The organism is Stenotrophomonas sp. Y6, assembly GCF_022436665.1.
GTDB classification, from domain to species: domain Bacteria; phylum Pseudomonadota; class Gammaproteobacteria; order Xanthomonadales; family Xanthomonadaceae; genus Stenotrophomonas; species Stenotrophomonas acidaminiphila_A.
Map to the genome: position 1 here is coordinate 449,036 of NZ_JAKUKB010000003.1, position 57,083 is coordinate 506,118.

Here is a 57,083-nt window from a genome sequence, read left to right on the forward strand (position 1 = left end):
GCTCGCGCCTTGCCGGCCACTTCACCGGCAGCGCCTGGCTGGTCAGCGCCGATGGCCAGCGGGTGCTGCTGACCCATCACCGCAAGCTGGGGCGCTGGCTGCAGCTGGGCGGGCATGCCGACGGCGACCGCGACCTGGCCGCGGTGGCGCTGCGCGAGGCGCAGGAGGAATCGGGCCTGCCCGGGTTGTCGTTGCAGGCGCCGGTGCCGTTCGATCTTGACCGGCACTGGATTCCCGGGCGCGGCGACGTGCCCGGCCACTGGCACTACGACGTGCGCTACGTGGTGCGCGCCGGCACCGACGAGCGCTTCCTGGTCAGCGCGGAGTCGCTGGACCTGGCATGGCGCGCGATCGATGCCATCGCCGCCGATGCGCAGGCCGACGCCTCGCTGCGGCGCATGGCGCTGCGCTGGCTGGCGCACGCGCACTGAGGCCGCGCGCCGCGGCCCCGGCGGTGCTTGCCGGGGCGCGCGGCGGGATCGCGCCCGCGGGTCGGCGCCGCGCTCAGTACAGGATGCGGGTACGCAGCGTGCCGTCGATCGCGGCCAGTTCGTCGCGGATCGCGTTGGCCTGTTCCACGGTGGCGCTGATGTCCACCACCACGTAGCCCAGTTTCGGGTTGGTGCGCAGGAACTGGCCGTCGATGTTGAGGTTGTGGCGCGAGAACACCTCGTTGAGCCGCGACAGCACGCCGGGCACGTTGCGGTGGATGTGCAGCAGGCGCAGGCTCTGTTCGTGCTCGGGCAGGGTCACTTCGGGGAAGTTGACCGCCGACAGGGTGCTGCCGTTGTCGCTGTAGCGCACCAGCTTGGCCGCCACCTCGACGCCGATGTTGTCCTGCGCCTCCAGCGTGCTGCCGCCCACGTGCGGGGTCAGGATCACGTTGTCGTGCGCGGCCAGCGGCGACTCGAAACGGTCGCCGTTGCCCTTGGGCTCGACCGGGAACACGTCCACCGCGGCGCCGCCGATGTGCCCCGAGCGCAGGGCCGCGTCGAGCGCCTCGATCACCACCACGGTGCCGCGCGCGGCGTTGATCAGGTGCGCGCCACGCTTCATCTTCGCCAGCTGCGGTGCGCCGATCATCCACTGCGTGGCCGCGGTTTCCGGCACGTGCAGGGTGACGACGTCGGCGCGGGCGAGCAGGTCGTCCAGGCTGGCGGCCGGCTGTGCGTTGCCCAGCGACAGCTTGGTCTCGATGTCGTGGAAGATCACCTGCATGCCCAGCGCTTCGGCCAGCACCCCGACCTGGGTGCCGATGTGGCCGTAGCCGATGATGCCCAGGGTCTTGCCGCGGACCTCGTGGCTGCCGTCGGCCGACTTGGACCAGCCGCCGCGGTGGCACTCGGCGTTCTTCTGCGGCACCCCGCGGGTCAGCATGATCGCCTCGGCGATCACCAGCTCGGCCACCGAGCGGGTGTTGGAGTAGGGCGCGTTGAACACCGGGATGCCGGCCAGTTCGGCCGCCTCCAGGTCCACCTGGTTGGTGCCGATGCAGAAGCAGCCCACCGCGATCAGGCGCTTGGCATGCGCCAGGACGTCGGCGTCCAGCTGCGTGCGCGAGCGGATGCCGATGATGTGGGCCTCGGCGATGCGTGCCTTCAGCTCGTCGTCGGGCAGCGACTTGGTGTGGTACTCGATCTGCGAATAGCCGGCCGCCTTGAAGGTATCCACGGCGGTCTGGCTGACCCCCTCCAGCAACAAAACGCGGATGTCCTGCTTCGGGAACGAGGTCTTCTTGGGCGACATGGCGGCCACGACGGGTTGGAGGGGGATGGACTGTTCACTATGCCAGAACCGCGCCGGATTTTGGTGCGCTGCGCCATGCGGCAACGCCTTGAACACAAAAGGTTTCATCTGAATTTACCGTGGCCATCGCGGGCCTTGTCGCGGTGACTGGACGCGCCGCGGTCGGGCTGGCACGCTTGCCGGCTTTCACGCCTTCGAAGCAACGCCATGACCGACCCGCGCCTGGACACCCTGCTGCTTGCCTGCCCGGGGCTGCGCCTGAAGACCGATCCGGCCGACCTGGAGCACTACGGGCGCGACTGGACCCGGCGCTGGACGCCGGCACCGCTGGCCATCGCGCTGCCGGGCAGCGTCGAGGAAGTGCAGGCGGTGGTGCGCTGGGCCAACCAGAACACCGTGGCGGTGGTGCCCTCCGGCGGCAGGACCGGCCTGTCCGGCGGTGCGGTGGCGGCCAACGGCGAGCTGGTGCTGAGCCTGGAGCGGCTGAACAAGGCGCTGGATTTCAACGCGGTGGACCGCACCCTCACCGTGCAGGCCGGCATGCCGCTGGAGGCCGTGCACAACGCCGCCCGCGAGCACGGCCTGCAGTACCCGGTGGACTTCGCCGCGCGCGGGTCCTGCTCGATCGGCGGCAACATCGCCACCAACGCCGGCGGCATCCGCGTGATCCGCTATGGCAATACCCGCGAGTGGGTGGCCGGCCTCAAGGTGGTGGCCGGCAACGGCGAACTGCTCGAGTTCAACAAGGGCCTGATCAAGAACTCCAGCGGCTACGACTTCCGCCAGTTGATGATCGGCTCGGAGGGCACCCTCGGCATCGTGGTCGAGGCGACGCTGAAGCTGGTCGATCCGCCACCGGCGACCAACGTCATGCTGCTGGCGCTGCCTTCGTTCGAGGTGCTGATGCAGGTGTTCTCCGCGTTCCGCGAACGCCTGCAGCTGGAGGCGTTCGAGTTCTTCACCGACCGCGCGGTGCAGCACGTCACCGCGCATGGCGCGCCGTACCCGTTCGCCGAAACCTACCCGTACTACGTGGTCACCGAGTACGCCGCGGCCGACGAAGCGGGCGAGGCCGCGGCACTGGCCGCGTTCGAGCACTGCATGGAGCAGGGCTGGGTGCTGGACGGGGTGATCAGCGCCAGCGAGGCGCAGGCGCAGCAGCTGTGGCGCCTGCGCGAGGGCATCACCGAGGCGCTGGCGCGCTACCGGCCGTACAAGAACGACGTGTCGGTGCGGATCTCGGCGATGCCGGACTTCCTGGCCGAGGCGCAGTCGCTGATCGGCGGCGCCTACCCGCATTTCGACGTGGTCTGGTTCGGCCATATCGGCGACGGCAACCTGCACATCAACGTGCTCAAGCCCGACGACACCAGCGACGCCGAGTTCCTGGGCCAGTGCGAGCACGTGACCAAGCTGCTGGCGCAGGTGCTGCACCGTTTCCACGGCAGCATCTCGGCCGAGCATGGCATCGGCCTGGTCAAGAAGCCCTACCTGTCCAGCACCCGCGATGCGGCGGAAATCGCGCTGATGCGCGGGGTGAAGCAGGCATTCGACCCATTGGGTTTGATGAATCCGGGCAAGGTGTTCGACCTGTAGGCGGCGGCCGGTTACGCTCGACGCCTGTCCCCAGCGTTGTCTCCGCCGATGATCCGTCCGTTCCTGACCTGCGTCCTGCTCCTCGCCTCCGCGCCGCTGCTGGCCTCCAGCTTTGCCGGCAGCACCGCCGGTACTTCCGCCGGCGCCTCGTCCAAGGGGTCGAGCAGCTCGTCGGGCGATGACAAGGTGATCCAGGCCGCGCGCGAGGAGGCCGCCGGCTTCGTCGCCAGCGACGGCCGCCTGCGCGGCGCGCGGCTGCAGGCCGCGCTGCTGTACCTGCGCCAGCACGACGCCGGCGCCGCCCAGGCCAGCGACATGCAACTGGCGCGGACCATCCTCGCCCGCTGATGCGCCTGGCGGCTGTGCTGGCCGCCGCGCTGCTGCTGACCAGCGGCGGCGCCCCGGCGCTGGAACTGGCGCTGGATCCGGCCGGGCTGGACCCGCCGGCGCAGCAGCGCGCCCGCGACCTGCTTGCCCGTGCCCACGAACGCCTGCCCGGACGCTGGCAGGCCGACCCGCGGCGGCTGACGCTGCGCTTCGATCCTGGCCTGCCGGCCGACATTGCCGGCCGCCACCGGCGTGGCCAACTGCGGTTGTCGCCGGAACTGCTTGAGGAGGCGGCGACGGCCACCGCCACCGCACACGACCTGGCCCGGGCCACCGTGTTGCACGAGATCGCCCACGCCTTCGACCGGGGCGAAGGCGGCGGCTGGTCGCGGCAACCGGGGTTCCGTCGGCTCGCCGGATGGGACCGGCGCGGTGCCAACCCGTACACGCTGCGCAGCCCCGACGGCTACGAGCGGCACAGCCCGGCCGAGGCATTCGCGGTCAACCTGGAGTGGTACCTGCTCGACCCGCGGTATCCGTGCCGGCGGCCGGCGCTGGCGGCGTGGTTCCGGCAGCAGCTGGGGCCGGCGCCGCTTGCGCCGGTGGCCTGCGCCGCCACGCTGCCGCTGCTGGTGGCCGGCGCCGCGCCGGCGCAGCTGGAGCTGGAAACGCTGGACCCGGCCCGGATCTACGCGGTGGACTACCTGCTGGCCGGCGCCGGCGACGCGGCGATGAGCCGGTTCGGCCATTCCATGCTGCGCCTGGTGGTCTGCGCGCCCGGCCGCGAACCGGGCCCGCGCTGCCGGATGGACCTGGCCTATCACCGGGTGCTGTCCTTCCGCGCCTTCGTCAACGACGTGCAGATCTCCAACTGGCACGGGCTGACCGGCGCCTACCCGGCACGGCTGTTCGTGCTGCCGCTGGACCAGGTGATCGACGAATACACCCGCATCGAGCTGCGCGACCTACAGGCCTGGCCGCTGGCGCTGTCGCCGGCGCAGATCGACGCGCTGCTGCAGCTGGCCACCCGCGCGCACTGGAGCTACGACGGGCGCTATCGCTTCATCGGCAACAACTGCGCGGTGGAGAGCGGGCGCCTGCTCGACCTGGCGTTGACCCCGCCGCGCCGGCGGCTGCAGGCCACCACGCCGCGCGGCGTGCTGCGGCGGCTGCAGGATGCCGGCCTGGCCGCGCGGCAGGCGCCGCCGCCAGGCGCGGACGAGGGCCTGTACTTCGCCTCTGCCCGCGCCGATTACGCGCACTTGCTGCATGGCCTGCAGCAGGCGGGCCGGGTGCCGCCGCTGCCGCTCGAACGCTGGCTGGACAGCCCGGCACGGCAGCGTGGCGAGCCCACTCCGGATCTGCCACTGCAGGCCACCGCGGCCTGGTGGGTGCTGGAAACGGCGGCGCTGCGCCGTGCCGAACTGCGCGCGCTCGCCCAGCTCAAGCGGCACCTGGAGGGCGCCACGCCGCAACTGCAGGCGCGGGTGGCCGACTGGCAGCGGTTCAGCGGCCTGCTGGATGCGCCGGCATCACTGCTGCCAGCCGCCGGCTACGGCATCGCCCAGCCCGATGAACTGGGCGGGCTGGCGCAGGCACTGGCGCGGCTCGGCGAGGACGGGCAGGCACGCTGGCAGGCGCTGCACGAAAGCGCCGAGCAGGCGCTGCCGCCGGCGCAGCGCGAGGAACTCGAGCGCAGCAGGGAGCGGGTGCGCTGGCTGGCCGAACGCATGCGCGCGTTGGCCGCCGTGCCGGACTGAAGCGGGGCATCGGCGCGGGTCTTGACCCCGGTCAGGGCGGTGCCGGTGGCGCGGCCTGGCATGGGCCGGGTTTGCCACGATGGAGTTCCCGCAATGCCTGTTTCCCTCGATCCGGCCCCGCACGTGCACGTCTTCGATGCGCGCGGCGTGGCGCGGCGGTTCCGCCACGCGGCGATCTTCGGCACGCTGGGTGCGTTGCGCAACGGCGAGACCATGCGTTTCGTCAACGACCACGACCCGATTCCGCTGCTGGACCAGCTCGGCCAGCGCTTCGGCGCGCACCTGTCGATCAGCTACCTGCAGCGCGGACCGGATGCGGTGGTGATCGATTTCGGCGTCCACGGTCTGCCCGAAGAGTGATCTGCAGCGGGGCGCGGCCGCCACCGGCGTGCCGCGGCTTCCGGCACCGGCATCGGCGGGGCCCGCTGACAGCGCCGGGTCGCGTACCGCCGCCGATGACCATGAATGACGACGGCGCCCGTGGGCGCCGTCGCATGGGGTGGCCAGCGGTGGATCAGTCGGCGCGGCCGCCGAACTCGCCGGTGCTGGTGTTGACCAGGATGCGCTCGCCGTTGGCGATGTACTCCGGGACCATGATCTCGATGCCGGTGTTGAGCTTGGCCGGCTTCGGGCGCTTGGTGGCGGTGCCGCCCTTGAGTTCCGGCGGGGTCTCGACCACTTCCAGGGTCACGTGCTGCGGCAGCTGGATCGCCACCGGCTGCTCGTCGATCACCTGCACGTAGATGCCGGCCAGGCCCTCGGTGATGTAGCCGGCGTCGTCGCCGATCACGTCCGCGTCCAGCGTGTACGGGGTGTAGTCCTCGTCGTCGAGGAACACGAAGGCGTCGCCGTCCATGTAGGAGAAGGTCGACTGGCGGCGCAGCAGTTCGACTTCCGGCAGGTTGTCGTCGGCGTCGAAGCTGGCGTCGAGCTTGTTGCCGCCCGGCACGCTGTACATGATGAAACGGAAGCGGACATTGCCGCCGCGGCCCTGCGGCGAGCTGCGCTCGATGTCGCGGATCTGGTAGACGCCGTTGTTGTATTCGACGACGTTGCCTTTCTTGATATCGCTGGCTTTCATGCTTGGAAAGTCGGTTGGGGTAAGGGGGAAATCGAAGCGGGCGCCTTGTGGGCGCCCGCGGGGTGGATCACTTGGGTGCCAGGCGCACGGCGCCATCCAGGCGGATGGTCTCGCCATTGAGGTAGGTGTTGCCGATGATGTGGCCGACCAGGGCGGCGAAATCGTCCGGCTGGCCCAGGCGCGAGGGGAACGGGATCGACGCGGCAAGCGACTCCTGCACGTTGGCCGGCATGCCGTCCACCATCGGCGTCCAGAACACGCCCGGCGCGATGGTCATCACGCGGATGCCGAAGCGCGACAGCTCGCGCGCCATCGGCAGGGTCATGCCGACCACGCCGCCCTTGGAGGCGGAGTAGGCGGCCTGGCCGATCTGGCCTTCGTAGGCGGCGACCGAGGCGGTGTTGATGATCACGCCGCGCTCGCCGTCGACGCCGGCTTCGTTGTGCTGCATCAGGTCGGCGGCGGCCTTGGCCACGTTGAAGCTGCCGACCAGGTTGACCATCACCGTGGCCTGGAAGTTGGACAGCGGCATCGGCGCCTCGCGGCCGAGCACGCGGCCGGCGCCGAGGATGCCGGCGCAGTTCATCACCACGTTCAGCCCGCCCAGGAATTCGCGCGCGGCGGCCAGATTGGCGGCCACGCCGGCTTCGTCGGTGACGTTGGTGGTGAAGTAGCGGGCATTGTCCGTGCCCAGTTCGGCGACCGCGGCGGTGCCTTTTTCCTCGTTGAGGTCGAACAGGGCGACCTTGCCGCCGTTGGCGACCAGGTGCCGGGCCACGGCCAGGCCGAGGCCGGAGACGCCGCCGGTGACGACGGCGCGGACGGAGGACAGCTGCATCGGGACGATCCTGCGGTGAAGAGTCGCCGATTCTAGCCGATGCCGCCTTCCCTACAGCAGGACGGCGACCGGATCAGTATTGACGGGGGGCGGGGATGGGCATCGGCGGGTGCGCAGGCAGGCGCAGGGGCGCGGGTACCGGCCGTTCCCGCCACAGGAACTCAAGCTGGCAGTCGTCGGCCGCGCGCCGGCACATGGCCAGGGCCTTGTCGATCGCGGCGCGCTCATCGCGTTCGCCCAGCGCATGGCCGAACGCGGCGCTGCCACTGGCGATGGCCGAGTATCCGCTGTCGGCCGACGTGCTGACCACTTCGGTGCAATTGCCCGAGCGCCGCGCGCAGTGGCCGATGGCGGTCTGCAGGGCGAGGCTTGCCGAGGGCTGGTTGTAGGCGAAACCGTAGGCGCCGGAATCGGAGAAGACCACGGCCGAGGCGGCCATGACGCTGCCTGCGGGCAGCAGGGCGGCGATGAGCAGGGTGGTGCGGAGCATGCGCGAGCGTCCTTTCGTTGCGTTCATCAGGGGGGCGACATGGCCTGGCCGGCCTTGCTGCCGTTGCCGCGGCCGAGCACGCCGGCCAGCCAGCGCCCGGTGTCGGCCAGGGCCGGCAGGTCGATGCCGGTGTCCATGCCCATGCCGTGCAGCATGTAGACCACGTCCTCGCTGGCGACATTGCCGCTGGCGCCGCGCGCGTAGGGGCAGCCGCCGGTGCCGGCCACCGCCGAATCGACCACGCGCACGCCGTCCTCCAGGCACGCGGCGATATTGGCCAGCGCCTGGCCATAGGTGTCGTGGAAGTGCACCGCCAGCGCCACCATCGGCACGTCCGCGGCGACCGCGCGCAGCATCGCACGCGCCTTGCGCGGGGTGCCGACGCCGATGGTGTCGCCCAGCGAGATCTCGTGGCAGCCCATGGCGTACAGCGCGCGCGCCACCCGTACCACGTCGGCCAGCGGCACCTCGCCCTGGTAAGGGCAGCCGAGCACGGTGGACACGTAGCCGCGCACCGGGATGCCGTCGGCCCTGGCCCGTTCCAGCACCGGCGCGAAGCGCTGCAGCGATTCGTCGATGCCGGCATTGGTGTTGGTGCGGTTGAACTGCTCGGAGGCAGCGGTGAACACCGCCACTTCCCGCGCCCCGGCCGCGCGGGCGCGGTCATAGCCCTGTTCGTTCGGCACCAGCACCGGGTAGGCGACGCCGGGGCGGCGGGCGATGCCGGCCATCACCTCGGCGGCGTCGGCCAGTTGCGGCACCCACTTCGGGCTGACAAAACTGGTGGCCTCGATGCTGCGCAGGCCGGTGGCCGACAGCCGGTCGATCAGCGCGATCTTGTCGGCGGTGGCGACCTGCTGCTTCTCGTTCTGCAGGCCGTCGCGCGGGCCGACCTCGACGATGCGGACGAAATCGCTCATCGCGGCTCCTGCGCGGCCCAGCGCGGCGCGCGCTTTTCGAGGAACGCGGTCAGGCCCTCGCGGCCTTCGTCGGAGGCGCGCAGCGCGGCGATCAGCCCGGCGTTGGCGCGGTCGAGCGCATCGCGGTCGGCCGTGGCGGCGTGCACCTCGCGCACCAGCACCTTGGCCGCGGCCGCGGCGACCGGGCCGGCCTTGCCGATCAGTTGCAGTTGCCGCTGCACCGCGGCGTCGAGCGCGTCGGCGGCGACCACCTGGTGCACCAGCCCCATGCGCAATGCGTCGGCGGCGTCGAAGTGCTCGCCGGTGGCGAACCAGCGCCGCGCCTGGCGCGGGCCGATGGCGGCGATGACATACGGCGAGATCACCGCCGGCAGCAGGCCCAGGCGGCTCTCGGTCAGGCCGAAACGGGCGCCTTCGGCGGCGATGGCGATGTCGCAGCAGGCCACCAGGCCGACGCCGCCGCCGAAGCTGGCGCCATGCACGCGGGCGATGGTCGGCTTGGGCAGCTCGTCCAGGGTGCGCATCAGCCGCGCCAGCGCCAGCGCGTCCTGGCGGTTCTCTTCCTGGGAGGCGCCGGCCATGGCGCGCATCCACTGCAGGTCGGCGCCGGCCGAGAACGAGGGGCCATGCCCGGCCAGGACCACGGCGCGCACCGCCGGATCGGCGGCGGCCGCTTCCAGCGCGGCGGTGAGGGTGGCGATCAGCCCGGCGTCGAACGCGTTGTGCAGCTCGGGGCGGTTCAGGTGGAGCGTCGCCACGGCGTTGTCGCGGCTGACGAGCAGTGCCTCGCTCATTGGGGTCCATGCGTGCGTTTGGTGCACGGATCATAGCGGAGCGCCCGGGGCAGCAAGACCCCGTGCGACGGTGCTACAATTGATAACCATTCTTATCAACCCATTCAAAGGCGCCATTCAGTGACGTTGTCAGATTTGCCGCTGCATGCACCCGCGCAGGTGGAGGCGGTGCGGGACCTGCATCCCAATGATGCGATTGCGCGGCGGTTGAGGGAGCTGGGGTTCGTCGACGGCGAGGACGTGCGCGTGGTCGCGCGCGGGCCGGTGGGCGGCGAGCCGCTGCTGGTGCAGGTCGGCTTCACCCGCTTCGCGCTGCGGCGCAGCGAGGCCGCCCGCATCCGGATCAGGCAGGAGGACGCGGCATGAACGCAGCGACAAGCGTGTCGCGGCTGGCCCTGGTGGGCAACCCGAACAGTGGCAAGACCGCGTTGTTCAACCAGCTCACCGGCAGCCGCCAGAAGGTGGCCAACTACGCCGGCGTCACCGTCGAGCGCAAGGAAGGGCGCATGCGCGCGCCGTCCGGGCGCGAATACGCGGTGCTGGACCTGCCCGGCGCCTACAGCCTGCAGCCGGCGAGCCTGGACGAGGCCATCACCCGCGACCTGTGCCGTGGTTTCTACCCCGGCGAGCCCGCGCCCGATGCGCTGGTGTGCGTGGTCGACGCCACCAACCTGCGCCTGCACCTGCGCTTCGCGCTGGAAGTGCGCGAGCTGGGCAAGCCGATGATCGTGGCGCTGAACATGGTCGACGCCGCGCGCCGGCGCGGCATCGCCATCGACGTGGCGGCGCTGGAACGGGCGCTGGGCGTGCCGGTGGTGGAGACCGTCGCGGTACGCCGCAACGGCGCCAGCGAACTGGTCGCGCGGATCGACGCGATGATGCCGCAGGTGGCGTCGATGGCGCCGCCGCAGGTGGTGGCCGCCGCCGACCACCATGCCCAGGTGCGCGACATCCTCGCCGCCGCGGTGCGCATGCCCACGCGCACCGCGAAGATCGACGATGCGCTGGACCGCTGGCTGCTGCACCCGGTGTTCGGGCTGCTGACCCTGGCGGCGGTGATGTTCCTGATCTTCCAGGCGGTCTATGCCTGGGCCACGCCGCTGATGGACGGCATCGAGGCCGGTTTCGCCTGGCTCGGCGCCCTGGTCGGCTCGACCCTGCCCGAGGGGCCGCTGAGCAGCCTGCTGGTGGACGGCATCATCGCCGGTGTCGGCGGCGTGCTGGTGTTCCTGCCGCAGATCCTGATCCTGTTCTTCTTCATCCTCGCGCTGGAGGAATCCGGTTACCTGCCGCGCGCGGCGTTCCTGCTGGACCGGATGATGGCCGCGGCCGGGCTGTCCGGGCGCTCGTTCATCCCGCTGCTGTCCAGCTTCGCCTGCGCGGTGCCGGGCATCATGTCCACGCGCAGCATCCAGGACCCGCGCGACCGGCTGGCGACGATCCTGGTCGCGCCGCTGATGACCTGCTCGGCGCGGTTGCCGGTGTACGCGCTGCTGATCGGCGCGTTCATCCCGCAGAAGACCGTGTGGGGCGTGTTCAACCAGCAGGGGCTGGTGCTGTTCGGCCTGTACGTGGCCGGCATCCTCAGCGCGCTGGCGATGTCGTGGACGATGAAGAAGTTCCGCCGCGACAAGGGCGAGCACCCGCTGCTGCTGGAGCTGCCGTCCTACCGCGTGCCGCACCTGCGCGACCTGGCGGTCGGGCTGTACGAGCGCGGCATGATCTTCCTCAAGCGCGTGGGCGGCATCATCCTGGCGCTGACCATCCTGCTGTGGTTCCTGCTGTCGTTCCCGGCGGCACCGGCCGACGCCACCCTGCCGGCCATCGACTACAGCTTCGCCGGCCGCATCGGCCACGCGATGGCGGTGTTCTTCGCGCCGCTGGGCTTCAACTGGCAGATCTGCATCGCGCTGATTCCGGGGCTGGCCGCGCGCGAAGTGGCGGTCTCCTCGCTGGCCACGGTGTACGCACTGTCGGCGGCCGACGACGATGCCGCGGCGCAGGCGCTGACCCCGCTGATCAGCGACGGCTGGTCGCTGGCCACCGCGCTGTCGTTGCTGGTCTGGTACATCTACGCGCCGATGTGCATTTCCACGCTGGCCACGATCAAGCGCGAGACCAACTCGTGGAAGCAGATGGCGTTCGCCGCCGGCTACCTGTTCGCGGCGGCGTGGCTGGCTTCGCTGGTCACCTACCAGGTCGCCGTGGCGCTGGGGGCGGGCTGATGGACCGGGGCCTGCTGCTGCAGTACGCGATCATCGCCCTGGCCGTGCTGGCCAGCGCGTGGGTGGTGCTGAAGAAGCAGTTCCCCGGTACCGTGCGCCGGCTGCGCGGGGCGCTGGTGCTGTGGCTGCTGAAGCCGCAGCGCCCGGCGCGGCTGCAGGCTCTGGGGCGCCGGCTGGCGCCGCCGGCTGGCGGCGGCGATGACGGTTGTGGTGGCTGCGGCGGCTGCGGGCCGAATCCACCGCGGCAACACTGAAACGCGCGCCGGTAGCGGTGGACCCGGCCGGGCACGGCCCCGGCAGTGGCGGCGCGGCAGCGCCGCGGAGTCCGCGCTCGCGCCGCTCAGCCTGCGCGTGACCCGAGTTCGGACGCCAGCGCCAGCCATCGTTCGCGTTGTGCCGGGGTGCTGTTGCGTACCACGCCCAGCCGGCTGACCCGCACCGGGCGGATGCCACAGAATTCCAGGATGGTGGCGCGGAGCTGGGCGATGCCCGGGTCGCGGTAGATCCAGCGGTAGTACCAGGGCGGCGTGTCCAGGGTGGTGATCACCCGTGCGCTACGACCGGCCAGCAGGCGATCCCACCAGGGCGAATCGCGCCGGTGGCGGAACGCGAAGCCCGGCAACAGCACGCGATCGAAGAAGCCCTTCAGCAACGCCGGCATTCCGCCCCACCAGGTCGGGTAGACCAGCACCAGGTGGTCACAGGCGCGGATCGCTTCGGCCGCATCCTCCAGATCCGGTTCCAGCGGCTGGACCTGGTGGTAGCCATGGTGCAATACCGGATCGAAGCCCAGTTCGCCCAGCGCGATCAGGCGCACCTGGTGGCCGGCAGCCCCGGCGGCGGTGGCGTAGCTGTGGGCGAGGGCGCCGCACAGGCTGTCGCGGTCGGGATGGCCCAGCAGGATCAGGATGGAGCGGGACACGGCAACCTCTGGCAAGGGAAAGGGCGCAATACAGGGCGCTGCCCGCGGGGCAGGTCCACGCCGGGCGCGTGCGGCGGCCCGGGCGCGGTGCGCGGCCACTGCCGCAAAGCGCCGGCGACCGCGTGCTGGGTGGGGCCGACCCGGCGCGGTCGCGGATGTCCGGCCGCAGCATGTGTGCCGGGGTGCAGGAATGGCCGACGCTACCGGCGTTGCATGCCGGCCATGACGCCCAGGCCGATGTCCCCGCGCCGGGGTCGGGCGGGTCGGCCGGAGCCATGCGGCATCCCGCGCAGCGTAGTCGCGGTAGGTGTTCAGGCGCGGCACCGCGGCATCGGCGGGCCGTCATGCGCTGTGTCCACGCGAGTGCCGCGTGGTCCAGTGTCGCCGCTTGGCATCGGGCGATGGTTATCCCGTGCATGAAGGAGCGTTCAGCGTGGCGGCGCCGGCGCTTGCCCGGGCGGGCATGCTGCCGCTAGCCTGCGGGCATGAACCAGACTCCCCTGCGATTGCTCATTCACGGTGCTTCCGGGCGCATGGGCCAGGCCCTGCTGCGGCTGGCGGCGGACGATCCCGCGCTGCAGGTGGTCGCCGCGGTGCTGCGCAAGGCGCCGGCACAGCGCGTGATCGATGGCGTGCCGCACTTCGCCGCCAGTGAAATGCCGGGTGCGCCCGAGTTCGACGTGGCCATCGATTTCAGCCTGCCGGGTGGTTTCGACCCGGTGCTGGCACTGTGCGTGGCGCGCGGCGTGGCGTTCGTTTCCGGCACCACCGGCATCGATGCGTCGCAGCAGGCGGCGCTGGCGGCCGCCGCGCAGCGGATCCCGCTGACCTGGGCGACCAATTTCAGCCTGGGCGTGGCGGTGCTGGCCGAGCTGGTGGAGCGGGCGGCGGCGAGCCTGCCGGGCTGGGACTGCGACATCGTCGAATCGCACCACGTGCACAAGAAGGATGCCCCGTCCGGTACCGCGCTCACGCTCGGGGAGTCGGCCCGGCACGGGGGCGCCGAGCCGCGTTACGCCAGCCTGCGCGCCGGCGACATCATCGGCGAGCATCTGGTTCAGTTCACCGGGATGGGCGAACGGCTGGAACTGGTGCACCGCGCCACCAACCGCGACATTTTCGCCCGGGGTGCCCTGCATGTGGCGCGGCAGCTGCACGGACGGGCGCCCGGGCGCTATTCGGTGCGCGAGCTGGTGGCGCCCGCCAGCAGCTGAACAGGCGCCGGGCACGGCAGCCGGCGGGCCGGCGGCGCACGCACGCGGCGCTGGCGCCGATGGCGCCCATGCCTTTACAATTCCCGCTCGCCGAATCACGTCAGCCGGACCGGTTTAACACCGCCGTCCGCGCTTTTTTGCAACCGGTTTTTGCCGTGAGCGCAGGCGTGGCTTCGGAGCCCCCTCGGTAGCCAAAGTGAGATTCCCGTGACCCAAGCCGCAATCCTCGTGCTCGAAGACGGCACCGTATTCGAGGGCGAATCCGTAGGCGCGCCCGGCCTGTCCGTGGGTGAGGTGGTGTTCAACACCGCGATGACCGGTTACCAGGAAATGCTGACCGATCCGTCCTACGCCAGGCAGATGATCACCCTGACGTATCCGCACATCGGCAACACCGGCACCACCGAGCAGGACAACGAGGCGTCGCAGGTCTGGGCCGCGGGCCTGATCGTGCGCGACGTGCCGCGCCGCCCGAGCAGCTGGCGCAACCAGCGCTCGCTGCCGGACTGGCTGCAGCAGCGCGGCGTGGTCGCCATCGCCGGCATCGATACCCGCAAGCTGACCCGCATCCTGCGCGAGCGCGGTGCCCAGAACGGCGCGCTGATGGCCGGCCCGGACATCGACGTGGACAAGGCGCTGGAAGCGGCGCGCAAGTTCCCCGGCCTGAAGGGCATGGACCTGGCCAAGGTGGTCAGCACCGACAAGCCCTATGCCTGGCGCGAAGGCCAGCTGGACCTGGACCAGGGCCAGTTCGTCCAGGCCGAGCCGAAGTTCAAGGTCGTGGCCTACGATTTCGGGGTCAAGGCCAACATCCTGCGCATGCTCGCCGAGCGCGGCTGCGACCTCACCGTGGTGCCGGCGCAGACCCCGGCCGCCGAGGTGCTGGCGATGAATCCCGACGGCGTGTTCCTGTCCAACGGCCCGGGCGACCCGGAGCCGTGCGACTACGCCATCGCCGCGATCAGGGAGTTCGTGGATCGCCGGATTCCGACCTTCGGCATCTGCCTGGGCCACCAGCTGCTCGGCCTGGCCTCGGGCGCCAACACCATGAAGATGGGCCACGGCCACCACGGCGCCAACCACCCGGTGCAGGACCTGGACAGCGGCCGGGTCATGATCACCTCGCAGAACCATGGCTTCGCCATCGATGAAAGCACGCTGCCGGCGAACCTGCGGGTCACCCAGCGCTCGCTGTTCGACCAGACCATCCAGGGCGTGGAGCGCACCGACGCGCCGGCGTTCTCCTTCCAGGGCCATCCGGAAGCGTCGCCCGGGCCGCACGACGTGGCGCCGCTGTTCGACCGTTTCATCGCGATGATGGCCCAGGCCAGGTAATCCCGCCGCCGGACCGGCCTTCCGTTCCGGCACGACCGCGACGGATGCGGCCCTCCAGCGCACGTCTTCACTCACTGCGGCCCGCCGCAGCCCCCATGCGAGTACTGAAATGCCAAAGCGCACCGATCTAAAAACCATCCTGATCATCGGCGCCGGCCCGATCGTCATCGGCCAGGCCTGCGAGTTCGACTACTCCGGCGCGCAGGCGTGCAAGGCGCTGCGCGACGAGGGTTACCGCGTGGTGCTGGTCAACTCCAACCCGGCCACGATCATGACCGATCCGGAGATGGCCGATGCGGTCTACATCGAACCGATCAACTGGCAGACCGTCGAGAAGATCATCGACAAGGAGCGCCCGGACGCGCTGCTGCCGACCATGGGCGGGCAGACCGCGCTGAACTGCGCGCTGGACCTGGCCGACCACGGCGTGCTGGAGAAGTACAACGTCGAGCTGATCGGCGCCAAGCGCGAAGCGATCCGCATGGCCGAGGACCGCGAGCTGTTCCGCGTGGCGATGCAGGAGATCGGCCTGGAGTGCCCGAAGGCCGCCGTCGCCCACACGCTGGAAGAGGCGCTGGAGATCCAGACCCGGGTCGGCTACCCGACCATCATCCGCCCGTCCTTCACCCTGGGCGGCAGCGGCGGCGGCATTGCCTACAACCGCGAAGAGCTGATCGAGATCGTCAACCGCGGCCTGGAACTGTCGCCGACCACCGAAGTGCTGGTCGAGGAGTCGGTGCTGGGCTGGAAGGAATTCGAGATGGAAGTGGTCCGCGATACCGCGGACAACTGCATCATCGTCTGCTCGATCGAGAACCTGGACCCGATGGGCGTGCACACCGGTGACTCGATCACCGTGGCCCCGGCGCAGACCCTGACCGACAAGGAATACCAGCGCCTGCGCGACGCCTCGATCGCCGTGCTGCGCAAGATCGGCGTGGACACCGGCGGTTCCAACGTGCAGTTCGGCATCAGCCCGACCACCGGCCGGGTGGTGGTGATCGAGATGAACCCGCGCGTATCGCGTTCCTCGGCGCTGGCCTCCAAGGCCACCGGCTTCCCGATCGCCAAGGTCGCCGCCAAGCTGGCGGTGGGCTACACCTTGGACGAGCTGAAGAACGAGATCACCGGCGGCCTGACCCCGGCCTCGTTCGAGCCGTCGATCGACTACGTGGTCACCAAGATCCCGCGTTTCGCCTTCGAGAAGTTCCCGGCCGCCGACGCGCGCCTGACCACCCAGATGAAGTCGGTGGGCGAGGTGATGGCGATGGGCCGCACCTTCAAGGAATCGCTGCAGAAGGCCCTGCGCGGCCTGGAGACCGGCAAGATCGGGCTGGACCCGACCGGCCTGGACCTGGGCAACGAGGATGACATCGCCACGCTCAAGCGCGAGCTGAAGGCGCCGGGCCCCGAGCGCCTGTTCTACGTGGGCGACGCGTTCCGCGCCGGCATGGGCGTGGACGACGTCTACGGCCTGTCCTGGATCGACCCGTGGTTCCTGGACCAGATCGAGGACATCATCGCCGACGAGAAGCAGGTGCGCGCCGAAGGCATCGACGCACTCGACGGCAAGCGCCTGCGCGCGCTCAAGCGCGCCGGTTTCTCCGACGCGCGGCTGGCGCAGCTGACCGGCACCAACGAGGCGGCGATCCGCGCCCTGCGCCGCGCGCACAAGGTGCGCCCGGTGTACAAGCGGGTGGATTCGTGCGCCGCCGAGTTCGCCACCAGCACCGCCTACCTGTACTCGACCTACGAGGACGAGTGCGAGGCCAACCCGAGCAACCGCGACAAGATCATGATCCTCGGCGGCGGCCCCAACCGCATCGGCCAGGGCATCGAGTTCGACTACTGCTGCGTGCATGCCGCGCTCGCCCTGCGCGAGGACGGCTATGAAACCATCATGGTCAACTGCAATCCGGAAACCGTCTCCACCGACTACGACACCTCCGACCGCCTGTACTTCGAGCCGCTGACGCTGGAGGACGTGCTGGAGATCGTCGAGCTGGAGCAGCCCAAGGGCGTGATCGTGCAGTACGGCGGCCAGACCCCGCTCAAGCTGGCGCGTGCGCTGGAAGCCAACGGCGTGCCGGTGATCGGCACCTCGCCCGATTCCATCGACCTGGCCGAGGACCGCGAGCGGTTCCAGAAGCTGGTGCAGGAACTGGGCCTGAAGCAGCCGCCGAACCGCACCGCGCGCACCGCCGACGAGGCGCTGGTGCTGGCCCGCGAGATCGGCTACCCGCTGGTGGTGCGCCCGAGCTACGTGCTTGGTGGCCGCGCCATGGAGATCGTCTACGGCGAATCGGACCTGGCCCGCTACGTGCGCGACGCGGTCAAGGTCTCCAACGACTCGCCGGTACTACTGGACCACTTCCTCGACGCCGCGGTGGAAGCGGACGTGGACATCATCTGCGACAAGGACGGCAACGTCCTGATCGGCGGGGTGATGGAGCACATCGAGGAAGCCGGCGTGCATTCGGGCGATTCCTCCTGCTCGCTGCCGCCGTACTCGCTGTCGCCGGCCACCCAGGACGAGCTGCGCCGCCAGGTGCGTGAACTGGCCAAGGCGCTGAACGTGGTCGGGCTGATGAACACCCAGTTCGCGATCCAGCCCGACGCCGACGGCAACGACGTGATCTTCCTGCTGGAAGTCAACCCGCGTGCCTCGCGCACCGTGCCGTTCGTGTCCAAGGCCACCGGCGTGCCGCTGGCCAAGATCGCCGCCCGCTGCATGGCCGGCATGAGCCTGGCCGAGCAGGGCGCGACCAGCGAAGTGGTGCCGGACTACTACTCGGTGAAGGAGGCGATCTTCCCGTTCGCCAAGTTCCAGGGCGTGGACCCGATCCTCGGGCCGGAAATGCGTTCCACCGGCGAGGTGATGGGCGTGGGCCGCAGCTTCAGCGCCGCCTTCGCGCGCGCGCAGGAGGCCGGCGGCATCAAGACCCCGCCGCCGGGCAAGGCGTTCATCTCGGTGCGCGACGCCGACAAGCCGCGCGTGCTGCCGGCGGTGCAGGGCCTGGTCGAGCGCGGCTACTCGGTGGTGGCCACCCGCGGCACCGCGGCGTGGCTGCAACAGCAGGGCATTGCCTGCGAGGTGGTCAACAAGGTGGTCGAAGGCCGCCCGCACATCGTCGACAGCATCAAGAACGGCGAGATCGTCTACATCGTCAACACGACCGAAGGCCGTGCCGCGATCAACGACTCGTTCTCGATCCGCCGTGAGGCGCTGCAGCAGCGCGTCACCTATTCGACCACGGTGGCCGGCGCCAAGGCGCTGGTGCAATCGCTGGAATTCCGCGGCACCGGCCCGGTCTGGTCGCTGCAGGAACTGCACAAGGAGTTGAACGCATGAGAGCCCCCATCACCCTCAAGGGCGCGCAGCGGCTGCGCGACGAGCTGGACCACCTGAAGACCGAAAAGCGTCCGAAGGTGATCGCCGCGATCGCCGAGGCACGCGAGCACGGCGACCTCAAGGAGAACGCCGAGTACCATGCCGCGCGCGAGGAGCAGGGCTTCATCGAAGGCCGCATCAAGCAGCTGGAAGGCGAGCTGTCGCATGCCGAGATCATCGACATCAGCAAGCTCAACGCCGGCAGCCGGGTGGTGTTCGGCGCGACCGTGACGCTGGCCGACGTGGAGAGCGACGAGGAAAAGCGTTACCAGATCGTCGGCGACCTGGAAGCGGACATCAAACTCGGCCTGATCGCCATCTCCTCGCCGGTGGCGCGCGCACTGATCGGCAAGAACGAGGGCGATACCGTCGCCATCGCCGCGCCGGCCGGCCAGCGCGAGTACGAGATCGTCAGCGTCGAATACCTCGATTGAGTCCGGCGGCGCGGGCTTTCCCGCGCGACGCGCCGGCGATGACGCCAGGCAGCACGGCCGTCCCCGCTTCGCGCGGGGCAGGGCCCGGCTTCCCTGGGGCGCGGCACAGGCGCCGTGATCGCAGGAGCGGCCGCGGCCAGGCGCGGTTTGGCGGCCGCCGGTTTCGCCCGTACCCTCGCTCATGCCCCGGCGACACCCGCCGGATCCGAGACAACCCGGCAGTCCTGCCGGGGCGTTTCCCGCCGGCAAGCGCACAGCAGAGCCCTCCATGACCCACGCCAAAGCCACCTTGCTGCTCCCCGCCCGCAGCCGTTTCCCGGGCGGCACCCTGCCGGCACGGGTGGCCAGCGCGCTGGGACGCGCCGACCGCAGTACCGGCGACGCCGGCGAATCGGCGCAGTTGCGCCGGCATTTCCAGGTGCAGCCCGATGACTGGTCGGCCGCCGCGCTCACCCGCCAGGTCGATGCCGGCGATGCCAGCGGCAGCCTGTGGCTGCGCGCCGACCCGGCCAACGTGATGCCGGACATGCAGGGCGCGCGGTTGATGGCATCGGCCGAGAGCCTGCGCCTGGAGCCGGCCGACGCGGCCGCGCTGCTGCCCGCGCTGCAGCCGCTGTTCGCCGGGTTCGGTTTCCAGCTCGACGCGCCGTCGCCGTCGCGCTGGTACCTGCGCCTGCCCGACGACACGCCGCTGCCGGCATTCACCGCGCCCGATGCCGCGCTGGGCGACGACCTGTTCGAACACCTGCCCGAGGGCGACAACGGGCGCCAGTGGCGGGCGCTGCTGACCGAGGCCCAGGTGGTCCTGCACCAGCATCCGTGGAACCAGCAGCGCACAGCACAGGGCAGGCGTGCGGTCAACTCGCTGTGGTTCTGGGGCGCCGGCCGGTTGCCGCAATCGGTGCGCACCGGGCATGCCCAGGTGCGCAGCCGCGATGCGCTGCTGCAGGGGCTGGCGGCCATGGCCGGGGTGCGCATTGATGGCGACCAGGCGGTGGATGCGCTGGTGGACCTGCGCCAGCTGCGCTCGCTGGAACAGCTCACCGGCGACGCCATCACGCCGCTGCTCGATGCCATGGCCCGCGGTGAACTGCGCGAGCTGCGGCTGGATTTCGAGGATGGCGCCTGTTTCCGCATCCACCGTGGCCAGCGCTGGCACTTCTGGAAGAAGCCGCTGGCGGCACTGCGCGATGAATGATGGCCTGAAGATCGTCCGCCGCCCGCCCGGCGACGCCGGGCAGTGGGACGAGGGCATGCTGCCGCTGCTGCGCCGCATCTACGCCGCGCGCGGCGTGCGCTGCACCGAGCAGGCGCAGCCGAAACTGGCGCAACTGCACCCGCCGGAGCTGCTTGGCGGCATGCACGCGGCGGTGCAATTGCTGGCCGCGGCGATCGCCGCCGACCGGCGCATCCTGATCGTCGGCGACTTCGATTGCGACGGCGCCACCGCGTGCGCGGTCGGCGTGCGCGGCCTGCGCCTGCTCGGCGCCCGCGACGTGGTGCATGCGGTGCCCAACCGCATGCTGCATGGCTACGGCCTGTCGCCGTCGCTGGTGGCCGAGCTGGCGGCGCTGCAGCCGGCGCTGCTGGTGACGGTGGACCACGGCATCGCCTGCCATGCCGGCGTCGCCGCGGCCAAGGCGCTGGGCTGGCAGGTGCTGGTGACCGACCACCACCTGCCCGGCGAACAGCTGCCGGCGGCCGATGCCATCGTCGATCCGAACCTGGACGGGGATGCCTTCCCGAGCAAGGCGCTGGCCGGCGTCGGGGTGATCTTCTACGTGCTGATGGCGTTGCGCCGGCACCTGCGCGAGGCCGGCGCGTTCGCCGATGGCAAGGGCCCGGACCTGACCCCGCTGCTGGACCTGGTGGCGGTGGGAACCGTCGCCGACCTGGTGGCGCTGGACGACAACAACCGCGCGCTGGTCGCGGCCGGCCTGCGCCGGTTGCGCGCCGGCCAGGGCTGCGTCGGCCTGCGCGCGCTGATCGAGGCCAGCGGCCGCGACCCGCGGCGGCTGACCGCCAGCGATATCGGCTTCGCCCTGGGCCCACGGCTGAACGCCGCCGGTCGGCTCGAGGACATGGCCCTGGGCATCGAACTGCTGCTGACCGAAGACCCGGCGCAGGCACGCGAGATTGCCGCGTTGCTGGAAGAGATCAACGCCGAGCGCCGGGCGGTGCAGCAGTCGATGACCGACGACGCCGAGCTGGCGGTGTCGCGGGTACTGCTGGACGGCAGCGGCGGGCGTCCGGTGGCGGCCTGCCTGTTCGATGCGCAGTGGCATCCCGGCGTGGTCGGGCTGGTCGCCTCGAAAATGAAGGACCGCCTGCACCGCCCGGTGATCGCCTTCGCCCCGGCCGAGCCGGGTGCGCAGGCGCTGCGCGGCTCGGCGCGCTCGATTCCCGGCTTTCACATCCGCGATGCGCTGGCCGCGGTGGATGCGCGCCATCCCGGGCTGATCGAGCGTTTCGGCGGGCATGCCATGGCCGCCGGCCTGAGCCTGCCGTTGTCGCGGCTGGAGGCGTTCCGTACCGCGTTCGAGCAGCAGGTGCTGGCGACGCTGGACCCGGCGTTGCTGCAGCAGCAACTGCTCAGCGACGGCGAACTGTCCGCGGCCGAGCTGGATTTCCGCCACGCCGAGGCGCTGCGCCTGGCCGGGCCGTGGGGGCAGGGGTTCCCGGAGCCGCTGTTCGACGGCCACTTCGAGGTGGCCAACTGGCGCGTGCTCAAGGAGCGCCACCTGAAACTGGAGCTGCGCCTGCCCGGCCTGGCCGCGCCACTTAATGCGATTCACTTCGGCGGCTGGACCGGCACCGCCCCGGGCCGCCACGTGCACCTGGCCTACCGCCTGGTCGGTGACGATTACCGCGGTGGCGGCGCGATCCAGTTGATCGTGGAGCACTGCCAGGCGGCCTAGGCATGGCACTGCCGCCGGCGCTCATGGACGGCTGTCGGCCACCCTCGGCGCCGGCGCGGCGGCGGCCGCGGACCTGAGCCCGAACAGCGGACGCAGCCAGCCGACGCGCCGGATCACGGCGTAAGCCCCCAGGCACAGTGCGAACGTCGCCACCACCAGCAGCACGGCCTCGGCCATGGCCGGAATGTGCAGCGGCTTGAGCGCGTGGGCCAGCACCACGATCACCGTCTGGTGGAGGATGTACAGCGGGAACACCGCCAGGCTCAGGTAGCGCAGCAGCGGGCTGTCGACGTCGCGCCAGCGGTAGGCGAAGCCGAGCAGCGCGGCGATGGCGCACCACTGGTCCAGCGCCCAGGCCACGCGCAGCCACTGGCGCAGCGGTTCCGGTACCGGGTGGGCATCGTCATGGCCGGCGAAGTACCAGGTATGGACCAGCAGCGCGTAGCTGCCGGCGGCCAGCAGCAGCGCCGGCCAGCGCAGGCGCTGCAGCGAGCGCCAGAAGCCCTCGTTGAAGGCCACCAGGAAGCCGATCAGGTACACGCTCGCGTACTGCGCGTGGTTGTACCAGTCGTCCACCAGCGCATGGGTCTGCTCGAAACGCGCCACCAGCAGCAGCCGTGCCAGCGCCAGCAGCAGCGCCGGCAGCAGCAGCGCGCCCCAGCCCTGCAGCAGGCGGGCGCTGGCGTCGCGCAGCGCCGCCAGCGCGGGTGCCGGCAGCCGCCACAGCAGCCATGCCAGCAGCGTGTAGCACCACAGGTAGGGCAGGAACCACAGGTGGTTCCAGGTCGGCAGGACCAGGCACTTGCCGTCGCTGCCGCAGAAGCCCTGGTAGGCAGACAGGTACTTGCCATAGAAGTCCAGCCCGCTGCCGGTATAGCCGCCGGGCAGCTGTTCGACCACCTGCAGGTAGGCCTGCGGCGGCACGATCACCAGCATCCCGAACAGCAGCGGCAGCAGCAGCTGGCGCGAGCGACGGCGCACGAAGCCTTCGCCGCGGCCGCGCAGCATGAACGCGGTGGCGACACCGGAGATCAGGAACAGCAGCGACATCCGCCAGGGGCTGGTGAGCAGCATGAACGGTTCCGGCGCGGTGCTGGCCGCCGGGCTTTTCACGTGCCAGCCCCAGCTCACGTAGTACATGCCCACGTGGTAGAGCACCAGCAGGCAGAAGGCGAAGACGCGGACCCGGTCCAGGTCGTGGCGGCGTTGCATCGTGGTGGCATCCGGTGATGTTGGAAAGGCCGCCAGCCTTGCCGCGCCCGGCCCGCCCGGCCAGTGCCAGGGGACGGCCGGGGGGCGTGCAGGGACGAACGGTGGGCGCGCGGGGACCGCCGGAACCACGCCAGCGGCTAGAATGCAGCCGATGCGCGACGCCGAACCGCTGCCGTACGAACGCTATCTGCCATGGAGGCGCTGGGTCGAGGTCGGCTTCTGGCTGGTGATGATCGGTGGCAACTGCGTCGCCAACAGCGTGGTCACGCTGATGGACCTGCGTCGCCGCGGCTCGGATATCGCCGCCTGGGAGCCGGCGCTGTGGGAGGCCAGCAGTGCGCTGGTCTGGCTGCTGTTGATCCTCCCGGGCATGGCCTGGTTCACCCGTCGCCATCCATTCCAGTGGAGCGGGTGGGGGCGGCAGGCGCTGCGCTATTTCGCCGCAAGCCTGGGGGTCTGCGGGGTACACGTGCTGGGCATGGTGGCGCTGCGCGCGACCGCATACGCCAGCGTGGGCATGGACTACGACTTCGGGCCGTGGCCGCGGGGCCTGTTCTACGAGTACCTGAAGGACATCCGCAGCTTCGCCTACATCGTTTTGACGATGGAGGCCTACCGCGCCCTGTTGCGGCGCTGGCAGGGCGAGGCCAGTCTGCTGTCCGAGCCGGACGAAGGCCCGCCGCTGGAGCCGGTGGAGCGCCCGGAACGCTTCCTGGTGCGCAAGCTCGGCCGGGAGTTCCTGGTCGCCGCCGGCGACATCGAATGGCTGCAGGCCGCCGGCAACTACGTCAACCTGCGGGTGCGCGGCCACGACTATCCGCTGCGCAGCACCATCGCCGGGATCGAGGCGCGGCTGGACCCGGACAGCTTCGTGCGCATCCACCGCAGCTACATCGTGCACCTGGCGCAGGTGGTGTCGCTCGAACCGCTGGACAGCGGCGATGCCCGTGTGCACCTGCGCGACGGCAGCGTGCTGCCGTGCAGCCGCCGCTACCGGGCCGCGCTGCGTGCGCGCGGCGCGATGGAATAGCCGGCCGCGCGCGCGGCCGCCGGGCCCCCGCGCGGGCGGGTGCGCAGGCCGCCAGACGACGGCCTGCGCGATGCCGCGGGTTTACCGGCGCCGGACCAGCAGCCGGTAGGCGCCCGTCGCGGACGGGTCGAAGCTGTGCGCCATCAGCACGTACTGGCCGGCGTCCAGCTCGATCTCCAGCTGCGGATCCAGGCTGGTGTCGCTGTCGTCCTGCGAGGCGACTTCCTCGCCGTCGCGCATCAGGGTGATCATGCCGTCCAGGCCGTTGCTGCCGGTCATGCTGATCACGTAGTGGCCCTTGCGCGGGACCTCCAGCGTGTACAGGCTGCGCGAACCGGCGATCAGCTGGCCGCTGGTCTCGCGGCCGGGGACGAGCACCGGGCGGGTCGGGCCATCCGGCGCCGGCGCGGTGCTGGTGGCGATCTGGAAGATGCCGCCGCGGCCGTTCACCGAGCGCACCGAAACGTTGTACTCGCCCGGGTCCAGGACCTGCGACAGGCGCGAGTTCACGCCGCCGCCGCCATCGTCGTCGCTGAGCGTGAAGTCGGGGCCCTGCAGGGTCAGGAAGGTGTCGATGTCGCGGCTGCTGGCGTCGAACTGCACGCGGCGGCGGTCCGCCAGCGAGAACACGAAGCTGCGGGTCTGGTCGGCGCCGACGAAGCTGCTGGCCAGGCCTTCCAGCGGCAGCGCGCCGCCGTCCTCGAACACCAGCCCTTCCGGGAAATCGGCCCGCTCCACGCCCAGGTAGAACGCGCCGCCGTTGCGCGAGAAGGCGTTGGCGGTGAGGGTGTAGGTTCCCGGCTGCAGCGGTGCCACCAGCCGCGAATTGGTGCCGTTGCCGCCGTCGTCGTCTTCCAGCGCCACGCCGTTGCCGCTGAGCTCCAGCCGGGTGTCGAACGCGTCCGACTCCAGCGAGACGGTGTACAGCCCGGGGGTGTCGACCTGCAGGGTATAGGTCTGGCGGTCGCCGACCAGCCAGTCGGTGATGCGCTGGCCGGCCGCCAGCGGCTTGCCGTCATAGGCGACGATCGGCGTGGCGGTGAGGTGGAACGGGCCGAAGGCGCGGGCGTCGGCGCCGCTGACCGCGACCAGGTACTGGCCGCCCTTGTCGGCGCGCACGCTGAGCTGGGCACCTTCGCCGCAGCCGCATTCGGTGCGGCCGACCAGCATGTCGCGGTGGAACACCGCCAGCGTGCCGTTGAGCGGGCCGTCCAGTTTCAGCGATACCGCCTGGCCGGCCGCCAGCTGCAGGCTGAACAGCTGGCTGCGGCTGCCGTCGCTGTAGTTCAGCGCGGTGGCGGAGGTGATTTCACCCGAGGTCTCGCCGTTGCTGGCGAGGGGGCGGGCGGCGGGGGCGGCGTGAACGGGGGCGTTCAGGCCGGCGGCGATGGCGAGGGTCAGCACTCCAGCTGCGAGTCGCTTCACGTGGGGGTTCCTTGGTGTGTTGCAGGGGGACGGCCAGTGCCGGGCGCGACGCAGGTGGACTGCTGGCGCCGCTGGCCAGGGGGAAGCGCCGGGACGGCGGGCAGGGACCCGCCGCCCCGGTGCTTCAGTTCGCGATGGCCGCCTCGGCCGCCGCGTCGGTGGCGGTGGCGGCGTCCTTGCGGTTGCTGTTGGCGGGCGCGGCGGCGTCGCCGCCCAGGTCGGTGGTCTCCAGCTCGAATACGCCCTGCTGGCTGCCGAAGCTGGAAACGGTCACCGTGTAGCGGCCGGGGCCCATGCGCAGCGCCAGCCGCGCGTTGGTGCCGTTGCCGCCGTCGTCGTCCTCGGCCTCGATGCCGGGGCCGCTGACCCGCAGCACCGAATCGAAGTTGTCGGCGATGGCATCGAACTGCAGGTGGCGCGCGCTATCCAGCTCGAGCACGAAGCTGCGGCGCCCGCGCGAGTCGACCATGCCCTGCGCGGTCTGGCCGACGGCCAGCGCGCTACCGTCGCGGATGATCAGGTCCTTGTCGACCGGGGTCAGCGCGACCTTCAGCGTGAACGCGCCGGTGCCGCCGCTGAGCGACGACGCGGCAACGGTGTACTCGCCCGGCTCCAGGTACGCGCGGATGCGGGCGTTGAGGTTGCCGCCGCCATCGTCGTCCTCGATATCGACGCCACGACCGCTCAGGCGCAGGTAGGCATCGAGCGCGCCCGATTCCATGGTGACGGCGTAGATGCCGGCCTTGTCGACCTTGAGCGTGTAATCCTGTTTTTCGTCCACCAGCCAGTCGATGGCTTCGCTGCCGGCCCCCAGCGGCTTGCCGTCATAGGGCGTGACCTGGCTGCTCTTGAGCTTGAACGGGCCGAACGCATCCGCGCTGGCGCTGTTCACCGCCACCAGGTAGGTGCCATCCTTGGGCGCCTTGAACGCCAGGCTGAGCCCGCGGTCGCCGGCCTCGCCCTCGTGGCCGCCCGCCGAGGCGGTGGCCAGCAGGTTCTGGCCGTCGAACACCGACAGCTGGCCATCGAGCGCGCCGCCCAGTTCCAGGGCCACGGCCTGGCCGCTCTTCAGCGCCATCCGGTAGCCCTGGTGGCGGCTGCCGTCGTTGTAGTTCAGGCGGCTGGAAGAGGTGATCTCGCCGGAGACGCTGTCGCCGACGGCGAAGCTGGGGGCGGTGTCGGCTTCGCCGCCGCCCAGCTTCTGGCAGGCGGCCAGGGCCAGGGTCAGGGAAAGGGCGGCGAACAGGCGGGTGGGGCGTGTATTCAAGCGAGAGTCCTTGATCGGTTGAAAGGGCCGCGCCGCGACGCGGCTGGCCGCGATTCTACCGGCAAGCGCCGGCGGTTCCGCGGGGGACCGGCAGGGCGCGCGCGATCACCGCCGGCGTGGATGGGCGATGCTAGAATTGCCGGCTTGTCTGCACCTGCATGGACCGACCATGATCGAACTGAATCCGATCCGCCAGCGAATCACCGATCTGACCGATCGCGTGGTCTCGCTCAGGGGGTATCTTTGACTACGACGCCAAGAAAGAGCGTCTTGAGGAAGTAACCCGGGAGCTGGAAAGCCCCGATGTCTGGAACAACGCCGAGTACGCGCAGAACCTGGGGCGCGAGCGCGCCAGCCTGGAGAAGACCGTGCTGGGCATCGCCGGCGTGCTCGACGGCATGGCCGAATGCGGCGAACTGCTGGACCTGGCCGAGAGCGAACAGGACGAGGACACCGCGCTGGCGGTGGTCGCGGACCTGGACAAGTACCAGGCGCAGATCGAGAAGCTGGAGTTCCAGCGCATGTTCTCCGGGCAGATGGACTCGGCCAACGCCTTCGTCGACATCCAGGCCGGCGCCGGCGGCACCGAGGCCCAGGACTGGGCCGAGATCCTGCTGCGCATGTACCTGCGCTGGGCCGAGAGCCGCGGCTGGAAGACCGAGCTGCTGGAAGTCTCCGGCGGCGAAGTGGCCGGCATCAAGTCGGCGACGTTCCGCGTGGAGGGCGATTTCGCCTACGGCTGGCTGAAGACCGAGATCGGCGTGCACCGCCTGGTGCGCAAGAGCCCGTTCGATTCGGACAACCGCCGTCACACCAGCTTCACCTCGGTGTTCGTGTCGCCGGAAGTGGATGACAACATCGACATCCAGATCAACCCGGCCGACCTGAAGACCGACGTGTACCGGTCTTCCGGTGCCGGTGGCCAGCACGTCAACAAGACCGAATCGGCCGTGCGCATCACCCACGTCCCCAGCGGGGTGGTGGTGGCCTGCCAGACCGAGCGCAGCCAGCACGCCAACCGCGACCGCGCGATGAAGATGCTGGCCGCCAAGCTGTACGAGCTGGAGATCCAGAAGCGCAACGCCGAGAAGGATGCGGTGGAAGCCACCAAGTCCGACATCGGCTGGGGCAGCCAGATCCGCAATTACGTGCTGGACCAGAGCCGCATCAAGGACCTGCGGACCGGCATCGAGCGCAGCGATACCCAGAAGGTGCTCGACGGCGACCTGGACGAATTCGTCGAGGCCAGCCTCAAGTCCGGCCTGGAAGCCGGTTCCAAGCGCATCGACGCGTAACCGGCGCGCGGCGGCCCCGGCGGCCGCGCGTCCGCTCCACCGCCCGTCCATCGGCATGATGGCCGGGCCTGTTTCCTCCCCCGCCACCACCAAGCCAACGCCATGAACGACCAGACCCCCGCGCCGCAGACCCCCGTCGACGAGAACAGCCTCATCGCCGAGCGCCGCGCGAAACTCACGGCGTTGCGCGGGCAGGGGATCGCCTACCCGAACGACTTCCGCCGCGAACACTTCGCCGGCGCGCTGCAGGCCGAGTTCGCCGACGCCGGTACCTGGACCGCCGAGGCGCTGGAAGCCTCCGGCCGCACCGTGAAGATGGCCGGCCGGCTGATGGCCAAGCGGATCATGGGCAAGGCCAGCTTCGCCCAGATCCAGGACGAGTCCGGCCGCATCCAGCTGTTCCTGCAGGCGACCGCGCTGGACGAGGCCTATGCCGCGTTCAAGGGCTGGGACGTGGGCGACATCATCGCCGTGGAAGGCGGTCTGACCCGCACCAAGACCGGCGAGCTGTCGGTCAAGGCCACCGCGCTGCGGCTGCTGACCAAGTCGCTGCGCCCGCTGCCGGACAAGTGGCATGGCCTGGCCGACGTCGAGCAGCGCTACCGCCAGCGCTACGTGGACCTGATCGTGACCCCGGAGTCGCGCGAGGTGTTCGTCAAGCGCTCCAAGATCATCCGCGCCATGCGCGCCTGGCTGGACGCGCGCGACTTCCTCGAAGTCGAGACGCCGATGATGCATTACATCCCCGGCGGCGCCACCGCCAAGCCGTTCACCACCCATCACAACGCGCTGGACCTGGACCTGTACCTGCGCGTGGCCCCGGAGCTGTACCTCAAGCGCCTGGTGGTCGGCGGCCTGGAGCGGGTCTACGAGATCAACCGCAATTTCCGCAACGAGGGCGTGAGCACCCGCCACAACCCGGAATTCACCATGATGGAGCTGTACGAGGCCTACGCCACGTACAACGAAGTGATGGACCTGACCGAGGGCGTGATCCGCGACGTGGCCCGGCAGGTGCTGGGCACCACCACGGTGGAGTGGGACGGCGCCAGCATCGACCTGGCCCCGGCCTTCCGCCGCTGGCGCATGGACGAGGCGGTCCGCCACCACAACCCGGAAATCAGCGTCGCCGACTGCACCGACCGCGACGCCCTGCTGCGCCATTGCGAGCGGCTGAAGATCAAGGTCAAGCCGTCCTGGGGCTGGGGCAAGCTGCTGCTGGAAATCTTCGAAGCCACGGTGGAGCACACCCTGGTGCAGCCGACCTTCATCACCGACCACCCGGTGGAGGTGTCGCCGCTGGCCCGCGCCAGCGACACCGAGCCGGGCTACACCGACCGCTTCGAGCTGTTCATCAACGGCAAGGAGATCGCCAACGGCTTCTCCGAGCTGAACGACCCGGAGGACCAGGCCGCGCGCTTCCAGGCGCAGGTGGAGGCCAAGCAGGGCGGTGACGACGAGGCCATGCACTACGATTCGGACTACATCCGCGCCCTGGAATACGGCATGGCCCCGACCGGCGGCCTGGGCATCGGCATCGACCGCCTGGTGATGATGCTGACCGGCCGCGCCTCGATCCGCGACGTGCTGCTGTTCCCGTACATGCGCCCGGAGAACTGAGCGCGCGCCCGCTCCGCCGGGCGCCGCGCACCGGCTTGCGGGCCCGCCCGGGCACGGGCGTATTGCAGGGCCGGCGCATGCAGTTGATGATGCGATGTCCGCCGGACCGTGCCCGCAGGGGCCGGTGAGGAGGCGCGGCGTGCCGGGAGCCTGACTTCCCGGCAACAGCGGTTTCATCGGACAGACAGTCACATGCGCTTGGAAATCGTCATCGTCGACGACCAGACATCGGCCCGCAGCATGGTGCGGCATGTGCTGGAAGACATCTCGCCGGAACTGGGCGTGTACGACTTCGCCGATCCGCTGGAGGCGCTGGTCTGGTGCCAGTCGCACGATACCGACCTGCTGCTGCTCGACTACCGCATGCCCAACATGGACGGGCTGGAGTTCGCCCAGCGCTTCCGGCGCATGCCCGGCAACCGCGACGTCCCGATCGTGCTGATCACCGTGGTCGGCGACGAGCCGCTGCGGCAGAGCGCGCTCGAGGCCGGGGTCATCGATTTCCTGGTCAAGCCGATCCGCCCGCGCGAACTGCGCGCGCGCTGCAACAACCTGCTGCAGCTGCGGCGCCACAGCCAGAGCGTGCGCCAGCGGGCACTGTCGCTGGAACAGCGGCTGCTGGCCAGCATGCACGAGGTCGAGGAGCGCGAGCGCGAGACCCTGTCACGGCTGGCGCGCGCCATCGAGTACCGCGACGCCGGCACCAGTGCCTTCCTCGAGCGCATGGCGCATGTCGCCGGGCTGATCGCCGACGAACTGGGGCTGCCCAGCGAGGACGTGCGCACCATCGAGATGGCCGCGCCGCTGCACGACATGGGCAAGATCGCCATACCCGATTCGATCCTGCTCAAGTCGGGCAAGCTGGACGAGGACGAGCTGGCGGTCATGCGCCGCCACCCGCGCATCGGCCACGAGCTGCTCAGCGGCAGCAACAACCGCTTCATCCAGATGGGCGCGACCATCGCCCTGCGCCACCACGAGCGCTACGACGGCAGCGGCTACCCCGACGGCCTGGTGGGCGAGGACATCCCGCTGGAAGCGCGCATCGTCGCGGTGGCCGACGTGTTTGACGCGCTGCTGTCGCCGCGGCCGTACAAGGAGGCCTGGTCGATGGACGCCGCGCTGGCCTACCTCTACGCCCAGCGCGGGCGCCTGTTCTGCCCGCGCTGCGTGGATGCGCTGCTGCAGGCGCGCGAGCGGCTGGAGCAGGTCTGCGCCCGCTACTCGGCGGCGTTCCCGAGACCGGAAGCCTGACATGACGAGCGCGTTCGCCTGGCTGCGCCAGCGCCTGCGGCAACGCGGGGACAGCGAGCACGCGCAGGCGCTGGTGCGCATCGTGATGATCGCGCTGATCCTGTGTTACGTGCTGTTGTCGGCCAAGCGCTGGAGCCTGCCGCCGGGGCAACTGCAGCTGGTGATCACCCTGATCCTGATCGCCCAGGGCCTGTCGCTGGTGCTGATGGGCTGGCTGCTGTGGAAGCCGGGACGCTCGGACCTGCGTCGGATCCTGGGCATGGTCGACGACTACGCGCTGATGTCCGCGGCGATGAGCACCATCGGCGAGCCGATGGCCTGCATCTACGTGGTGGTGATGTGGGTCACCGTCGGCAACGGCATGCGCTTCGGCAACCGCTACCTGATGCTGGCCGTGGTCATGGCCACCACCAGCTTCGGCATCACCCTGGCGCTGAGCGACTACTGGCAGCGCAACCTGGCGCTGGGCATCGGCCTGCTGGTCGGGCTGGCGGCGATCCCGCTGTATTTTTCCAGCCTGTTGCGGCAGTTGACCCGGGCGATGGCCGAGGCGCGCCGCGCCAGCGACGCCAAGAGCCGCTTCCTGGCCAACATGAGCCACGAATTCCGGACCCCGCTCAACGGCCTGTCCGGCATGACCGAACTGCTCGCCACCACCCGCCTGGACGAAGAGCAGCGCGAGTGCCTGGGCACGATCCAGGCCTCGGCGCGGACCCTGCTGGCGCTGGTGGAGGAAGTGCTGGACATTTCCGCGATCGAGGCCGGCAAGCTGCGCATCAACGCCCGCGATTTCTCGCTGGCCGAGCTGGTGCACTCGATCGGCCTGATCCTGGCCCCGCAGGCGCGCGCCAAGCGCCTGGACTACCGCGTGTTCGTCGAGTCCGGGGTGCCCGACGGGCTGCATGGCGATGTGGGCCACCTGCGCCAGATCCTGCTCAACCTGGCCGGCAACGCGGTCAAGTTCACCGACCATGGCCAGGTGGAAATCCGGGTGTCGGTCAGCCAGTCGGGGCAGGACGTGCCGCTGCGGCTGCGCTTCGAGATCCTGGATACCGGCATCGGCGTGCCGGCTGCGCTGCGGCCGCGGCTGTTCGACGCTTTCGAGCAGGCCGACGTGTCCATGGCCCGGCGCCACGAGGGCACCGGACTGGGCACGGCCATCGCCAAGGGCCTGGCCCAGGCCATGGGCGGCGAGATCGGTTACCGCGAGAACCTGCCGGCCGGCAGCTGCTTCTGGGTGGAGCTGCCGCTGGGCCGGGCACTGGCCACGCCCGTGGCCGAGGCCGGGGCGGTGCCGGGCAGCGAGGCCGCGGCCGCCGAGGACCCCGGCAACGTCATCGCCTTCACCGACCCGTTCCGCCGCCACCGCGCGCGCGTGCGCAGCCTGGACATCCTGGTGGCCGACGACCACGAGGCCAACCGCATGGTGCTGCAGCGGCTGCTGCAGAAGGCCGGCCACCGCGTCACCTGCGTGCACGGCGCCGAGGAGGCGCTCGATGCCATGGCCGCGCGCGAGTTCGACGTGGCCATCACCGACCTGCACATGCCCGGCATGAGCGGGCTGGACCTGCTCCGGGAGCTGCGGGTGATGCAGGCCGGTGGCGGCCCGCGCACGCCGGTGGTGATCCTCAGTGCCGATGTCACGCCCGAGGCCATCCAGCGCTGCAACCAGGCCGGGGCGCACGCGTTCATGGCCAAGCCGGTGGTGGCGGCCCGGCTGCTGGAGACCATGGCCGACATCGCCAGCGGCGCGGCGGCCGGCAGCCGCGACATGGCCGCGGTGATTCCCACCTTCGCCGACGGCGACGCGGTGCTCGATACCGGCGTGCTCGACGAGCTGACCGCGCTGGGCATGGGCAAGGGCTTCGAGCGCGAGTTCGTGCGCCAGTGCCTGGAGGACCTGGAGAGCGGCATCGGCGCCTTGCCCGGCGATGCGCGGGGCGAGGACTGGACGCGGCTGCGCGAACACGCCCATGCGATCAAGGGCGTGGCCGCCAACCTGGGGTTGCTGAAAGTCGCCCGGCAGGGGGGAGAGTTGATGCGCATGGCCGACTGGCAACTCAAGGGCGAATGGAAGCCGCTGCACGCGCGCATCGGTGCCGCGCTGCAGGAGGGACGCCAGGCGCTGGACGCGCGCGCCCAGGGGCGCGCGCAATCGCACGACGACGTGACCGGCTGAGTTCCATCGCCGTCCCGGTGCGGTTCAACCCCGCACCTGGCCGCTGCGGCGGGTCTGCGCCTTGACCAGCCGGTCCATGGTGCGCAGCGACTTCTCGTCCAGCGCCAGCGCCGCATCCACCCAGACCCGGGTGATGTCCATCAGCTCCTGGTAGTCGACCCGGTTGGAAATGCCGCGTACCGCGTTCATCGCCAGGTACGACTGCGGGATGCGCTGCTGCTGCCGGATCAGGTCGTTGACCGCCTGTTCGCCGTGGCCGCGCGGCACCAGGACGTCGACCACGCCCATGGCATGCATTTCCTCGGCGCTGTACACACGGCCCTCGAGGATGATGCGCTCGGCCAGCTGCGGCGACACCCGCCGGCTCAGGAAGTTGTAGGCGCCCATGCCCGGGAACAGGCCGAACAGCACTTCGGGCAGGCCCATGCCGACGCCTTCCTCGGCGACGATGGTGTGGCAGGACAGGGCCATCTCCAGGCCGCCGCCGAGCGCATCGCCCTGCAGCAGGGCGATGGTGCGGAAGCTGCCGTCCAGTCCGGCATGGAAACGGTACACGCCGTCGACGCAGCTGCGCGCGTAGCGCAGCAGGCCGTCGCCGTCGCGCGCGCGGATCAGCGCGGAGAACACATCCAGGTCGCCGCCGAGGTTGAAGGCGTCGGCCGCCGACGCCAGCACCAGGTGGCGCAGGCGCCCGGGACGGGCCTGCGGGTCGCCGCTGATGCCGTCCAGGTAGGCGTGCATCTCGGTCATCAGCGGCTTGCGGAAGCAGGGACGCACGCCCGGGCCGGCGTCGGCGTGCATGTGCAGCCAATGCACGTCGCCGACGGCGTCGTCGTGCACGCGGATGGTGGAGTAGGGGGTGGCGTAGTCGGTGGCGGGGGTGCCGACGGGCAACAGTTCGATCGCGTTCATGGGCTGGGTCCTTGCAGGAGGCCCGCAGAATCGGAAGCGTGGGCGGCGGGCCGGACGCTGGCACTCCGCGATCCTACACGCGCCATGGTCCGGCGCATGCGCAAAGGCCCCGCCGGGGGCCGGCGGGGCCTTCAGGGGCACGGCTGGACAGGCGGGCTTCAGCCGGCCGGCGGGGCGTCGCGCAGTTCGCGGCGCAGGATCTTGCCGACGTTGGTCTTGGGCAGCTCCTTGCGGAACTCGACGATGCGCGGGTGCTTGTAGCCGGTCAGGTTGGCGCGGGCGAACTCCTTGACCTGCTCCTCGGTCAGGTTCGGGTCCTTCTTGACGATGACCACCTTGACCACCTCGCCGGATTTCTCGTTCGGCACGCCGACCGCGGCCACTTCCAGCACGCCGGGCATCATCGCGATGACGTCCTCGACCTCGTTCGGGTACACGTTGAAGCCCGACACCAGGATCATGTCCTTCTTGCGATCGACGATGTAGAAGAAGCCCTTCTCGTCCATGCGCGCCATGTCGCCGGTATGCAGCCAGCCGCCGGCGTCCATCGCCTTGGCGGTCTCGTCCGGGCGGTGCCAGTAGCCCTTCATCACCTGCGGGCCGCGGATGCACAGCTCGCCGACCTCGCCGACCGCGAGCATGTTGCCGTCATCGTCCTTCACGCAGGCGTCGGTGGACGGAATCGGCAGGCCGATGGCGCCGTTGTACTCGGCCAGGTCCAGCGGGTTGATGCAGGCCGCCGGCGAGGTTTCGGTCAGGCCGTAGGCCTCCACCAGGGTGGTGCCGGTGATCTTCTTCCAGCGTTCGGCCACCGCCCGCTGCACCGCCATGCCGCCGCCCAGGGTGACCTTGAGCGAGGAGAAGTCCACGTCCTCGAAGCCGGGCGTGTTGAGCAGGCCGTTGAACAGCGTGTTGACTCCGGTGATGGCGGTGAAGCGGTTGTTGCGCAGCTCCTTGACGAAGCCCTTCATGTCGCGCGGGTTGGTGATCAGGTGGTTCAGGCCGCCCAGCTTCATGAAGACCAGGCCGTTGGCCGTCAGCGCGAAGATGTGGTACAGCGGCAGCGCGGTGATGATCACCTCCTCGCCGGGCTTGACCCCCGAGGCGGAGATCCACGCCGACGCCTGCTGCATGTTCGCCACCAGGTTGCGGTGGGTCAGCATGGCGCCCTTGGCCACCCCGGTGGTGCCGCCGGTGTACTGCAGGAAGGCGATGTCGTCGTGGCTGATCTCCACCGGCGGCATGGGGTGGCGCGCACCCAGGCGCAGCGCCTCGCGGAAGCGGATCGTGCCCTTGATGCGGTAGTCGGGCACCATCTTCTTGACGTACTTGAGCACGAAATTGACGATCGCGCCCTTGGGGAAGCCGAGCATGTCGCCCAGCCCGGTGGTGATCACCTGCCTGACCGGCGTATCGGCGATCACCTGCTGCACCGTGTCGCCGAAATTGTCCACCACCACCAGCGCCGAGGCGCCGGAATCGACCAACTGGTGCTTCAGCTCGCGCGGGGTGTACAGCGGGTTGACGTTCACCACCGTCAGGCCCGCGCGCAGGATGCCGAAGGTGGCGATCGGGTACTGCAGGCAGTTGGGCATCATCACCGCCACGCGGTCGCCCTTCTTCAGCTGCAGCTCGCCCAGCAGGTAGGCGGCAAACTGGGTCACCAGGGCATCGGCCTGCCCGTAGGTCAGCACCTTGCCGAAGTTGGAGTAGGCGGGACGGTCACGGAACTTGGCTACGGAGGCATCGAACACCGCGGCCACGGAGCGGAATTCATCGACGTCGATCTCGGCCGGCACGCCGGCGGGATAACTCTGCAGCCAGGGACGTTCCTGATTCATCTTCCCCTCCAGGAAATGGTTGTGGTCTAGTTGGTATGGCGGCCATGCGCCGACGGTGGCCGTTGCCGCAGCATACCGTCCAGAATGGAAAAGGCGAAGGGAGCGATGATCCGAACGGTCTTCAACTGCGTGCGTATTGCGCTGATCGTGCTGGTGCTGTGCGCCTGCACGCGGCAGGCGCCGGAGCAGCGCCTGCGCGACACCGTGGCGCGGATGCAGGCCGCGGTGGAACAGGGCGAACCGCGCGATTTCATGGCGGGCGTCGCCGCCGACTTCATCGGCAATGACACCCTGGACCGCGCTGGCCTGGACCGGCTGCTGCGCGCGCAACTGCTGCTCAACGCCCGGGTCGGCGCGCGCACCGGCCCGCTGCGGGTCGAGATGGGGCAGGGGGATACCGCGACCGTCCGCTTCAGTGTGCTGCTCACCGGGGGCGACGGCCGCTTCCTGCCCGAGCGCGGGCAGCTGCAGCAGGTCACCAGCCACTGGCGGCAGGTCGACGGGCAGTGGCAGCTCTACGGCGCCAGCTGGTCGCCGGCGGTGGACTAGCATCGGCGGGCGTCGCCGCCCGGCATCGTAGCCGGCCGTCGGAGGACTCTCGGGGGGCACAAGGATGCCCGGCACCTGCCGGCGATGCCGCGCATGGGCGCGGGGAAGGCCCGGGTCGCCACGATTGCAATCCTGGACAGGTACCTGAATGGAGCCCGGTGGCCGCGTGGTTTCGTCATCCGCCACTCGCGCCTGGCTGTTTATGCTGCCCGCGCAATCCACGCCGGCACGGCCGGCACCAGACGGAGATTCCCCGATGACCACCCGCACCGTTATCCGCAACCTTTCCATCGGCCTGGTGACCGCCGCCGTGCTGTCGGCCTGCGCCACCGGCGGCTCCTATGTGCAGAGTGATCCGTACGGCAACCCCACCCAGCAGCAGAACCGCACCGGCAAGGGCGCGCTGATCGGTACCGCCATCGGCGTGGCCGCGGGCCTGCTCAGCGGCGACAACGCCACCGAGCGCCGCCAGCGCGCCATGGTCGGCGCCGGCATCGGCGCGCTGTCCGGTGCCGCCATCGGCAACTACCAGGACCGCCAGGAGCGCGCCCTGCGCGAGCGCACCGCCAACACCGGCATCGACGTGCAGCGGCAGGGCGACAACATCACCCTGAACCTGCCCGACGGCATCACCTTCGATTTCAACAAGACCACGCTCAAGCCGCAGTTCTACGGCGCCCTCAACGGTGTCGCGGCGACCCTGGCCGAATACAACCAGACCATGATCGAAGTGGTCGGCCACACCGACAGCATCGGCAGCGACGCGGTCAACAACCGCATCTCCAAGGAACGTGCCGACGCCGTGGCCGCCTACCTCGCCGCGCAGGGCGTGCAGCGCGAGCGCATCGAGACCCTGGGCGCCGGCAAGAACTACCCGATCGCCAGCAACGACACCGATGCCGGCCGCGCCCAGAACCGCCGCGTCGAGATCCGCGTCATTCCACTGCGCTCGTGACCGGCGCGTAGTACCCACCCCGGAAGCGCCGCGCATGCGGCGCTTCCGCTTTTCGCGGTTCGCGTCGCCGGTTCCACTTCCGGCCGTCGCCGGGAATCACCCTGCGGTCAACACCACCGCCGCAGGCCGTGCACGGGAGCGCCGCGCCCGGAGCCGCCTCATTCCACTGCGGTCGTGACCGACGGCGTAGCCGCCGCCCCGGACGCGCGGTGCACGCGGCCCATTCCCTTCCCGCCGGTCGTGCCGCCGGCCTCAGCCCGGGTCGTCGGCGATCCCTTCCCGCCGGTCGTGCCGCCGGCCTCAGCCCGGGTCGTCGGCGATCACCACGCTGTTGCGGCCGTTGCCCTTGGCCAGGTACAGCGCCGCGTCGGCGCGCGAGAACCAGTCCTGCCAGTACTGCTCGCCGGCATACATGGCCGCACCGAGCGAGATGGTGATGCCGCCGCCCGGGCCGTGCAGCAACTGCTGCACGGATTCGCGCACCCGCTCGGTGAAGCTGGCCAGCGACTCGCGGCTGCCGGCCTCGGCCAGGATCACGAACTCCTCGCCGCCGAAGCGGAACACCTTGTCCTGCTCGCGCAGCTCCAGCCGCAGGATCGCCGCCAGCTCGACCAGCGCGTTGTCGCCGGCGGTATGCCCGTAGTGGTCGTTGACGTCCTTGAAATGGTCGATGTCCAGGATCACCAGCGCATGCCGGAAACGCCCGTTGCGGGCGCTGCCGATCTGCTGCACCAGGGTCTTTTCCAGCGCGCGGCGGTTCGGCAGCCCGGTCAGCTCGTCCAGCGACGCCAGCTGTTCCAGCCGCGTGCGGTCGCCCTGCAGTCGCCGCGAGAAGCGGAAACCGAACCCCAGGATGAGCGCCATCACCACCAGCGCCTGCAGGTCCAGCGCCGGTCTGCGCAGCACGCCGGGGATCAGCAGCAGCCCGGCCACCAGCAGCAGGTTCGCCGGCGTGGCGATGCGGTTGTGCACCAGGAAGAAGTTGGCCATCAGCGTCAGCAGCGACCACGGCAGGGCGCGGTGGCCCAGTTCGCCGGCGGCCAGCAGGCAGCCGGCCACGTTCACCAGGCACAGCAGCAGGCCGGCGCTGGACAGCTGCGCCGCGCGCTTGTGCACCAGCCAGGTGGCGACCACCGCCGGCACCGCGCAGGCCAGTGCCGCAAGTGCCTGCAGCGGCAGCCGCTGCCACGCCAGCCAGCCGGCGAACGCCAGCAGCGCCAGGGCGGCGACCGGGGCAATGGTGCGCAGCGGAGCACTGCGCAGCTCATGCGGCAGCGAAGAGGGCGTCGGCGATCCGGCGGCGGGTTTCATGGCCTTGGCAACATAGCAAGTATGGCGCTGTCGTTCTCTCACCCAGTACGCATCTTCGGCCGCCCGCCGCGGCAGCAGCGGGGTGGTGGCGCCCCCCCTTGCTTCCGGCCCATCCGGCCGCTCCCCCGGCGGTGCTAGATTCGGTTGCCGCCAGCATCCGGGCCGGCACCATTCCAGCGCATGAGGGACACCATGAGCATCCGTTTCACCGCCTGGTCCGCGGCACTGGCCGCGGCCGCTGCCGCCGTGTTGCCCAGCATGCCTGCGCATGCCGAATACGCCAAGCCGCCGGCCGAACTGTTGAAGGTATTGACGGCGCCGCCACCGCCGATGCCCAGCGTCGACCCTACCGGCAGGCGCCTGCTGCTGACCACCAGCCAGACCTATCCGTCGATCAGCCGCGTCGCCCGGCCGTACCTGAAGCTGGCCGGGCTGCGCCTGGAGCCCGGCAACCGCAGCCGCCACGATACCCCGGGCGGCTACGGCATCCCCGCCTGCGTGGCCGACTTCACCCTGGTCGATATCGCCAGCGGCGAACACACCCGCGTGCCGCTGCCGGGTGACGCCTGTGCCGGCGGGGCGCTGTGGTCGCCGGATGGCCGCCGCTTCGCCTTCCAGAACGTGGTCGCCGACGCGGTGCAGCTGTGGGTGGGCGATGCCGCCAGCGGCCAGGTCCGGCAGGTGCCCGGCGTGCGCCTGAACCCCATGTTCGGCAGTACCGTGCAGTGGCTGGACGGCGGCAGCCGCCTGCTGGTCAAGCTGGTGCCGGCCGACCAGGGGCCGGCGCCCGCCGGTGACGACGTGTACGGCCCGGACGTACAGGAATCGCTCGGTGCCAAGGGCGAGAGCAGCACCTACGAAACCCGCGACACCCTGACCAGCGCCCATGACGAACGCCTGTTCGCCTACTACGGCCTGTCGCAGCTGGCGGTGGTCGAGGCCGGCTCCGGCGAGGTCCGCGCGGTGGGCGCGCCGCAGCTGTACAACGGCGTTAACGGCGCGCCCGACGGCGTGCATGTGCTCACCCAGACCCTCAAGCCGCCGTTCTCGCACGCGGTAACCTACCAGCGCTTCGGCTACGACGTGGACGTGCTGGACGTGACCACCGGCAAGCGCACCCGCATCGCCTCGCTGCCGTTGGCCGAGCGCGTGCCGGTGCACGGCGTGCCGGAGGGGCCGCGTGATTTCGACTGGCGCGCGACCGACCCGGCCACCCTGGTGTGGGCCGAGGCGCTGGACAAGGGCGACTGGAATGTCAGCGTGCCGCAGCGCGACCGGCTGATGCTGCAGTCGGCACCGTTCACCGCCGCGCCGCGCGAGATCGCCCGCACCACGCAGCGCTATGCCGGCTTCGACTGGACCGCGCAGCCGCAGCGCAGTTTCCTCAGCGAGTACGACGAGAACCGCCACTGGCGGCAGACCCGCATCGTCGACATCGACGACCCGAAGCAGGCCGCGCGGCTGCTGTGGGACCTGTCCAGCGATGAGCTGTATGCCGACCCCGGCACCTTCGTCTACCAGCGCCTGGGCAACGGCGCGGTGGTGGTGCGCGAGGAGGACGGCAAGGTATTCCTGCGCGGGCAGGGCAGTTCGCCGCAGGGCGACCGTCCGTTCCTCGACCGCCTGGACCTGGCCACGCTCAAGAGCGAGCGCCTGTTCCGCAGTGCCACCGACGCCTACGACCAGTTCCTCGGCTTCACCGCCGAACCGGGCCGCTACCTCACCTGGCACCAGTCGGTGATCGATCCGCCCAATGCCTGGCTGCGCGAGCTGGGTGCGCGCGCTGCCACGGCCCGCGACGGCGAGGCCCAGTACGCCGCCGAAGGCCGCCGGCTGACCCGGGTCGCCGACCCCACCCCGGAAGTGCGGCAGATCCAGAAGCGGCTGGTCACCTACAAGCGTGCCGACGGCGTCGACCTGTCCTTCACCCTGTACACCCCGCCGGGCTACAAGGAAGGGCAGCGCCTGCCGGCCATCCTGTATGCCTATCCAGCCGATTTCGCCAGCAGCGCGCAGGCCGGGCAGGTGTCCGGCTCGCAGCAGACCTTCACCCGCCTGGCGCCCTACCGGCTGATGCTGCTGGCCGGCTACGCGATCATCGACAATGCCTCGTTCCCCATCGTCGGTGACCCGAAGACGGCCTACGACACCTACCTGGAGCAGCTCACCGCCGACGCCAGGGCCGCGGTGGACAAGGCCGTCGAGCTGGGCGTGGTGGACCGCAACCGCATCGGTGTCACCGGGCACAGCCACGGCGGGCTGATGACCGCCAATCTGATCGCCCACACCGACCTGTTCAAGGCCGGCGTGGCCACCAGCGGCTCGTACAACAAGACCTTCACCCCGTTCGGCTTCCAGAACGAGCGCCGCTCGGTGTGGCAGGCGCAGGATGTGTACCTGAAGGCCTCGCCGTACTTCTATGCCGACAGGATCAAGCTGCCGCTGCTGCTGGTGCACGGCGAGGACGACGCCAACCCCGGCACCGAGCCGTTCCAGTCGCGCAAGCTCTACCAGGCGATCCGCGGCAATGGCGGTACCACCCGCCTGGTGATGCTGCCGCACGAGCCGCACTGGTACACCGCGCTGGAATCCAACGCGCAGCTGGTGGCGGAAATGCTGGCCTGGTTCGACCGCTACGTGAAGAACGCACCGGCACAGGCGGCCGCGGACAAGTAAGCCGCCCGGCGGATACTGCGCTACGGGAAGCCCGTGCATGCGGGCTCCTGTACCGCGTACCGGAAGCCGCGCCAGCCACGCGTGTGGCCTGCCCCTCGAGATCCTGCTGTCGCCTTGGCTGTCCGCCGCCCGTATCCACGCTGGAGCTGGGGGCTGGCAGCCCCGGACGCGACTGGGGACCACCGCCATGCCGGTGCGCAGCCCCGTGACGGCGACGGGCAGTGGGAAGGCCGGCTTCTTCATCAGCACTTCCACACAAGGTGCCGGTCGCGCGCCATGCCAGGGTGCCAATCCCCGGCATGGGGGGGGATGTCCGCACCGCCGGGGAACGCAGCATCGCCGGATGGTCAATGGCACGGTCGCGCACCGTGGCGGTCCCGTCGTGGTCGGCAGCGGCGGTGCGTGGCGCAGCGTTGCTCGCCGCGATTGATTGATTCGGATCACTTCGATCGAGCGGCCGGCGGTTCATACTCGTGTCGTCCCTTCACGATGGCGGGGTTCGGCATGCGGCTGGGTTCGCGTTCACTGATCATTCCGGTGGTGTTGGCCGGATTCCTGTTGCCGGCACTAGCGGTTCCGCGCAGCACCTGGCCGACAACGGCCATGCTCAGCCTGGGCTCGGGCGTCACCGCGGTTTCGCTGATGGCACTGGCCGCGGTGCTTGGCGCGCGCTGGAAGATCGTCGAGTCGCTGTTCGATGGCCTGGACCGCGTGTACGAGACGCACAAGTGGCTGGGTGTGTGGGCGCTGGTGTTCGCCTCGATACACCTGGTCTTCAAGGCGGGTGCGCAGGCGTGGGAGGTGGCGCCGATCCTGGCGCTGCCCGGGCCAGTGACGCGCCTGGTCCGCCAGCTCAGCTTCGTGGCGATCATGCTGATCGTGCTGCTGGCACTGAACCGCAAGATCCCATATCGCAGCTGGCGCTGGTGGCACAGGCTGTCCGGGCCGCTGTTCCTGGTCGTGATCGCGCACTGGCTCAGCTTCAAGTCGCCCATCGTGCTGGGCAGCCCGGCCGGCGTGTGGCTGGCACTGCTGTCGCTGCTCGGCGTGGCGGCGGCGTTCTACAAGCTGCTGTTGTATCCGCTGTGGTCGCGGCACGCGCGCTACCGGCTGGATGCGGTGTCTTCAACCGGCAATGCGGTCTACCTGCAGCTGCGGCCGGAGGGCAGGGGGATTCCGTTCCAGCCCGGCCAGTTCGCCTTCCTGTCGTTCGAGCACGACGGCCTGCGCGAGCCGCACCCTTTCACCATTGCCAGCGCCGGACGCACCGATGGAGGCATCGCTTTCATGGTGCGTGCGCTGGGCGACTACACCGAGCGCCTGGTGCGCGAGGCCAGGCCGGGCCTGCTGGCCGAGGTGTATGCGCCGTTCGGGCGTTTCCTGCGGGCGCCGGACGATGGCCGGGAAATCTGGATCGCCGGCGGTGTCGGCGTGACCCCGTTCATCTCCTGGCTGCAGGATGCCGATGCGGTGGGGCTGGAGCGGGTGACCTTCTTCCACTTCTACACGCCCGGACGCGAGCTTCCCGAGGTGCTGGACCTGCAGGGCCTGGCCGCGCGGCGCGGGGTCGAGCTGGTCGAGATCGCCACCGGCCCGGGCGATGCCGGGTTCCGCAGTCGCTTCACCCGGTTGGTCGAGGAGAGCGGTGCATCGGCGCCGAGCATCCATTTCTGCGGTCCGGGCGGACTGCTGAAGCAGGTACGCCAGCTGATGCGCGAAACCGGGGTACCGGAAGACCGCCTGCACCGCGAACTGTTCGAGTTCCGTTGATGCCGCCAGCAGCGCCGGGCAGGGCGCACGCGCGCAGGGCATGACGGCAACGAAGTGTTGGTTCTCTGGGCGGAGCGCCGGCCGATGCAATGGCGGAACGATTGCCCCATGCCGGCCCGCACCCCGCAGGTGTTGGCCGGCGGGGTGACATCCGGCGAACGATGAGGGCGGCTGCGTGCAGTCGTCCGTTCGCTCTGATGCCGGCCGCCATCGAACGTCGTGTCGCCGGGCGCACAAACCCGGAAAGAATGCGATGTGCGCGTTGGACATCACGTGCCCGGTGGCGTGTGGGTGACCAGCCTTGCCGGTGCACTACCGACATCTGCACAAGCACGCGCGATCGATGCCGGATACCGGTTCTTTCATCACCCGCAATCGCCTCAGACAGGTTCGTGATGGCATGTCGGGATGCTGCGCATTGCACGGTGAATTGCCGGATTGAAAGCATGAATCCCGCCCGTTTCCGCATCTTCACAGCCCATCCACGTGTGCCAACATCAGCTGAAGGCGTGGTCCTTGCATCCACGAAAAGGCCGCTATATTCCAGGCTCCCCCGACGAAGCAGGAGTGGAATGTTCATGACCCGACAACATCTCAAGAGCGCAGGCATGCTGGCTGTCGCACTCGTCGCCACCCTCGGCCTTGGCGCCTGCGCGACCTACAAGAACGAGTTCGCCAACATCAACAGCCGCCTCGACCAGCTCGACGCGAAAGTGCAGGGTGCGGCGCAGAGTGCCGAATCGGCCAACCAGTCCGCGCAGCGCGCCAACCAGCGCCTGGACCAGATCGAAGGCCGCGTCCAGCAGCTTGAAACCGCCCCGCGCCGCGCTGCGCGCGGTTGATCGTTTCGCACCCCGCGTGGTGCATCCATGAACCCGGTTCCGGTGGCCGGCCACGGCCACTGGATCCGCTTCCCCACGCGCTCGACGTATCCAGGGAGAGCCCGTTCCGCATGTACCGACACGCTGCAATCCGCGCCTTCCGCGCGAGCGCGCTGGCCCTCGCCCTGGCCTGCGCCGGCGTCGCCACGGCCAGCGCCCAGGACACGGCCGGCGCCCAAGACACCGCCGGCGTGGCCGCGGCCGCCGTCGATGAGCTGCCGCCGGGGCAGGAAGTGTCCGATACGGTGATCGCGCTGGCCGGCTGGGTGGTGGCCACCCGCGACACCGAAGGCTATCCGTTCGCGATCATGGACAAGGCCGCGGCGCAGATCCTGGTGTTTGGGGGGGACGGCCGGCTGCGCGGCGCGGCGCCTGCGCTGTTCGGCTCTGCGGTCGGCGACCACATCGCCCCGGGCATCGCCGGGCTGGCGCTGCGCGAGATCCCCGGCCGCGACCGCACCACGCCCGCCGGTCGCTTCGTCGGCGGCTACGGTCCCTCGCTGGATGCCGGCCGCGTGTTGTGGGTTGACTACGACTCTGCGGTATCGATCCATCCGACCGCCACCGGCGTGCCCGCCGAACGGCGCCCGGAACGGCTGGCCTCGCCGACGCCGGACGACAACCGCATTACCCATGGCTGCATCAACGTCTCGCCGGCGTTCTACGAGCAGGTCGTGCGCCAGACGTTCGAGCGTGGCGGCGTGTTCTACATCCTCCCGGACAAGGAACCGCTGGCCAAGACGTTCCCGGCGTTCGCGCAAAGCCGCACGGCTGCGCAGGGCGGCGGCAAGGACGCCGGACGCGCCAGCCACTGAGGCGCGCCAGGCTTGCGCGGACGGGCGGACGCCGCCACTGCCGCGCGCTGGAGCGCTGGCGACGCCCCGGTCGCGCGCCACGAACACCCTCCACGCGCCGGCGCTGTGCACGCGGCGCCATCAGCCAACGGCTTCGAAGGCCGGGTGATAGCTCACTTCGGCGACCGGTATTTTTCCGGCCAGCGGCAAGGCCTGGAAATACGCCGCGGGGACACCGGGCAGTACCAGTTGTGGGCATGCCCGGAACCCGAAGCGCGCGTAGTAGCGTGGATCGCCCAGCAGCACGCAGCCGGCGCCGCCCATCGTTTGCAGCCGCCGGATGGCTGCGGCCATCAGCGCCGCGCCGATGCCGTGGCCCTGCCGGTCCGGGCGCACCGAGATCGGACCCAGCCCATACCAGCCGGTGTCGCCCGAGGACAACGTCACCGGCGACAGCGCGACATGGCCGACCAGGTCGTCGCCCTCCAGCGCCACCAGCGAAACGCACAGCTGCCCGGCCTCGCGCAATGCACCGACGATGAACTGTTCGGTGTGGCTGGCATGCGCAGCGTTGGCGAACGCCGCCCCGGTGACGCGGGCGATGGCGTCCACGTCGCCTGGCGTTTCATCGCGGATGATCGGGTTCATGGGGCGGTCCGGTGAATGAGTCGCCCAGGCTGTCTTTCCGGTTGCGCAGGGCATTGCAGGCATGCGCGTGGGTACCGTCGGCGAGGGCTTTGCGTCGCGGCAGGGTGCCGTGGCGGCGATTCCGTGTCCACCCGCTGGCCAGCGCTCAGCGTGACGCGTCTGCCGACAGTGCCCAGGCGGCCACCAGCCAGGCGATGCCCATCGACATGAGCCACATGCCGATACCGGCAGCCGAGAACTGGCCCGCGAGCCACTCCTGCCAGCCGACGCGGAGCAGGGGCGTCTGCGCAAGTGCCCACCCGGCGGCACCCGCGCCCACGGAAAGCCCCAGCCACAGCGGCCAGCGGAGGCTGCGGCGTGGCGGCAACCGTCGCATCACCCGGTCGCTGAAACCGTCGTCCGCAACCGGGCCTTCGAATTCGCGGCGCAGGAGCGTGCCCAGGTCGCGTTGTCGTGGATCATTCATGGGTGTGTTTCCTCGCTGTCGTCAGCGCGCCACGCCGCCAGGCATGCCTTGAGTTTGGCCCTGCCGCGCAGGGCGTGGGTCTTGACCGTGCCCAGCGGCATCGCCAGCACATAGGCCGCCTGGTCATGGCTCAGGCCCATCTGCACGCAATGCAGCAGCACGGCCTGTTCTGCAGTGGACAGGCGGCCCATACAGCGCTGCAGGTCCACCTGCAGGTCCACGCCGTCTGCCGGTGCCTGCAGCAGCGCCAGGCCTTCCGCTTCCGTGCGCTCGCGCTGTGTGGGTTGGCGGCGTGCCTGCAGGAAGCAGGTGTAGGCGATGCGGTACAACCATGTCGAGAACTGTGCATCGCCGCGGAACTGGGCCAGCTTGCGCCAGGCCAGGAGAAAGGTCTCCTGGGCCAGATCGTCGGCCAGGGCATGGTCGCCATGCAGCAGCCGCCGCAACTGCGCGCGCACCATGCCCTGGTGCCGTCGGACCAGCTGTTCGAACGCCTGGCGGTCGCCGTGCCGGGCGCGTGCGGCCAGGGCCTGGTCCACGCGCGCGGCCGCGGCATTGTCAGCCACGCACGCCGTCCCGGCGGTCCAGGTAGGCGCTGGCCAGGTACCCCAGGCCGGTGGCCAGGGGCAGCAGGCCGATGCCCCACAGCCGGCTGACCGCCAGGCCGTTGTCGAACCCGCCGGGCAGGGCCAGGAACATCGCCATCAGCCCGAGCCCGCCGCCGACCAGGACCAGCCCGTGGCGCCGCTGGACGTCCGCCGCCGATGGCTGCAGCCACTGCGAGCCCAGGTCCACGCCCTTGTCGGCCAGCGCCAGCAGGGCGGTGTACCGGGCCTGGGTCTGCAGGTAGCGGTAGCGCAGCACGATCAGCACGATCAGCACGGGCGCGAGCATCACGACCAGGGGAATGAGGAGAAAGTCCATCGTATGGCTCCTTGTAGCGGTGGCAGGTGCGGGTAAGGACGGAAACGGGCGGAACGCAGATCCGGGGGCGGCTGATCAGCGCGGCTGCGCGCTGGCCGCGAGCAGGTCCGCGATGCGTTCGGCGAGCATCCAGTTCTGGCTCTCGCCCTGGTTGCTGGTCAGTGCCACGGTTGCCCCGGTTTCCCAGACCATGGCCAGGTTGGCCGTGGTGCCCTCGATGCCGCCGGCATGGCCGCGGACATGCAGCCCGTGCGACAGCCGTTCGCCAAACCCGGCGGCATAGCCGCCGGGTCCGGCAGGCACCGGGTCGGCGAACATCTGTTCCAGGGTCGCCGGCGTGACCAGTTTGCCGGCACGCAGCGCCTGTGCGAACCGCAGCAGGTCGGCGTTCGTGGAGTAGCCCCCGCCGGCCGGGCCGCCCTTGTAGCCGAGCTTGAGCCAGGCCGCTTTCCAGGTGCTGGAGAAAAGCCCGTCGCGGTAGTAGCCGACCGCCAGCCGCGGCACCACCTGGTCGAGCGTGTCGAAACCACTGTCGTGCATCTGCGCAGGGGCGAAGACGTTGCGCTGCAGGTACTGGTCGTAGGGCTCGGCAGAGGCTTTTTCGACGATGCGGCCGAGCAGCATGTAGCCGGCGTTGCTGTAGTTCCATCGGGTACCGGGCTCGGCGACGCGTGGTTGCCGCGCGATCAGTTCCAGGTAGTCACCCGGATCGACGAAACGCCGCGAATCGGCGAAGTACTCCGGTACCAGGAAATCCCCGAGCCCTGCGGTGTGGTGCAGCAATTGCCACAGGGTGATACGGCGCGCACTGGCCTGGTCGGGATACTCGGGCAGGTGCTGTGCCAGGGTGTCGTCCCACGACAGCTTGCCGGCCTCCACCAGCTGCGCGATGGCCACGGCGGTGAACATCTTGTTGATCGAGCCGACATGGAAGCGGGTGCGGTGATCGGCCGGCACGCCGAAGTTGCGTTCTGCAAGGCCGCGGCATTCGTCGAACACCACGCTGCCGGCCTGCTGCACGGTCAGGCAGCCGGAAAAGTCCTCGTGCTGCGCGAGGCGGTCGAGCGCGCCCCGCAGCAGGCGGGTCAGCCCGGCCCCGGTGGCGCCGCCCTGCGTCGGCCAGCCGGCATACAGTCGTGGATCGTCCATCGGCAATGCCATCGCCTCGGACAGCCGTCCCGGGTTGTCCGGATCCCCGGTCAACCACAGCAATGCCGGCCGACCGTCGCGGCGCGCCTTGACGGCAACGCCAAGTACGCCGGGATGCCGCGCATCGGTGCGCACATCCAACAACTCCAGTCCGCCGCCGTCGCGTGCGGCCGAGACCAGCCCGGCAACGAACGCGGCCTTGTCCTGATCGCCGATGGTGTCGGACAGGATGCCCGGCAGCCATTGCTCGAGCTGTGCCGGCGCGGCGCTGTCTACCTGCTGGAGCAGTTGCCGGGCGACGCGGCCCGTGGCGGTGTCCGGCAGCGTCGGGCGGGCATCGGTGGCGGCCAGCGCGGGGCCGGCGAACGCCAGCAGGGCCGCGGCGCGACAGCCGGCGACGAGTCGCCGGCCGATCAGGCGCGTGCGACGGGAAAGGGGGCGGTGGGTGTGCATGCGTCCTCGCTGTCATGCCGCCATCGGGCGGGTTCATGGCTTGGATGCAGCAAGTGCGCGGTTTGGATTCAGCCGTTTTGCGGATGCGGCGGCAAGTGGGCGGGTACCGGGCGGATGGCGTGGCCGGTGCGCGGTCGATCCCGGCGCCGCACCCGGGCCGCCGTCGGCATGCCACTGGCGCGCCCCGCCAACGGGGCGCGCCAGCGGCGGGATGGATCAGCCGAGGATGCCCGGCAGGTCCAGCCCCTTTTCCTTCGCGCAGTCGAGGGCGATGTCGTAGCCGGCATCGGCGTGGCGCATGACCCCGGTACCCGGGTCGTTCCACAGCACGCGGGCGATGCGCCGGTCGGCGGCTTCGCTGCCATCGCAGACGATGACCACGCCGGAGTGCTGGCTGTAGCCCATGCCGACGCCGCCGCCGTGGTGCAGGCTCACCCAGGTGGCGCCACCGGCGACGTTGAGCATGGCGTTGAGCAGCGGCCAGTCGGACACCGCATCGCTGCCATCCTTCATCGCCTCGGTCTCGCGGTTGGGCGAGGCGACGCTGCCGCTGTCCAGGTGATCGCGGCCGATCACCACCGGTGCCTTCAGTTCGCCGTTGCGGACCATTTCGTTGAAGGCCAGGCCGAGCTTGTGGCGCAGGCCCAGGCCGACCCAGCAGATGCGCGCCGGCAGGCCCTGGAAGCTGATGCGCTCGCGCGCCATGTCCAGCCAGCGGTGCAGGTGCGGGTCGTCGGCGATGATTTCCTTGACCTTGGCATCGGTGCGGTAGATGTCCTCCGGATCGCCGGACAGCGCCACCCAGCGGAACGGGCCGACGCCACGGCAGAACAGCGGGCGCACGTAGGCGGGCACGAAGCCCGGGAAGTCGAACGCGTTCTCCAGGCCTTCGTCGAACGCCATCTGGCGGATGTTGTTGCCGTAGTCGACGGTCGGAATGCCCTGCGCGTGGAAGGCGAGCATGGCTTCCACGTGCACGCGCATGGCCGCCTTGGCGGCGTCGCGGACCTTCTCCGGGTGGGTCTTCTGTTCGGCCAGCCACTGCTCCACGCTCCAGCCGATCGGCAGGTAGCCGTGCACCGGGTCGTGGGCGCTGGTCTGGTCGGTGACGCAGTCCGGGCGCACGCCACGGCGCACCAGCTCGGGCAGGATCTCGGCGGCATTGCCGAGCAGGGCGATGGACCTGGCTTCACCGGCGGCCGTGTACCTGGCGATGCGCGCCAGCGCGTCGTCGATGTCGGCGGCCTGTTCGTCCACGTAGCGGGTGCGCAGGCGGAAGTCGATGCTGCTCTGGCGACACTCGATGGTCAGGCTGCTGGCGCCGGCCAGCGAGGCGGCCAGCGGCTGCGCGCCGCCCATGCCGCCGAGGCCGGCGGTGAGGATCCACTTGCCGGCGAGGCTGCCGCCGTAGTGCTGGCGGCCCATCTCGACGAAGGTCTCGTAGGTGCCCTGCACGATGCCCTGGCTGCCGATGTAGATCCACGAGCCGGCCGTCATCTGGCCGTACATCATCAGGCCTTTCTTATCGAGCGCGTTGAAGTGTTCCCAGTTGGCCCAGTGCGGCACCAGGTTGGAGTTGGCGATCAGCACGCGCGGCGCATCGGGGTGGGTGGGGAACACGCCGACCGGCTTGCCCGACTGCACCAGCAGGGTCTGGTTGTCGTCCAGCCGCTTGAGCGTTTCCAGGATCCTGTCGTAGCTCTCCCAGTCGCGCGCGGCACGGCCGATGCCGCCGTAGACCACCAGCGAGGCCGGGTCTTCGGCCACCTCGGCGTCGAGGTTGTTCTGCAGCATGCGGAACGGCGCCTCGGTCTGCCAGGACTTGCAGTTGAGCGTGTTGCCGCGCGGCGCGCGGGGGCTGCGGGAAGGGTCGTGACGGGTGTTCATGCATATCTCCGGGCGAAATCGAGGCAGGCGCGCAGTACCTGTTGCAGGGTGTCGCGCACCGCGGTGGGGTGGATGGGGTCGTAGGGCGTAGGCCAGCTGTGCTCGTCCACGTCGGCGGGCGCGGGCTCGTGCATGTAGCCGCGGCAGCCCAGCTCCATCTGCAGGGTGTGCACGCCGCCGGGAATGTCGCTGTAGTGGCGGGTGATCCAGCCGCCCTTGAAGCGGCCGTTGCGTACATGGCCCAGGCCGCTGAGCGCGCACAGGTTCTCGACCACGTCGGTCAGCGCGTTGTCGCAGGACGTGTCGGGCTCGCCGGTGGGGCCGGCGCTGCCGATGTTGAACTGCGGCAGCTCGCCGTCGAACAGGTGCGGGATGCGCGAGCGGATCGAGTGCGCGTCGTAGACCACCACGGTGGGGTGGCGCTGGCGCAGGCGCGCGATCTGCGCGGCCAGTGCGGCGTGATAGGGCGCGAAGTAGGCTTCGCGGCGGCGCGCGATCTCCGCATCGTCCGGTTCGTGGCCGGCGCGGTACAGCGGCTGGTTGTCGAAGGTGGTGGTCGGGCACAGCCCGGTGGTGTTCTGGCCCGGGTACAGCGAAACCCCGGATGGGTCGCGGTTGACGTCGATCACCGAGCGCGAGACCGCGGTGCGCACGGTGGTGGCGCCCAGGTCGCGGGCGAAGGCATACAGCTCATGCACCCACCAGTCGGCATCGCGCCGCGCCAGCCACGGCGACACGAAATGGCCGGCGAGTTCATCCGGCAGCCCGGTGCCGGTATGCGGGAAGCTGACGATCAGCGGGGCGTCGCCTTCGTGGATCTGCAGCCAGTCGGGATGGGATTTCATGGCATGTCGTTGTCGTTGGCGGGAGGTGGCGGTTGCCTTCTCCCGCGGGAGAAGGTGGCGCGACGCGCCGGTTGGGGGCGGGTGGATCGGGCGATGTCGGAACCATCCGCGATCCGTTCGCTCCCCGGCCCCGGCCCCGGCCCCGGCCTCGCGCCGCGGCCGGCGCGCTGGCGCAGCGGCGTTGGCAGTACGGCGAACCGGCGGTCGGCAAGCAGCCCCTCCTACCCTGATGGGAGAGGGGCCCGGCGTTTACTGCATCGTCTCCACCTGCGGCAGCACGCCCTCCAGCCCGCGGGCGAGCGCGCCAGTGCGCACCAGCGCGGTGGCGGCCACCATGTCCGGGTGGAAGTAGCGGTCGTCCTGCAAGGTGGGCACCTGCGCGCGTACGCTGGCGCGCACGTTTTCCAGCGCATCGCTGGAGCGCAGCGGGGCGTGGAAATCGCAGCCTTGCGCGGCGGCCAGCAGTTCGATGCCGACGACATTGGCGGCGTTCTCCGCCATCGCCAGCAGGCGGCGCGCGCCGTGCGCGGCCATCGACACGTGGTCCTCCTGGTTGGCCGAGGTCGGGATCGAATCGACGCTGGCCGGGTAGGCGCGCTGCTTGTTCTCCGACACCAGCGCCGCGGCGGTGACCTGCGGGATCATGAAGCCCGAGTTCAGGCCGGGCTTCGGGGTCAGGAACGCCGGCAGCCCGCTCAGCGCCGGGTCGACCAGCATCGCGGTGCGGCGTTCGCTGATCGAACCGATCTCGCACACCGCCATCGCCAGCATGTCCGCAGCGAAGGCCACCGGCTCGGCATGGAAGTTGCCGCCGCTCAGCGCTTCGCCGGTATCGGTGAACACCAGCGGGTTGTCGGATACGCCGTTGGCCTCGATCTCCAGCGTGGTCGCGGCCTGGCGCATCACGTCCAGTGCCGCGCCCATCACCTGCGGCTGGCAGCGCAGGCAGTACGGGTCCTGCACGCGCACGTCGTTGTCGCGGTGCGATTCGCGGATGGCCGAGCCGGCCATCAGCGCGCGCAGCGCGGCGGCGGTGGCGATCTGCCCGCGCTGGCCACGGATCTGGTGGATGCGCGGGTCGAATGGCGTGTCCGAGCCCTTGGCCGCTTCCACCGACAGCGCGCCGGTGACCAGCGCGGCCTGGAACACGGTCTCGATCTCGAACAGTCCGGCCAGTGCGTAGGCGGTGGAGTACTGGGTGCCGTTGAGCAGCGCCAGGCCTTCCTTGGCGCCAAGCGTCAGCGGCGCCTGGCCGATCCGTGCCAGCGCATCGACCGCGGGCATCCGCATGCCATCGACGAAGGCCTCGCCGACGCCGATCATCACCGCGGCCAGGTGCGACAGCGGCGCCAGGTCGCCGGACGCGCCGACCGAGCCCTGGCACGGCACCACTGGCACGAAATCGTGTTGCAGCAGTGCCTCCAGCAGCGCCAGGGTCTGCGGGCGGATGCCCGAGGCGCCCTGCGCCAGGCTGGTCAGCTTGAGCGCCATCATCAGCCGCACCACGTCGGCGGGCATCGGCTCGCCGACGCCGGCGGCGTGCGACAGCACGATATTGCGCTGCAGGGTTTCCAGGTCGTCGCGCTCGATGCGCACGCTGGCCAGCTTGCCGAAGCCGGTGTTGATGCCGTACACCGGCTCGCCCCGGGCGACGATGGCGTCCACCGCCTGCGCGCTGCGCAGCACCGCGGCCTGCGCCGCGGCGTCCAGGCGCACGCGGGCGCCGCGGTAGATCTGGCGCCACTGGGCCAGCGGAACATGGCCGGGACGAAGCGTGAGGGGCGAATTCATCGGGTTACTCCAGGTTCTCAAGGGTAGGTGCGGGGCTTGCCGCGCACGGGTTTTGGGGTTCCGCGGGTGCGGCGCCGCGGCGCATGGGGGCTGCCGGAATGGCCGCCCCGGGCGGGCCCGGGGCCTACGCTGCCGGTTCGCCGCGGAACACGCGCGCGTGCAGCGGGTTGAAGCCCATGCGGTAGACCAGGTCGGCCGGTGCGTCGATGTCCCAGATGGCAAGGTCGCAGTCCATGCCCGCGGCGAGCCGGCCGATGCGGTGGAAGCGGCCGAGCGCGCGCGCGGCCTCGCGGGTGAAGCCGGCGATGCATTCGTCCACGGTCATGCGGAACAGGGTCGCGCCCATGTTCATCGCCAGCAGCGGGCTGGTCAGCGGCGAGGTGCCGGGGTTGCTGTCGGTGGCCAGCGCCAGCGGCACGCCGGCCTGGCGCAGTTTCTGGATCGGCGGCACGGTGGTGTCGCGGGTGAAGTAGAACGCGCCCGGCAGCAGCACCGCGACGGTGCCGGCCGCACGCATCGCGGCGATCCCGGCTTCGTCCAGGTGCTCGATGTGGTCGGCCGACAGCGCGCCATGCCGTGCCGCCAGCTCGGCGCCATGCTGGTTGCTCAGCTGTTCGGCGTGGATCTTCACCGCCAGCCCGTGGCGGTGCGCGGCCTCGAATACCTGCGCGGCCTGTTCGCGCGAGAACGCGATGTTCTCGCAGAACACGTCCACCGCTTCGGCCAGGCCGTCGCCGGCGATGGCCGGAATCATCACCTCGCAGACCTCGTCGATGTACTCCTGCGGCTGCCGGCCCGGCGGCACCGCGTGCGCGCCGAGGAAAGTGGTCACCACGTCGACCCGGCGCAGTTGCGGCAGCTGCCGGGCGACGCGCAGCTGCTTGCGCTCGGCGTCCAGGGTCAAGCCATAGCCGGACTTGATCTCGACGGTGGTGACGCCCTCGGCGAGCATCGCGTCCAGCCGTGGCAGGGTGGCCGCCAGCAGTGCGGCGTCGTCGGCTTCGCGGGTGGCGCGCACGGTCGAGACGATGCCGCCGCCGGCGCGGGCGATGTCGGCATAGCTCACGCCCTGCAGGCGCTGCTCGAACTCGTTGGCGCGGTTGCCGGCATGGACCAGGTGGGTATGGCAGTCGACCAGGCCGGGGCCCAGCCAGCGGGCGCCGCAGTCGATGCGCCGGGCGGCGTCGAAGGCCGGCGCGGCGGCGGCGGGGCCGACATGCACGATGCGCCCGTCGCGGGCGGCGACCACGCCGTCGCGCACGATGCCAAGGCCGCCGGCGGCATCGTCGAGCGTCATCAGATGGGCGTTGTGCCAGACCGTATCGCAGTGCATGAGCACCCTTCCGCGTTTATTTGTATATACAATAATCACCACCCACGGAGAGTGTCCAGTGATGGCGAACGAGGTTTCCAGTCCGGTCCGTTTCCACGCCGCGCACGCCCTGCTGCCGCAGGGCTGGGCACAGGCGGTGAGTATCGAATGCGCGCAGGGCCGCATCGTGTCGGTGACCGCCGATGCGCCGGCCGAGCCGGGCGCGCAGCCGCTGGGCGTGGTGGTGCCGGGGCTGGGCAACCTGCACAGCCACGCCTTCCAGCGCGCCATGGCCGGCCTGACCGAAGTCGGTGGTCGCGCGGGCGACAGCTTCTGGAGCTGGCGCGAGCTGATGTACCGCTTCCTGGACCGGCTGGGCCCGGATGAGTGCCAGGCGGTGGCCGCGCAGGCTTACATGGAAATGCTGGAATCGGGGTTCACCCGGGTCGGCGAGTTCCACTACCTGCACCACGCGCCCGATGGCCAGCGCTATGCCCGGCACGCGGAGATGGCCGCGCGCATCGCCGCGGCCGCATCCGATACCGGGCTGGGCCTGACCCTGCTGCCGGTGTTCTACGCGCACAGCGATTTCGGCGGTGCCGCACCACTGCCGGCGCAGCGCCGCTTCCTGCATGACATCGAGGGCTTCGCGGCGCTGCTGGATGACTGCCGGCAGGCGCTGCGGCCGCTGCCCGACGCGGTGCTGGGGCTGGCGCCGCACAGCCTGCGCGCCTGCACCCCGCAGCAGCTGCAGGCGCTGGTGGAGCTGGCGCCGGGGCCGATCCACATCCATATCGCCGAGCAGGTGCGCGAGGTCGAGGCCTGCCTGGCGTGGAGCGGCCAGCGCCCGGTGCGCTGGCTGCTGCAGCATGCACCGGTGGACACGCGCTGGTGCCTGGTGCACGCCACCCACCTGGAGCAGGACGAGGTGCGTGATATCGCCGCCAGCGGCGCGGTGGCTGGGCTGTGCCCGGTCACCGAGGCCAACCTCGGCGACGGCCTGTTCCCGATGCGCGATTTCGTGCACCACGGCGGCCGCTTCGGCGTGGGCTCGGACTCCAACGTGCTGATCGACGCGGCCGAGGAACTGCGCCTGCTCGAGTACGGCCAGCGGCTGGCGCTGCGCGGGCGCAACGTGGTTTCGCCGGGTTCGCTTTCCAGTGGCCGCTGGCTGCACCAGCAGGCGCACGAAGGCGCCGCGCAGGCGCTGGGCGTGGCTGCCGGCCTGGCGCTCGGTGCGCCGGCGGACCTGGTCGAGCTCGACACCGCGCATGCGTCGCTGCAGGGCCGCGCCGGCGACGCGCTGCTGGACAGCTGGGTGTTCGCCGCGCGTGGCGGCGCGGTGCGTTCGGTATGGCGCGGCGGCCGGCAGTGGGTGCGGGACGGCCGCCATGTGCACCGCGATGCGATCGCCGCGCGCTATCGGGTCGCGTTGCAGCGGATACTGGGCTGACCCCAGGCAGGAATCACGAGTGAAGAACAGGAAGGCGCCGAGCCTCAACCAGCGCATCCGCGGCGACATCGAAAGCCGCATCCTCAGCGGCGAGTGGGCGCCGGGCTTCCGCATTCCCTACGAACACGAGCTGATGGCGCAGTACGACTGTTCGCGGATGACGGTGAACAAGGTGCTCACCGCGCTGGCCGAGAGTGGCATGATCGAACGCCGCCGCCGCGCCGGCTCCTTCGTCGCGCGGCAACCGCCGCACCTGGAGCAGGTGGCGCTGGAGATCCCCGACATCGCGCTGGCGGTGAACGAGCGTGGCCACCGCTACGGTTTCAGGTTGCTGGAGCGGCAACTGCGGCGCGCCGATGCCGCCGCGCCGGAGGAAGGGCGGCTGGTGGGCGAGGGCGAGCTGCTGGCGATGCGCTGCCTGCACCTGGCCGACGACCGCCCGCTGGCGCTGGAGCGGCGCCTGATCAACCCCGAGGCCGTCCCGGAGACGCTGGCGGTGGATTTTTCCACCCATGCGCCGGGTAGCTGGCTGCTGCAGAACGTGTCGTGGACACGCGGCCAGCACCGCATCAGCGCGGTGGCCGCCAGCGCCGCCGAGGCCGCCCTGCTGGCGGTGCCGGTCGGTACCGCCTGCCTGGTGATCGACCGCCAGACCTGGCGCGGCGAGATGCCCATCACCTGGGTGCGGCAGAAATTCCTCGGCGATGCCTACGACCTGGTGGCGCGCTTCGCGCCGGGCGGCCGCTGACCAGCCGCCGTTGTAGATGCGGGGCTTGCCCCGTATGCGGATTTCACCGTACCGCCCATGCGGGGCGAGCCCCGCACCTACGGGTCAGAAGGTCCGGCACTGCCGCCAGCGCACCGGCTCGCCGGTGCCGGGGCGGGGATTGAGCTGGATGCGCACGGTGCGCAGCGCCGGGTAATGCTCGACCTCGCGGCAGATCAGCGGCCACACCGTGGCGTCGTCGGCACTGCGTTCGACCGACAGGGTGGAGCGGGTCAGCCAGATGCCGCTGATCACCCCCGGGGTGGCGGCCAGTTTCTTGGAAACGGCCTGCTGGTAGCGCAGCAGGGTGTCCGGGTCGGGGTCTTGCTGGAGATCGTCGCTGGCGGCCTTGTCGACGTCGGCGCTGGCGGCGGGGGGCGCCACGGCGGGTGCCGCGCGCGTAGCGGGGGTGGCCGCGGCCGCGGCC

At 70.4% G+C, this 57,083-nt stretch carries 49 protein-coding genes and 1 pseudogene (1 of these 50 cut by a window edge); 27 read left to right on the plus strand and 23 right to left on the minus strand.

Annotated elements, in window-relative coordinates:
* Window positions 1-431 carry the 3' portion of an NUDIX hydrolase gene (locus MKP15_RS05515; protein WP_161613751.1) on the plus strand. It extends 127 nt beyond the left edge of the window, so only the last 431 of its 558 coding nucleotides appear in the window; the start codon falls outside the window, past its left edge; it ends in the stop codon at window positions 429-431.
* Window positions 432-504: 73 nt separating this feature from the next.
* Here the strand turns inward: MKP15_RS05515 and serA are convergent, their stop codons facing one another.
* The gene (gene serA / locus MKP15_RS05520; protein WP_240212041.1) at window positions 505-1,746 is read right to left on the minus strand and encodes a phosphoglycerate dehydrogenase; all 1,242 of its coding nucleotides are present in this window, start codon (window positions 1,744-1,746) and stop codon (window positions 505-507) included.
* Window positions 1,747-1,953: 207 nt separating this feature from the next.
* Between serA and MKP15_RS05525 the strand changes: the two genes are divergently transcribed.
* From MKP15_RS05525 to MKP15_RS05540, 4 genes are all read left to right on the plus strand, one after another.
* Window positions 1,954-3,342, plus strand: coding sequence for an FAD-binding oxidoreductase (locus tag MKP15_RS05525; RefSeq protein WP_240212042.1), 1,389 nt, complete (start codon window positions 1,954-1,956; stop codon window positions 3,340-3,342).
* Between the two features lie 48 nt (window positions 3,343-3,390).
* A complete protein-coding gene (locus MKP15_RS05530; protein ID WP_104938922.1) occupies window positions 3,391-3,690 on the plus strand; it encodes a DUF2388 domain-containing protein in 300 nt (99 codons plus the stop codon).
* On the plus strand, window positions 3,690-5,429 hold the full coding sequence (locus MKP15_RS05535; RefSeq protein WP_240212043.1) for a DUF4105 domain-containing protein: 1,740 nt from the start codon (window positions 3,690-3,692) through the stop codon (window positions 5,427-5,429). The genes MKP15_RS05530 and MKP15_RS05535 overlap by 1 nt, the downstream gene beginning before the upstream one ends.
* Window positions 5,430-5,522: 93 nt before the next feature.
* A complete protein-coding gene (locus MKP15_RS05540) occupies window positions 5,523-5,789 on the plus strand; it encodes a DUF2249 domain-containing protein (RefSeq protein WP_240212044.1) in 267 nt (88 codons plus the stop codon).
* A 154-nt stretch (window positions 5,790-5,943) separates the two neighbouring features.
* Here the strand turns inward: MKP15_RS05540 and yeiP are convergent, their stop codons facing one another.
* From yeiP to MKP15_RS05565, 5 genes are all read right to left on the minus strand, one after another.
* Window positions 5,944-6,510, minus strand: a complete 567-nt coding sequence (gene yeiP / locus MKP15_RS05545; protein WP_104938919.1) for an elongation factor P-like protein YeiP — start codon at window positions 6,508-6,510, stop codon at window positions 5,944-5,946.
* A 67-nt stretch (window positions 6,511-6,577) separates the two neighbouring features.
* Window positions 6,578-7,348, minus strand: a complete 771-nt coding sequence (locus MKP15_RS05550) for an SDR family NAD(P)-dependent oxidoreductase (protein ID WP_054666018.1) — start codon at window positions 7,346-7,348, stop codon at window positions 6,578-6,580.
* 73 nt (window positions 7,349-7,421) lie between these two features.
* A complete protein-coding gene (locus MKP15_RS05555; RefSeq protein ID WP_240212045.1) occupies window positions 7,422-7,838 on the minus strand; it encodes a DUF4189 domain-containing protein in 417 nt (138 codons plus the stop codon).
* Window positions 7,839-7,864: 26 nt separating this feature from the next.
* Window positions 7,865-8,758, minus strand: a complete 894-nt coding sequence (locus MKP15_RS05560; RefSeq protein WP_240212046.1) for a hydroxymethylglutaryl-CoA lyase — start codon at window positions 8,756-8,758, stop codon at window positions 7,865-7,867.
* A complete protein-coding gene (locus MKP15_RS05565; protein WP_240212047.1) occupies window positions 8,755-9,552 on the minus strand; it encodes an enoyl-CoA hydratase-related protein in 798 nt (265 codons plus the stop codon). Before MKP15_RS05565 ends, MKP15_RS05560 begins: the two co-directional genes overlap by 4 nt.
* A gap of 120 nt (window positions 9,553-9,672) precedes the next feature.
* On the opposite strand from MKP15_RS05565, the gene MKP15_RS05570 reads away from it, so the two are divergent.
* The 3 genes from MKP15_RS05570 to MKP15_RS05580 are packed head-to-tail and all read left to right on the plus strand — an operon-like array spanning window position 9,673 to window position 12,031.
* Complete coding sequence (locus MKP15_RS05570; RefSeq protein WP_104938914.1) at window positions 9,673-9,918, plus strand: FeoA family protein; 246 nt, start codon at window positions 9,673-9,675, stop codon at window positions 9,916-9,918.
* On the plus strand, window positions 9,915-11,777 hold the full coding sequence (gene feoB, locus MKP15_RS05575; protein ID WP_240212048.1) for a ferrous iron transport protein B: 1,863 nt from the start codon (window positions 9,915-9,917) through the stop codon (window positions 11,775-11,777). The genes MKP15_RS05570 and feoB overlap by 4 nt, the downstream gene beginning before the upstream one ends.
* Window positions 11,777-12,031, plus strand: a complete 255-nt coding sequence (locus MKP15_RS05580; RefSeq protein WP_161613760.1) for a DUF6587 family protein — start codon at window positions 11,777-11,779, stop codon at window positions 12,029-12,031. The genes feoB and MKP15_RS05580 overlap by 1 nt, the downstream gene beginning before the upstream one ends.
* Window positions 12,032-12,117: 86 nt before the next feature.
* Here the strand turns inward: MKP15_RS05580 and MKP15_RS05585 are convergent, their stop codons facing one another.
* The gene (locus MKP15_RS05585; protein WP_240212049.1) at window positions 12,118-12,699 is read right to left on the minus strand and encodes an NAD(P)H-dependent oxidoreductase; all 582 of its coding nucleotides are present in this window, start codon (window positions 12,697-12,699) and stop codon (window positions 12,118-12,120) included.
* Window positions 12,700-13,184: 485 nt separating this feature from the next.
* Here MKP15_RS05585 and dapB point away from each other — a divergent pair, with 485 nt between their 5' ends.
* The 6 genes from dapB to recJ all read left to right on the plus strand — a co-directional run bounded on the left by dapB (window position 13,185) and on the right by recJ (window position 21,991).
* The gene (gene dapB / locus MKP15_RS05590; protein WP_161613761.1) at window positions 13,185-13,913 is read left to right on the plus strand and encodes a 4-hydroxy-tetrahydrodipicolinate reductase; all 729 of its coding nucleotides are present in this window, start codon (window positions 13,185-13,187) and stop codon (window positions 13,911-13,913) included.
* 207 nt (window positions 13,914-14,120) lie between these two features.
* Complete coding sequence (gene carA, locus MKP15_RS05595) at window positions 14,121-15,248, plus strand: glutamine-hydrolyzing carbamoyl-phosphate synthase small subunit (RefSeq protein ID WP_161613762.1); 1,128 nt, start codon at window positions 14,121-14,123, stop codon at window positions 15,246-15,248.
* A gap of 109 nt (window positions 15,249-15,357) precedes the next feature.
* Entirely contained in the window at window positions 15,358-18,600 is a 3,243-nt protein-coding gene (carB, locus tag MKP15_RS05600) for a carbamoyl-phosphate synthase large subunit (protein WP_104938910.1), read from the plus strand.
* Window positions 18,597-19,073, plus strand: a complete 477-nt coding sequence (gene greA / locus MKP15_RS05605; RefSeq protein ID WP_104938909.1) for a transcription elongation factor GreA — start codon at window positions 18,597-18,599, stop codon at window positions 19,071-19,073. The genes carB and greA overlap by 4 nt, the downstream gene beginning before the upstream one ends.
* A gap of 268 nt (window positions 19,074-19,341) precedes the next feature.
* Window positions 19,342-20,271 (plus strand): phosphoglycerate mutase, encoded by a 930-nt coding sequence (locus MKP15_RS05610; protein ID WP_104938908.1) that lies wholly within the window; start codon window positions 19,342-19,344, stop codon window positions 20,269-20,271.
* Entirely contained in the window at window positions 20,264-21,991 is a 1,728-nt protein-coding gene (gene recJ, locus MKP15_RS05615; protein WP_240212050.1) for a single-stranded-DNA-specific exonuclease RecJ, read from the plus strand. The genes MKP15_RS05610 and recJ overlap by 8 nt, the downstream gene beginning before the upstream one ends.
* 21 nt (window positions 21,992-22,012) lie before the next feature.
* Here recJ and MKP15_RS05620 read toward each other — a convergent pair whose 3' ends face one another.
* On the minus strand, window positions 22,013-23,203 hold the full coding sequence (locus tag MKP15_RS05620) for an acyltransferase (protein WP_240212051.1): 1,191 nt from the start codon (window positions 23,201-23,203) through the stop codon (window positions 22,013-22,015).
* Between the two features lie 151 nt (window positions 23,204-23,354).
* Here MKP15_RS05620 and MKP15_RS05625 point away from each other — a divergent pair, with 151 nt between their 5' ends.
* Entirely contained in the window at window positions 23,355-24,233 is an 879-nt protein-coding gene (locus MKP15_RS05625) for a LytTR family DNA-binding domain-containing protein (RefSeq protein WP_104940205.1), read from the plus strand.
* A gap of 81 nt (window positions 24,234-24,314) precedes the next feature.
* Here MKP15_RS05625 and MKP15_RS05630 read toward each other — a convergent pair whose 3' ends face one another.
* The gene (locus MKP15_RS05630; protein WP_240212052.1) at window positions 24,315-25,658 is read right to left on the minus strand and encodes an ABC transporter substrate-binding protein; all 1,344 of its coding nucleotides are present in this window, start codon (window positions 25,656-25,658) and stop codon (window positions 24,315-24,317) included.
* A gap of 124 nt (window positions 25,659-25,782) precedes the next feature.
* Window positions 25,783-26,925, minus strand: coding sequence for a PPC domain-containing protein (locus MKP15_RS05635; protein ID WP_240212053.1), 1,143 nt, complete (start codon window positions 26,923-26,925; stop codon window positions 25,783-25,785).
* 169 nt (window positions 26,926-27,094) lie between these two features.
* Here MKP15_RS05635 and prfB point away from each other — a divergent pair.
* The 4 genes from prfB (at window position 27,095) to MKP15_RS05655 (ending at window position 33,273) form a co-directional block, all read left to right on the plus strand.
* A protein-coding gene (prfB, locus tag MKP15_RS05640; RefSeq protein WP_104938903.1) for a peptide chain release factor 2 occupies window positions 27,095-28,220 on the plus strand; the annotation gives its coding sequence in 2 pieces (ribosomal slippage) (window positions 27,095-27,169 and window positions 27,171-28,220; 1,125 coding nt in all).
* A 102-nt stretch (window positions 28,221-28,322) separates the two neighbouring features.
* Window positions 28,323-29,840 (plus strand): lysine--tRNA ligase, encoded by a 1,518-nt coding sequence (gene lysS / locus MKP15_RS05645; protein ID WP_104938902.1) that lies wholly within the window; start codon window positions 28,323-28,325, stop codon window positions 29,838-29,840.
* Window positions 29,841-30,032: 192 nt separating this feature from the next.
* Window positions 30,033-31,094 (plus strand): two-component system response regulator, encoded by a 1,062-nt coding sequence (locus tag MKP15_RS05650; RefSeq protein WP_104938901.1) that lies wholly within the window; start codon window positions 30,033-30,035, stop codon window positions 31,092-31,094.
* A gap of 1 nt (window position 31,095) precedes the next feature.
* Window positions 31,096-33,273: a response regulator gene (locus MKP15_RS05655; RefSeq protein WP_240212054.1), complete on the plus strand. Its 2,178-nt coding sequence runs from the start codon at window positions 31,096-31,098 to the stop codon at window positions 33,271-33,273.
* Window positions 33,274-33,297: 24 nt separating this feature from the next.
* On the opposite strand, the gene MKP15_RS05660 is transcribed toward MKP15_RS05655, so the two are convergent.
* The gene (locus MKP15_RS05660; RefSeq protein ID WP_240212055.1) at window positions 33,298-34,185 is read right to left on the minus strand and encodes a crotonase/enoyl-CoA hydratase family protein; all 888 of its coding nucleotides are present in this window, start codon (window positions 34,183-34,185) and stop codon (window positions 33,298-33,300) included.
* Between the two features lie 158 nt (window positions 34,186-34,343).
* Complete coding sequence (locus MKP15_RS05665; protein ID WP_104938898.1) at window positions 34,344-36,026, minus strand: long-chain fatty acid--CoA ligase; 1,683 nt, start codon at window positions 36,024-36,026, stop codon at window positions 34,344-34,346.
* A gap of 105 nt (window positions 36,027-36,131) precedes the next feature.
* On the opposite strand from MKP15_RS05665, the gene MKP15_RS05670 reads away from it, so the two are divergent.
* Window positions 36,132-36,575, plus strand: coding sequence for a nuclear transport factor 2 family protein (locus MKP15_RS05670; RefSeq protein ID WP_240212056.1), 444 nt, complete (start codon window positions 36,132-36,134; stop codon window positions 36,573-36,575).
* Window positions 36,576-36,831: 256 nt separating this feature from the next.
* Complete coding sequence (locus MKP15_RS05675) at window positions 36,832-37,530, plus strand: OmpA family protein (RefSeq protein WP_104938896.1); 699 nt, start codon at window positions 36,832-36,834, stop codon at window positions 37,528-37,530.
* 300 nt (window positions 37,531-37,830) lie between these two features.
* Here MKP15_RS05675 and MKP15_RS05680 read toward each other — a convergent pair whose 3' ends face one another.
* A complete protein-coding gene (locus MKP15_RS05680) occupies window positions 37,831-38,841 on the minus strand; it encodes a GGDEF domain-containing protein (RefSeq protein ID WP_240212057.1) in 1,011 nt (336 codons plus the stop codon).
* Between the two features lie 192 nt (window positions 38,842-39,033).
* Between MKP15_RS05680 and MKP15_RS05685 the strand changes: the two genes are divergently transcribed.
* From MKP15_RS05685 to MKP15_RS05700, 4 genes are all read left to right on the plus strand, one after another.
* Entirely contained in the window at window positions 39,034-41,517 is a 2,484-nt protein-coding gene (locus tag MKP15_RS05685) for a prolyl oligopeptidase family serine peptidase (protein WP_240212058.1), read from the plus strand.
* Window positions 41,518-42,120: 603 nt separating this feature from the next.
* Window positions 42,121-43,287 carry a ferredoxin reductase family protein gene (locus tag MKP15_RS05690; protein ID WP_240212059.1) on the plus strand — a complete coding sequence of 389 codons (1,167 nt, stop codon included), beginning with the start codon at window positions 42,121-42,123 and terminating at the stop codon, window positions 43,285-43,287.
* A gap of 572 nt (window positions 43,288-43,859) precedes the next feature.
* On the plus strand, window positions 43,860-44,129 hold the full coding sequence (locus tag MKP15_RS05695) for a hypothetical protein (protein ID WP_240212060.1): 270 nt from the start codon (window positions 43,860-43,862) through the stop codon (window positions 44,127-44,129).
* Window positions 44,130-44,281: 152 nt separating this feature from the next.
* A complete protein-coding gene (locus MKP15_RS05700) occupies window positions 44,282-44,983 on the plus strand; it encodes a hypothetical protein (protein ID WP_343160614.1) in 702 nt (233 codons plus the stop codon).
* 120 nt (window positions 44,984-45,103) lie between these two features.
* Here the strand turns inward: MKP15_RS05700 and MKP15_RS05705 are convergent, their stop codons facing one another.
* The 9 genes from MKP15_RS05705 to hutI form a co-directional block, all read right to left on the minus strand.
* On the minus strand, window positions 45,104-45,610 hold the full coding sequence (locus MKP15_RS05705; protein WP_240212062.1) for an N-acetyltransferase: 507 nt from the start codon (window positions 45,608-45,610) through the stop codon (window positions 45,104-45,106).
* Window positions 45,611-45,755: 145 nt separating this feature from the next.
* A complete protein-coding gene (locus MKP15_RS05710; RefSeq protein ID WP_240212063.1) occupies window positions 45,756-46,076 on the minus strand; it encodes a hypothetical protein in 321 nt (106 codons plus the stop codon).
* Window positions 46,073-46,642 (minus strand): sigma-70 family RNA polymerase sigma factor, encoded by a 570-nt coding sequence (locus tag MKP15_RS05715; RefSeq protein ID WP_240212064.1) that lies wholly within the window; start codon window positions 46,640-46,642, stop codon window positions 46,073-46,075. Before MKP15_RS05715 ends, MKP15_RS05710 begins: the two co-directional genes overlap by 4 nt.
* Entirely contained in the window at window positions 46,635-47,000 is a 366-nt protein-coding gene (locus tag MKP15_RS05720; protein WP_240212065.1) for a DUF6249 domain-containing protein, read from the minus strand. The genes MKP15_RS05715 and MKP15_RS05720 overlap by 8 nt, the downstream gene beginning before the upstream one ends.
* Window positions 47,001-47,075: 75 nt before the next feature.
* The gene (locus MKP15_RS05725) at window positions 47,076-48,602 is read right to left on the minus strand and encodes a serine hydrolase domain-containing protein (RefSeq protein ID WP_240212066.1); all 1,527 of its coding nucleotides are present in this window, start codon (window positions 48,600-48,602) and stop codon (window positions 47,076-47,078) included.
* A 216-nt stretch (window positions 48,603-48,818) separates the two neighbouring features.
* The gene (gene hutU / locus MKP15_RS05730) at window positions 48,819-50,489 is read right to left on the minus strand and encodes a urocanate hydratase (RefSeq protein ID WP_104938887.1); all 1,671 of its coding nucleotides are present in this window, start codon (window positions 50,487-50,489) and stop codon (window positions 48,819-48,821) included.
* Complete coding sequence (hutG, locus tag MKP15_RS05735) at window positions 50,486-51,334, minus strand: N-formylglutamate deformylase (RefSeq protein ID WP_240212067.1); 849 nt, start codon at window positions 51,332-51,334, stop codon at window positions 50,486-50,488. Before hutG ends, hutU begins: the two co-directional genes overlap by 4 nt.
* Window positions 51,335-51,583: 249 nt before the next feature.
* Entirely contained in the window at window positions 51,584-53,125 is a 1,542-nt protein-coding gene (gene hutH, locus MKP15_RS05740; protein ID WP_240212068.1) for a histidine ammonia-lyase, read from the minus strand.
* Window positions 53,126-53,249: 124 nt separating this feature from the next.
* Window positions 53,250-54,458 carry an imidazolonepropionase gene (hutI, locus tag MKP15_RS05745; RefSeq protein WP_240212069.1) on the minus strand — a complete coding sequence of 403 codons (1,209 nt, stop codon included), beginning with the start codon at window positions 54,456-54,458 and terminating at the stop codon, window positions 53,250-53,252.
* A 61-nt stretch (window positions 54,459-54,519) separates the two neighbouring features.
* Between hutI and MKP15_RS05750 the strand changes: the two genes are divergently transcribed.
* Both MKP15_RS05750 and hutC read left to right on the plus strand, forming a co-directional pair.
* The gene (locus MKP15_RS05750; protein WP_240212070.1) at window positions 54,520-55,890 is read left to right on the plus strand and encodes a formimidoylglutamate deiminase; all 1,371 of its coding nucleotides are present in this window, start codon (window positions 54,520-54,522) and stop codon (window positions 55,888-55,890) included.
* 19 nt (window positions 55,891-55,909) lie between these two features.
* On the plus strand, window positions 55,910-56,638 hold the full coding sequence (gene hutC, locus MKP15_RS05755) for a histidine utilization repressor (RefSeq protein ID WP_104938882.1): 729 nt from the start codon (window positions 55,910-55,912) through the stop codon (window positions 56,636-56,638).
* Between the two features lie 84 nt (window positions 56,639-56,722).
* On the opposite strand, the pseudogene MKP15_RS05760 reads toward hutC, so the two are convergent.
* Window positions 56,723-57,083 (minus strand): annotated as a pseudogene (locus MKP15_RS05760) (hypothetical protein); the annotation flags it as partial.

Bases quoted from the DNA above. Each gene is read 5' to 3' on its own strand.
- MKP15_RS05750 (WP_240212070.1), top strand. From the start codon at position 54,520: ATGGCGAACGAGGTTTCCAGTCCGGTCCGTTTCCACGCCGCGCACGCC.
- MKP15_RS05680 (WP_240212057.1), bottom strand. From the start codon at position 38,841: ATGAAACCCGCCGCCGGATCGCCGACGCCCTCTTCGCTGCCGCATGAG.
- feoB (WP_240212048.1), top strand. From the start codon at position 9,915: ATGAACGCAGCGACAAGCGTGTCGCGGCTGGCCCTGGTGGGCAACCCG.
- MKP15_RS05560 (WP_240212046.1), bottom strand. From the start codon at position 8,758: ATGAGCGATTTCGTCCGCATCGTCGAGGTCGGCCCGCGCGACGGCCTG.
- dapB (WP_161613761.1), top strand. From the start codon at position 13,185: ATGAACCAGACTCCCCTGCGATTGCTCATTCACGGTGCTTCCGGGCGC.
- carB (WP_104938910.1), top strand. From the start codon at position 15,358: ATGCCAAAGCGCACCGATCTAAAAACCATCCTGATCATCGGCGCCGGC.
- greA (WP_104938909.1), top strand. From the start codon at position 18,597: ATGAGAGCCCCCATCACCCTCAAGGGCGCGCAGCGGCTGCGCGACGAG.
- MKP15_RS05690 (WP_240212059.1), top strand. From the start codon at position 42,121: ATGCTCAGCCTGGGCTCGGGCGTCACCGCGGTTTCGCTGATGGCACTG.
- MKP15_RS05655 (WP_240212054.1), top strand. From the start codon at position 31,096: ATGACGAGCGCGTTCGCCTGGCTGCGCCAGCGCCTGCGGCAACGCGGG.
- yeiP (WP_104938919.1), bottom strand. From the start codon at position 6,510: ATGAAAGCCAGCGATATCAAGAAAGGCAACGTCGTCGAATACAACAAC.
- MKP15_RS05670 (WP_240212056.1), top strand. From the start codon at position 36,132: ATGATCCGAACGGTCTTCAACTGCGTGCGTATTGCGCTGATCGTGCTG.
- MKP15_RS05660 (WP_240212055.1), bottom strand. From the start codon at position 34,185: ATGAACGCGATCGAACTGTTGCCCGTCGGCACCCCCGCCACCGACTAC.
- MKP15_RS05610 (WP_104938908.1), top strand. From the start codon at position 19,342: ATGACCCACGCCAAAGCCACCTTGCTGCTCCCCGCCCGCAGCCGTTTC.
- hutH (WP_240212068.1), bottom strand. From the start codon at position 53,125: ATGAATTCGCCCCTCACGCTTCGTCCCGGCCATGTTCCGCTGGCCCAG.
- MKP15_RS05540 (WP_240212044.1), top strand. From the start codon at position 5,523: ATGCCTGTTTCCCTCGATCCGGCCCCGCACGTGCACGTCTTCGATGCG.
- hutI (WP_240212069.1), bottom strand. From the start codon at position 54,458: ATGCACTGCGATACGGTCTGGCACAACGCCCATCTGATGACGCTCGAC.
- MKP15_RS05665 (WP_104938898.1), bottom strand. From the start codon at position 36,026: ATGAATCAGGAACGTCCCTGGCTGCAGAGTTATCCCGCCGGCGTGCCG.
- MKP15_RS05625 (WP_104940205.1), top strand. From the start codon at position 23,355: ATGCGCGACGCCGAACCGCTGCCGTACGAACGCTATCTGCCATGGAGG.
- MKP15_RS05580 (WP_161613760.1), top strand. From the start codon at position 11,777: ATGGACCGGGGCCTGCTGCTGCAGTACGCGATCATCGCCCTGGCCGTG.
- MKP15_RS05695 (WP_240212060.1), top strand. From the start codon at position 43,860: ATGTTCATGACCCGACAACATCTCAAGAGCGCAGGCATGCTGGCTGTC.
- recJ (WP_240212050.1), top strand. From the start codon at position 20,264: ATGAATGATGGCCTGAAGATCGTCCGCCGCCCGCCCGGCGACGCCGGG.
- MKP15_RS05650 (WP_104938901.1), top strand. From the start codon at position 30,033: ATGCGCTTGGAAATCGTCATCGTCGACGACCAGACATCGGCCCGCAGC.
- lysS (WP_104938902.1), top strand. From the start codon at position 28,323: ATGAACGACCAGACCCCCGCGCCGCAGACCCCCGTCGACGAGAACAGC.
- MKP15_RS05720 (WP_240212065.1), bottom strand. From the start codon at position 47,000: ATGGACTTTCTCCTCATTCCCCTGGTCGTGATGCTCGCGCCCGTGCTG.
- MKP15_RS05620 (WP_240212051.1), bottom strand. From the start codon at position 23,203: ATGCAACGCCGCCACGACCTGGACCGGGTCCGCGTCTTCGCCTTCTGC.
- hutU (WP_104938887.1), bottom strand. From the start codon at position 50,489: ATGAACACCCGTCACGACCCTTCCCGCAGCCCCCGCGCGCCGCGCGGC.
- MKP15_RS05685 (WP_240212058.1), top strand. From the start codon at position 39,034: ATGAGCATCCGTTTCACCGCCTGGTCCGCGGCACTGGCCGCGGCCGCT.
- serA (WP_240212041.1), bottom strand. From the start codon at position 1,746: ATGTCGCCCAAGAAGACCTCGTTCCCGAAGCAGGACATCCGCGTTTTG.
- MKP15_RS05725 (WP_240212066.1), bottom strand. From the start codon at position 48,602: ATGCACACCCACCGCCCCCTTTCCCGTCGCACGCGCCTGATCGGCCGG.
- MKP15_RS05705 (WP_240212062.1), bottom strand. From the start codon at position 45,610: ATGAACCCGATCATCCGCGATGAAACGCCAGGCGACGTGGACGCCATC.
- MKP15_RS05525 (WP_240212042.1), top strand. From the start codon at position 1,954: ATGACCGACCCGCGCCTGGACACCCTGCTGCTTGCCTGCCCGGGGCTG.
- hutG (WP_240212067.1), bottom strand. From the start codon at position 51,334: ATGAAATCCCATCCCGACTGGCTGCAGATCCACGAAGGCGACGCCCCG.
- MKP15_RS05555 (WP_240212045.1), bottom strand. From the start codon at position 7,838: ATGCTCCGCACCACCCTGCTCATCGCCGCCCTGCTGCCCGCAGGCAGC.
- MKP15_RS05710 (WP_240212063.1), bottom strand. From the start codon at position 46,076: ATGAATGATCCACGACAACGCGACCTGGGCACGCTCCTGCGCCGCGAA.
- MKP15_RS05530 (WP_104938922.1), top strand. From the start codon at position 3,391: ATGATCCGTCCGTTCCTGACCTGCGTCCTGCTCCTCGCCTCCGCGCCG.
- MKP15_RS05675 (WP_104938896.1), top strand. From the start codon at position 36,832: ATGACCACCCGCACCGTTATCCGCAACCTTTCCATCGGCCTGGTGACC.
- MKP15_RS05535 (WP_240212043.1), top strand. From the start codon at position 3,690: ATGCGCCTGGCGGCTGTGCTGGCCGCCGCGCTGCTGCTGACCAGCGGC.
- MKP15_RS05565 (WP_240212047.1), bottom strand. From the start codon at position 9,552: ATGAGCGAGGCACTGCTCGTCAGCCGCGACAACGCCGTGGCGACGCTC.
- MKP15_RS05550 (WP_054666018.1), bottom strand. From the start codon at position 7,348: ATGCAGCTGTCCTCCGTCCGCGCCGTCGTCACCGGCGGCGTCTCCGGC.